The following is a 57,671-nucleotide window of genomic DNA, read 5'->3' as shown; positions in this document are numbered from 1 at the left end:
GTCATCGAAGATGGACAAGTGGTCGAGCAAGGTACTCACGAAGCGTTGCTCGCACGTGCAGGACTTTACGCACGTTTATGGAAACAACAAGTCAGTGGTTAACTTTCTCTCCTTCAAATGGGTTAGGTATAAAAAATCTCCCCAGAAATTACTGGGTCTTAAACTTACTCACTAAATTATTCAGATCATCAGCTGAACTCGCGAGATTTTGTGAGTTAAGTAGAGCTCGGCTCGATACATCATCAACTTTCTGAGTATCTTCTTGTACTTGATGAATATTACGATTAATTTCTTCTGCGACTAGGTGCTGCTCTTCGGCAGCCGTTGCGATTTGAGTATTCATATCGTGAATCGACAATACTGACTGATAGATGCCAGTAAAGCTATCGTTGACCGACTCAGTCGTTGTCACGGTTTTCCGTGACGCATTTAAACTCACGGTCATCTGTTCTGCGACTTCTTTGGTCCTATTTTGCAAACGTACCACTAAGCCGTTGATTTCTTCGGTTGAATCTTGCGTACGTTTTGCGAGCGCACGAACCTCATCCGCAACAACAGCAAAACCTCTTCCCTGCTCCCCTGCACGAGCCGCTTCAATCGCAGCGTTTAAAGCCAACAGGTTGGTCTGTTCAGCAATGCCGCGAATGGTATCTAAAATTGCAGTAATACCTTGGCTATCATTTTCTAACTCTTGAATCGTGGTTGAAGACGTTGAAATATAATCAGCTAACTGATTGACACTAGAAACCGCGGTGTGGATATTTTGCTGGCCTTGACTCACTAATTGCTGACTGTCATCAGCAGCCTGGGCTGCCGAGCTGCATAGCGTTGCTACTTCATTGGCAGTAGACACCATTTCATTAAACGCCGTTGATACCATCTCAACCGCTTGTTTCTGTCGTTGAGAAACGGCTGACAAGTCTTCCGATATTGTTGCCGCTCTTTGCGCCGATTCCCCCATCTGTTCTCCAGCATGGCCTATTTGCTGCACAAGTAATCGAATGGCTTTCAAAAATGCGTTGAAATACACAGCTAATTGACCCGTTTCATCGTTCGAACGAATGACCAATTCCTTGGTTAAATCACCTTCCCCTTCAGCTATCTCTTGTAAGCCGTTTGAAACTAAACTAAGCGGCTTGGCGATCAACCCCGCCAAAAAAAGTGCGCCAATGATGAAAATCACTGTCAACACAAAAACAATCGCTAAAATGTATTTGATCAAGCTATTGCTTTCTGCCATAACTTCTTCGGTAGTAATCAGGCCAACGAACTTCCAACCTAACTTTTCAGAATTCATGACATTAGCCATATATTCCACACCGCCAATTTCTACATTGATAAAACCAGAGGATGTTTGACCTATCGTTTTGTATGCAGCAGCTAAGGAGTCAAGGGGTTGAAAATTGTTCTCTGGGTACTTAGCATCCACCAAGACGTTACCGCTATCCTCAACCATCATAATGTATCCGGTTTCGCCTAGTTTTATCTTCTTCACGATATCCGTCAGTGTTTTTAGCGAAACATCAATCGCAACCACCCCAGCATTTTGGGTACCAGCAGCATTAAAGGACAAAACATTGCTCACAATCGTGGCGTCATCAGGCTCCCAATAATAGGCTTGAGTGCGTTTTATCTCGCCTGGGCTAGACATCGCCGTTTTGTACCACGGGCGAGCTCTAGGATCATAATTGTCTGACGCCTTACCCGTCGGCCATTGTATATATCCGCCCTCTTTGGTTCCCATGTAAACGTACGAATAACCTTTGTGCGCCTCACCCATAAGGTAAAGCGCTTCATAAATTCCACGCTCCACCATTCCATTGCTATCTGGGGTCATCGGTTCAGCTATTTTGTCGATATAACGGGTAATGGAACTGTCCACTTTTTGCAACGCGGGTGAGTTGGCTAACATTTTCACATTTTGTTCAATGCCAGAAAAATAGATGGCGATAGCATTATCAACCTGACTCATTTCTCCATGACTTTGTTCAATAAAATCACTAACGGCTTGTGAACGTAAATTCGTCACCATTACCGTTGAAACAATAGCAACAGGGATAATGGTCGCCGAAATCAAGCTGAGCAACAGTTTAGATTTTATTTTCATTGTTATTACGCCTTATCTCTGTATTTGACAGCAGCTCATTTCTTTTAGTTACCTACACTAAAAATTTAGTTAATAGCGATAAAGATGCAATGTCACTAAAGCGTTATTTCTAAAATAGGTGCTTATAAATGGTTGAATACGATGAAAGCGAAAGAATAAACTGCCATAAGTAAGCAGCACTGCATACAATCACTGCAAGGTAAAAAAGGAGAAAACGATGGATAAGCGACACAAAACTGTGATTATTGCTGGCGCTTCCGGTCTCGTTGGGCAGCATGCTTTAGCCATCATGCTAGAAGAGCAAGCCGTCTCTCAAATCTATTCTTTAGTCAGAAAAAGCACCGAAATCCAACACCCAAAGTTGCAAGAAATCATTCATCCGCAGTTGCAAATCACGCACTGGGATGAAAGTTTTGTCCCTCCCCAGCTTGGTCTCATCGCACTAGGGACTACCCGTAAGCAAGCGGGTTCAAAGCAGGGGCTGGAGAAAGTAGACTATGAGTTGGTTTGTCAAGTTGCTCAAACAATGAAGACATTGGGTGTCAAGCGCATTGCCATCGTTTCGAGCTTAGGTGCCAAAGCTCGCTCTCGATCTCATTACTTACAATGCAAAGGGAGAATGGAAGAAACCATTCGCCGAATGGGTTTTGAACAAGTGACCTTCGTCAGGCCTGGGCCTCTAACTGGCATTCGGAAAAACAAGCGAACGGATGAAAAATGGGTACGAGTGATTCTGACTCTATTGCACCCTCTGCTACTAGGGCGCTTACGCAATTTTATCCCCATTTCCGCGCAAGATGTTGCAAGCGCTATGCTCTATTGCCTCTTTCAGATACAACCACACGCCATAGATATTTTGCACTCTAGCGACATGCTTGCCTTGCTCAAGAAGTATCAATGACTTGCTTAAATAACTCACCGATCGGTTCATTTACCAGCACAATAGAAAGATTGATAACCATTTGTTCTAAATCATGCTGATTTTGTCTTTGGATTAACCTACGTTAAAAGATATTGTTGCGTTTCATCGCTTTTATTCCCCTTTTACCTAGCATTATCGACTACATCGCTCATCGGCGATCAACGTAATCATGGGTACACAACTTTTAAGGTGTCGCATCATGTCAGTTGCAGCCATTGCCGCACTCGCAGTATTTATTGGCATTCTGTTTTTTCTCTTCGGACAGCAGAAAAAGTCTCACACTCTTTCACGCTTAGTGCTACTTGGGTTGATCCTAGGCAGCGCATTTGGCCTTGCTCTACAAGTGGTTCTTGGTGAAGGACATGTGGCCATCAAGGAAACATTAGGCTGGGTCAACGTCGTCGGTAACGGCTATGTTGGTTTGCTAAAAATGGTGATTATGCCTTTGGTGCTGGTGTCGATGATCGCTGCGGTTGTGAAGCTCGATAAAGGTGGCTCGCTGGGTAAAATCTCTGGCCTGACCATTTCTATCTTACTGCTGACGACTGCTGTCTCGGCATTGATCGGTATTTTTGTCACCCAAGCTTTTGGTTTAACAGCAGACGGCCTCGTTGAAGGCAGCCGTGAAACGGCGCGTATTGCTGTACTAGAAAGCCGCGCCGCTACTGTGAGTGATTTAACTATTCCTCAAATGCTATTAAGCTTTATTCCGACCAATCCTTTTGCCGACTTAACCGGTGCTCGCTCAACCTCGATCATCGCTGTGGTTATTTTTGGCGTACTAACGGGTATTGCGGCGCGTAAAGTAATGTCAGAGAAAGCCGAGCTAGAAACGCCAATCCGCACCTTTGTCGAAGCGATACAGTCGATTGTTATGCGCCTCGTGAAAATGGTGATGGCACTAACCCCTTACGGTATTGCGGCGTTGATGGCGAAAGTTGTCGCTACATCAAGCGCGGGCGATATTCTGAGTTTGCTCGGTTTTATTGTCGCCTCTTATGTCGCCATTGCATTGATGTTTGTGGTGCACGGTATATTAGTTTCTTTTGTAGGCGTTAGCCCTAAAGAGTATTTTCAAAAAATTTGGCCAGTGTTGACCTTCGCGTTCACCTCACGTAGCTCAGCGGCAACCATTCCTCTTAATGTAGAAGCGCAAATCACTAAGCTGAACGTACCACCAGCAATTGCCAACCTATCGGCTTCATTCGGTGCCACTATTGGTCAAAACGGCTGCGCTGGTATTTACCCAGCCATGCTCGCAGTGATGGTTGCTCCTACCGTCGGTATTAATCCAATGGACGTACACTTTATTTTGTCGCTAGTGGCGATTATCGCAATCAGCTCATTTGGTATTGCCGGCGTCGGTGGCGGTGCCACTTTTGCAGCCTTAATCGTGCTACCAGCGATGGGCCTACCAGTGACGATTGCAGCACTGCTTATCTCCATTGAACCGTTGATTGATATGGCCCGCACCGCGTTGAACGTTTCAGGCTCAATGACGGCAGGTACCATTACCAGCCGATTACTGAACGGTAAACAGGTACAAGTTCAAGAACAGCAAGCCTAGAAAGTATCGAACGTTCTCGTTTTTCTCCAAGCCGGTGCCAATGCGCCGGCTTTTTCATTTCAAATCCTCATCAGAGCATGCTTCGCACATTGCTATGTCACACGGGCAATGGTCTAATAAACCTTAAATTTCAGCGACTGGATACTATCGAATGCGACAAGAGCACCCGCCTACTTTCTTTTTCCTCGACTATGAGACGTGGGGAGTCAACCCTGCGAAAGATCGTCCAAGCCAATTTGCGGGCGTTCGCACCGATATGGATTTTAATATTATTGGCGAACCACTGGTTATCTATTGCCAACCACCAGCGGACTATTTGCCTTCTCCAGAAGCGGCGCTTATTACGGGTATCACACCACAAAAAGCGGTGGCCCAAGGCTTGCCAGAGCCTGAATTTATCGCCAAAATTCATCAACAACTCGCCACACCCAACACCACCAGCCTTGGTTACAACAGTATTCGTTTTGATGATGAAGTAACGCGTTACACTTGCTATCGTAATTTCATTGATCCGTATGCTTGGAGCTGGCAAAACGGCAATTCACGCTGGGATTTACTTGATGTGATGCGCGCCTGCCATGCGCTACGCCCAGAAGGCATCAACTGGCCCGAAAATGACGAAGGCTTTACCAGTTTTAAGTTGGAGCATCTCTCAGTTGCCAATGGCATCGAACACGCGAATGCCCACGATGCTATGGCCGATGTTATCGCCACCATTGAGCTGGCCAAAAAAGTAAAAGCCGCCCAACCCAAGTTGTTTGATTACTTTTTTAACATGCGCCATAAACGCAAACTCAATGATCTGATTGATATCGTCAACATGACACCTTTAATGCACGTATCAGGTATGTTAGGCCGAGAATGCCAATACACCAGTTGGATCGTGCCGATTGCTTGGCATCCCACCAATCAAAATGCGGTTATTGTGGTGGACCTTGCCAAAAACCCTCAACCCCTGATCGATTTAAGCAGCGAAGAACTGCATCAACGTCTATATACCAAACGCGAAGAGTTAGCAGAAGGTGAATTGCCAGTGCCCATCAAATTAGTGCATCTCAATAAATGCCCTATCCTTGCGCCGGCCAAAACATTAACGGCCGAAAATGCAGACCATATCGGGGTCGATAGAAACCTGTGTCTTGAACACTTAGCGCTCATCAAGCAGTACCCAGAGATCAGAGAAAAGCTGATTGGCCTCTACACAATTGAGCGAGAATATAAGCACAGTGACGATGTCGATACTCAACTCTACGACGGTTTCTTCTCTCCAGCCGACAAAGCGGCGATGGAGATCATTCGCCAAGCTGATCCTGTCAATCTCGCCGCATTAGACATTAGTTTTAGCGATAAGCGCATCGAACCCTTGCTGTTTCGCTACCGCGCTCGCCATTACCCATTGACATTAAGTGACGAAGAGCAAAGACGTTGGGCAACTCACTGTCGTGATTATTTCGAAAGCCACCTTGAAGAGTACATGCTCAATTTAGAGAACTTAGTTCACACCCACAGCAGTGACGAAAAGAAAATGGCTATTTTAAAATCCGTTTACCGTTATGTGGAAGACATCGCGAGTTAATGTACGAGGTTTTCGCGCTGTCAGGTTTCAAACCAACACGCTGCGATTCCATTTCCGAAAATAGTTTAGGCACAACAAGGCACCGACTTTTATTGTGAATACCATTGCAAAATATTTGGTCTCTATGGGGCTGATTTTCCTTTGCCTGATGGCAGGTATCAATCTTCAACATTGGCTTGGCATCACCATTCCGGGCAGTATTATCGGAATGCTAATTCTGTTTAGTTTATTGGCAAGTGGGCTCGTGCCTGTCGAATGGGTAAAACCCAGTGCCAGTCTTTTTATCCGTTATATGGTCATTTTATTTGTCCCTATCAGTGTCGGATTAATCGAGCATTTTGATTTATTGATGAGTAACGCCATACCGATTCTTGCTAGCGCGGTGGGCGGTACGCTGATCGTATTAGTTTGTCTGGGTTTAGGGCTGGATCGTTTTTTGAAAAAGGGGAATAAGTGATGTGGTTATTGCTCACGATTGCGGTCTTTTTCCTGACACGTTGGATCAGTAAAAAATGCAAAACGGCCATAATGAATCCGTTACTGCTCAGCCTTGTGATCATCATTCCTATCTTGCTATTTTTTAACATCCCTTATGCCAGTTACTATGCTGATAACCAATGGCTGAGCTTTCTGTTGCAACCGGCTGTGGTGGCGCTGGCTTATCCTCTCTATGAACAACTGCCTCAGATCCGCTCAAATTGGCGCATCATTGCCCTCGCCTGTGGGGTTGGCAGTGCTATGTCAATGCTCACAGCCAGCTTAATTGCTGTTTATCTTCAAACGGATATACATTTAATCGCCAGCCTACTGGGTAAATCAGTTACCACACCGATTGCGATGGAAGTTTCCAGTAACCTCGGTGGAGAGCCAGCCATTGCCGCCGTTTTAGTGGTCATTGTAGGGCTGTTTGGCGCAATTCTCGCCTACCCTATCTACAACCTTCTCAACATTACGCATCCAATTGCCAAAGGCTTAACCATGGGCACCGTATCTCATGCGCTGGGCACAGCAACCTGCGCTGAAAAAGATCCACGTGACGCAGCATTTAGTTCACTTGCATTAGTCGTGTGCGGCGTAATCACATCGATACTTGCTCCAAGTTTTTTTGCTTTTTCAATGTGGTTGTCCACGCTATAGAGTGCCAACAGAAATCAAAGATACGTCTACTCATGGATTTTGATTGTAGACGTGTCTCACTCTAAGGCTGACTGTAATCGATTTCATGTGTGACCTCACTCTAAATGTGAAAACCAAAATCACGTTACATTAAATTACGTGACTTAAATCTCAGTAAAATTTCATTCTTCGCCTAGAATATTCGTCAATACATAGATAAGGACTCATTATGAAAAGCCGTATTGAACAGGCGCTAGCTGATACGCCAAAACCCGTTGCAGAATTTTTGTCGCCCATTCTGCTGTGCGATGATTTTGACGCAACCCTATCACCAGAACAGTTCAACCAACTGCTTTCTCTTTCTGGCTTAGACGATGCGGAATTGCGCGTTGCACTGCTGCCTTTTGCGGCCGCCTATGCTTATGTACCGCTTTCAAACTTTTACGTGGGAGCCATCGTCAGAGGTTTATCGGGCCGTTTGTACTTTGGCGCGAATATGGAGTTTTCCGGTGCACAATTAGGCCAAACCGTACACGCCGAGCAATGTGCCATCAGCCATGCGTGGATGAAAGGTGAACAAGGCGTTGCTGACATTACCATCAACTTCAGCCCTTGTGGGCACTGCCGTCAGTTTATGAATGAGCTTACGACCGCAGACTCGCTTGCCATTCAGCTACCACAGCGTGATGAGAAGTCACTGCAAGAGTACCTACCTGAATCATTTGGTCCTGCCGATTTAGGTGTTGATTCTGGTCTAATGGCAGACGCTAACCACGGCAAAACAACTACCGAAGATGACCCACTCATTGGCTTAGCTCTTAATGGCCTAAACCGCAGTTACGCACCCTATACCAACAATCTCAGTGGTGTTGCCCTGCAAGTTGAGAATGGTAAAACCTACGTCGGTGCGTATGCTGAAAATGCCGCATTCAACCCAAGCTTACCACCATTGCAAGTTGCTCTTGTTCAGTTAATGATGGATGGCCAACGCTTTGATAATATTGTCGCAGCCGCATTAGTTGAGATGTCTGATGGCAGTATTAGCCATTTAGCCGATACTCAAGCCACCTTGGAAGTAATTAACCCAGACATTCCTCTTTCCTATCTTGTGGTTTAGGCGCTCTAGTGAAAAATCCCCAACGCATGGGGATTTTTGCCTTTTGATGGTGCAGGTTTTACCGCATATCCTTTCCGCCCAACAAATTATCGAACACCTCTTGTTTACTCATCGGCTTGTAAAAATAGAAGCCTTGGATCTCATCAATATTCCAGACTTTGAGTTTGCGCAGTTGCGAAGCAGTTTCAACCCCTTCAGCCACGGTAGTTAAGCCTAGCTCTTGCGACATATTGATAATACTGCGCACCAAGGTTTTGGCTTTGTCATTGGATTCCAATGTGGAAATATAAGACTGGTCTAACTTCACTATATCTAATGGAAAATCACACAATGTACTAAACGAGGAATAGCCCGTACCAAAATCATCAAGCGCCAACTGTATACCGAGTTTTTTTATCGCATCCATGCGTTTGATCGTCTCTTCTTCAGCCCCCAACAACATACTTTCCGTCAATTCGAGCACTAATTGTCCCGGTTCAATTTGATATTTTTCAATCAATACTGATAAGTACCCGACCAATTTTTTACTGTAGAAATGCGGGCTAGAAAGATTGACGTGAATACTTAGCCGTTTACCCAACGAAAATTGCGACTGCGTTTGCAGTTCGCTAATAAATTGGCAGGCTTGGCCTAGTATCTGCTCTCCCAATTCAATGATCACTTTACGTTGCTCAGCCAAAGGGATAAATACGGTTGGCGAAACCATACCAAGTTGAGGGTGCTTCCAGCGAGCCAGAGCTTCAAAGCCAATGATTTCGGCACTGTCTGCACGAACAATCGGCTGATAGTAAGCAATAATATGGCCATCTTTCACAGCTGAGATAAGATCTCGATTGATCGCTAACGACTTCTGGGCATGAACAAACAATTCTTGTGTCACTGAAACAACCAGGCTGGCTCCAGCTTTCTCTGTTTGTTGAATGGCATAAAAACCACTTTGAACCAAAGTTTCAAAAGAATCGATAGCCAATTGTGAATCAATCACAGCACCTTCCACACTCAAATCGAGTTCCAAGCCGCCAATGTCAGTCTTCCTCTTGTAACTATCGATAAGCTTAGTGCCTCTATGAATCAAAAAAGAGGTTGCCCCGTTACCCAACTCACTCACCATAAATTCATATTCACTAATTCGTCCCATTATGGACCTGTTGAAACGGTTTCTAAGCGTAGCCGAAAAATGTTTAACGGCCATATCGTAAGCACTGTGTCCGTACACTTCTGAAATTTCTTTTAGTCTTTTAACCCGTAGGTAGAGCACGGAAAACCCACCACATTCGGTCGGATTGTCAATCAAAGGTTGGACTTGGCTCATCATCGTTGGACGATTAAGTAAACCTGACACTGGGTCACAATGGGTAAGGTCGTAAATAAGCTGCTCTTGCTGCTTTTGCTCGCTGATATCAGTAATCGATAGCATGATAGAGCGATGCCCACGTTGTTCTATCAATGTAGCTTCGATAAGACACTCTAAACGCTGCTGACCCTTTGTAACAACATGTCCCTCAAATTCACGCATCCCTTGTTCTATATTTTGGTAGAGTAATTCACTGCTGCACACCACATCATTTTGTATAATACAAAACTCATCTAAAACCTTTCCAACCAACTCATCTCTAGAATAAGAAAGCATATCCAACAAAGCTTGGTTCACATCGACAATGAAGCGATCAACCACCAGCAACATTCCGAGATTTTGGCTTTGATAGAGTGCATCAAATTTCTGTAACGTCTCTTTAAGCCTATCTTCCGCCAAGGAGGATGAGGCAGCAAGTGAACGGACAAGTTCGGTAATTCGTTCAAACTCATCTTGTTTATCATTCGATTGTGAAGAGAATGCACTCTCTTCAATCAGCTGATTGATCCCACGCTCAAAATTCTCAAACCGTTTGGCTACCTTGCTGCGAAACAGAGCAAAAGTAGCCACGGCGACAAAGCCGGCCGCAATGATGATCGTCAAAATCAAATAATAAAAAGTTTCGTTCCCTTTTTGATAGTAAAGCCGCTGAGCACAGGTTTTTAGATAACCAATAGGTTGCCCTGTCATATCACTGAGTAAGGTGTAATGCGTGATATTATTTTGATCTCTTTCAATACCTTCTTGATTATGACTAACAGGTAAAATCACAGGAGCATCGGTAACTACAATGTCATTTTTAGCGGTTAGTAGGTTCTGATACTGAGAAGGGAAACGGCGGGTTAAGTGCTGTCCCCATAGCATCCACCCCACAACATCAGCCGTACCTTCACTGTTACGCACCGGAGTTAGGCTCACCACCCACACACTATTTTCCACACGGATGAGGCCAGAGCGGCTAGTTTTATCCTCATCAAGTGTGTGATGCATCTGAATTAAATGGTCGCTCACACCTTGTGAGCGTATCAACTGTTCCACTAACGAACAGTTTGTGCCTGGTTCAATATCCCGACATAAGTATTCAACCAATTGCGAGGATTCGGTGATGAAAGCCAAAACGTCTAAACCTAAAGTATCGAGGGAATCAGGATACAAGTTGCGCTCAGCAAATTGAGTGTCGCCATTCAACAGCAGCAGATAAGTTTCATCCCAATAAGCCCAATCATAAGAACGCTTTTCTTGCTGTACTAAAAGATCTTGAATGACCGACTGAGCTTGATTGCTATCTCGATGAATCTCAATTGATTCAAGTTCATTCAAACTATATAAAAAAAAGTGGCGAGTAATAAATAAGCTGCTAAGAATGATCCCAACCAACCCGACAGAAAACAACAGAGCAGTTTTCGTGTGTAGAGTAATAAAACGCAAACGTAAGAAAGTTTTCATAGCCATAGGTGTCTTTTTCTTAGTCAATCCCACATAAACTTTAGACTGAAATTACTTCATATTCTTAACGCAGTTTCTCGAATGCTGTTTACTGCACATTAATTGCTATTTCAGCCTTAATTTTGTACAGATATGAGTTCGTTTACTGCGTATTACACAAACCACTCTATCGACAGCACGAACAGGAAATCACTCATCTCTCATCACAAAGGCAAACGTTTGCTTTTATTCTTAATTTTAGTATGATTTTGGCTGTTTTCGCTATTACCTATTGCTTGAATGTAAGGATTCACTATGTTTGGTACTGCTACACGTGAAAATGCCACCCGCGTTTTACTGCTTGGTTCCGGAGAATTGGGCAAAGAGGTGGCAATTGAATGCCAACGCCTTGGTTTAGAAGTGATTGCCTGTGATCGCTACGCCAACGCTCCAGCAATGCAGGTGGCGCATCGTAGCCACGTATTGGATATGCTCGATGGCGATGCGCTACAAGCCATTATCGAACTCGAAAAACCAGACTACGTGGTGCCAGAAATTGAAGCAATTGCCACTCACAAGCTGGTTGAACTGGAAGCGCAAGGCTTAAACGTGGTCCCCACGGCAACGGCCACTCAATTGACGATGAACCGTGAAGGCATTCGCCGTTTAGCCGCAGAAACTCTTGCCTTACCTACCTCTCCTTATCAGTTTGCTGATGACTATAATGATTTTGTACTGGCGATTGAGCATGTCGGTATGCCTTGCGTAGTTAAGCCTGTGATGAGTTCATCAGGTAAAGGCCAAAGTGTGATTAAGACGCAAGAGGATATTAGCCGCGCTTGGGCATACGCTCAAGAAGGTGGCCGCAGTGGAGCTGGGAGAGTGATCGTCGAAGGATTTATCGATTTCGATTACGAAATTACTCTCTTGACGATTCGAGCAGTGGATGGTGTCCATTTCTGCGCTCCCATTGGCCATCGACAAGAGGAAGGGGATTATCGCGAATCATGGCAACCACAAGTGATGTCGGCTAACGCAATTAAAGCCGCTGAATATGTAGCAGAACAAGTGGTTAATGCACTCGGTGGTTACGGCTTATTTGGTGTTGAACTGTTTGTAAAAGGCGATAATGTTATCTTCAATGAGGTGTCCCCTCGCCCACATGATACGGGAATGGTCACCCTCATTTCGCAAGAGCTGTCTGAATTTGCGTTACACGTGCGCGCGTTCACGGGTATGCCAATCAACAGTATTACCCAATATGGACCATCGGCATCTGCGGTTATTTTAGGTCAAGGCACCTCCACTAACCTTAGATTTGATGGAATAAATGAAGCACTGTCTATCCCACACACTCAACTTCGTCTGTTTGGTAAACCAGACATTGATGGACGCCGTCGACTTGGGGTTGCTCTGGCGAAAGATAAAGAACTCAAACAGGCTTTGCACAACGCAATTCAATGTGCCAAAAGCGTGCAAGTGATTCTGTAAAAACGCAAAGCGAGCCACTAGGCTCGCTTTCATTTTCTTCACCAACAATACTCGCTGCAGAGCCTTACTCTTTAATCAGTTCACTGACCGTGCTAACCACACTGTCCGCGGCTTTTCTCATTTCATCAATCAGCTTTTGCGTCTCTTCCAGTTTGCTGTTACATGCCGTGACTTGGCCTTGAATTGCCCCCATCATCGATGTCGAGCTGTTGGTCAGTTCGCTATTGAGCTTAACAATATTACCAATTTCATCGGTCGCTTTGGTGGTATTGGAGGCTAATGAGCGCACCTCATCAGCAACCACAGCAAAACCCCGGCCATACTCCCCAGCACGCGCAGCCTCGATAGCGGCATTGAGCGCCAGCAAATTAGTCTGTTCTGCTATGCCTGTAATGGTGGTTACAATTTTGGTGATTTGCTGCGACTGGTTGGCCAGTTGCGTCATCGATGTATTCGCCTTAGTGATCGCGTTATCAATCTCTTTAGCAATGGAGGCGGCTTCGGCTAGCGTTCCCGTCCCAAGTTGAGCAATATGTACCGTTTCTTGTGAGGTGTGATGCGCCACTTCTGCTGCATCTTTAATCGCCCGAGCTTGCAGTACTCGTTGCGTGACATCAGTTGCAAACTTAGTCACACCAATCACTTTATGCTTTTCGTTAAAGATGGGGTTATAAGTCGCTTCTAACCAAATTTCATCACCATGTTTTGTAAAACGTTTAAATAATCCCGTTTTAAAATGGCCGCTAGCAAGCGACGCCCAAAAATTCGGGTTCTTTCTATAAAACTCATCGTCACAGAATAGGCGATGTGGTTTACCAACGATTTCTTGTAATTTGTACCCAACACAGGACAGAAAGTTTGGATTCGCCTCCACAACCGTCCCATCGGGAGTGAAAGAAATCACAGCCATTGACTTATCGACAGCTTCAAATACGGCCACTTGTCTATCCAATTTCTCTTTTGCAGCAGTGACATCACTGGCAATCTTCACCACCTTAACCACTTTTCCTTGCTCATCTTTTACTGGGATGTACGTAGCTTCAATCCAGACTTTATTATGGCTTTTAGTTAAACGGCAAAACGTCCCCGCATGAGGTTTACCTTGCGCTAAATTTTGCCAAAGTTGACTATATTGAGGCGCATTAACAAATTCACTTTCACAGAACATTCGATGATGCTGGCCCACCACTTCCGATAATGAATAACCCAACACTTGTAAGAATGAGGAGCTGGCAGTCAGAATATGTCCTTGTGGATCAAACTCAATATAAGCCATCGTGCGTTTTATTGAATCAACCACCAGTTCATCACTGCTCTTTTTAAACGGTTGATTGCTGTTTGGCTTCCGACTAAACAAACCCATAGTTTTTCCTTAGTATTAGAGCGGCTGATATAGACGTAATGGTTTGCTCTCATCAAACGCCTAAAACCTACCTATTTATTGTTGTCTAGGATGTATAAATAAACGATTTAAGCATAGTCTGTTACTTCTCAATTAACCACACGACTTCAGCAAAACGGCTTAATCCTCGTTGACTGATTTTAGGGTGATTTTCATCAGCATCGTCACGAAACAGACACGTCACTTTGCAGTCAGTGAATAACGACTCAACTTCATTTTTGGCGACACAGAATGGAGGACCCGTCATTTCACTTTGAACGTAATCCAGCGTCACAAGCAGCACCCTTCCGCCCTCTTTCAACAATGAAAGCAAGCGAGTAACGTACTCCTTTCGCATTTCAGGGGGCAGCGCAACTAACGCCGCTCGGTCGTAGATAAGCTCAACCGCTTTTAGCGGCGCACTAAAAACATCTCCGGTATAAATCATCAGTTCATCAAACTGATACAGTTCATGCGCTCCATTTAAGCGAGTGACCGTTGGCGTATAAAAATGCTCAGCAAAAAAGGAACGAACGGCAATTTCACTCAGCTCTACACCCTGAACCTGTTCATGCTGGGAAGCGAGCCATATCAAATCTTCACTTTTTCCGCACAATGGTACAAATACACTTTCATTTCGTTGAGGTGAGAGTTGAGGCCAATATTCGATCAACAATGGGTTCACATCTTCTAAGTGAAATCCTATTTGGTTGGAGGCCCATTTCTTGTGCCAAAACTCGGGATCTTTCATTATCTTCGTACTCTACGATTAAAATCTACAGCCAGACAAAGTACATGCTACTGACTAATAAGTGAATCCCCAACGGGTTAAACAAACAGCATAAAGACAGATACAGATGTTCATATTTGGTTCATCCTCATTAGATACACTTGGTAACACATCAAATTGAACAGATAGCCTGGCGAGGCGTCTGAAGATAAGACCTGTGATAAAGCGCAAAATTATGGATTAATTGTTCCACGAGCTATTGAGTTCACTTTGTTTAGCCCAAGATCTCATAGCAAGCGACTCTGGTTATCACGTGTTTAGGTCTATTTTGGTTTCACCTTTTACCTAGACTAAGTTAAGGAGAATGAATGAGCCTATTTTTACGTACTACGGCACTGATGCTTTTAGTACTAAGCAGAGCCCCTGCCTTTGCAGCCGTTCCGTTCAATTCAGAAAGTGATGCCAAAGTTGGTGAATCGAAAAATCAACTCTCATCTAAACTGTTCAAGCATAGTTTAAGCGGTTTATATGGCATCCAGTCCACCAACAACCAGCCTTTGCAACCCTACAACGATTTTGAAATTCTCTACAGTAAAGCTCACCAAGCTCAACGTGAACTTGAAACATTGTGCAGAAGTACTGCTTTACTGACATCAACAGAGGCTCACTTTTCTGGCGTGAAATCACGTGACCGAGCATTAAACAAAATAGAACATGAATTAGGTGGGCGAGCTGATAGGATCACAGATTTAGCCAGAACAACCCTGGTGGCAAATGATGTACCAAGCTTAGTCGAGGCTTATGAGGTATTAAGCCGAGAAGCCAGTATCGTAAAAGTAAAGAACCGCTTTAAATCGCCTGCCGCATCGGGCTATCGCGATTTAAACTTACTGGTTCAACTTCCTAAAACCAATGTCATTGCAGAAGTACAATTACATCTTAAAGCCATTGCCGATGTGAAAAATGGCCCCGAGCATCGTTTCTATGAACAGATCCAGAAGTTTGAACGTGTCGCCGCATTAGAGAAGCGAGCGTTACATGATATTGAAAAGGCGCAAATTAACCAGTTTCGTCGCCAATCTATCGAACTCTACCAAAACGCCTGGCAGCCGTATATCACCACTCATATTCAAGCAGCCTAATACGTTCAGAACCCTTAACTCACCATAAACAGAAAAAAAAAGACCACGCATAGCGTGGTCTATTGCTCGGTCTATTTTTCGACATTAATGTTCTCGACTCGGGCTTTTAATTTCTGCCCTGGGCGGAACGTTACGACACGTCGAGCGGAGATAGGAATATCCTCACCTGTTTTTGGGTTTCGACCCGGACGCTCGTTTTTGTCTCGTAGATCAAAATTACCAAAACCAGATAGTTTTACCTGTTCGCCACTTTCAAGCGCCTTGCGAATCTCTTCGAAAAACACTTCAACCGTTTCCTTGGCATCCCGTTTACTGTATCCAAGCTTTTCAAACAGGTTTTCAGCCAATTCGGCCTTTGTGAGCGCCATAAAACTTCCCTCAAAGCTATGTTAAACCTTGCTGCTTCTAAGCAGCGCCAAAGCATTTTCGCTTAGCCAATCAATAAGATATCGGCTTTACCTGAAAAGTGTATGCCAAGCTTCTGATTTTCGCCAACTTTTTTATTCGCAACAATATTAATAGTTTCATCAAAATAAGCGCATATACTGGCTGCATTTATACAATTAGACGTCGAAGATTGAGAAAAAACACTGACAATTTAGTTAGTTATATCATAACGGCCAACATTTTCAGAATTTCATACTATTTTGAATGGATATCGATTTCTGATAAAAAAATTTATAACCTGTTAAATCATAGACTTGTTTAACACTAACTTGTCACTAAATTGCATATAAAAAAGCAGGCCCAACTTGAACCTGCTCAAATATACTTAGGCTACTTTCTGAATTAGTCGCGCAGGGCTGCACCAAACTGTGCCGCTACTGAAGTCACAATCGATTCAACAGCGCTTGCAATATCGGCTTCTTCTAAAGTACGTTCAGTCGATTGAAGCATCAACGCAATCGCTAAACTCTTCTTGCCCTCTTCAACCCCTTTGCCTACATAAACGTCAAACAGCTTCGCCTCTTTTAGAAGCTCACCACCAGCGTTACGACATGCATCGACAATATCACCTGAAGCAATGGCGCCATCAACAACCAGTGCTATATCACGGCGGTTCGCTGGGAACTTAGACAGTGATGCAGCTTCTGGAATTACACGGGTGTTCACCGCTGACCATTCAAGTTCAAATACGATGGTGCGGCCATTCAAGCCAAACTTACGCTCAAGCTCTGGATGAACAGTGCCTATCACCCCAATAATCTCACCATCGACAACGATGGCGGCCGATTGCCCAGGGTGCAGCGCTGGGTGTGCAACAGAAGTAAAACTGTAAGCTTTGCCGTTGGCGGTTAAATCAAGAATGGCTTCCAAGTCACCTTTTAGATCGAAGAAATCTACCGTTGCGGTGTCCATGTTCCAGTGCTCTTCACCACGAGTACCGGATATTACACCCGCGAGCATAGGCTCTTGGCGCATACCGTTCTCTGCCGAGACATCAGGAATAAAACGCAAACCATATTCAAACAAACGAACGCGTGGCTGCTGGCGTTTCTGGTTATGAACCACGGTATTTAATAGACCTTGGATCAAGCCCAAACGCATCGCCGACATATCAGCAGAAATAGGATTAGGCAGAATGAGTGGTTCAACATCTGGAACAATCAGTTTCTGCTGCTCTGGCTCAACGAAGCTGTAGGTGATCGCTTCATGGTAACCACGGTCAACTAACAAATGACGAACACGCTTAAGTGGCAAGTTTGCTTCTTGGTGGTCATTCATGCTCAATGCTGCAACGGGAGCTTGATTAGGGATATTGTTGTAACCGTAAATACGGCCAATTTCCTCAATCAAGTCTTGCTCAATCGCGATATCAAAACGCCACGTTGGCGCGGTAGCAACCCAACTGTCTGCACGGCTCTCAACACTCATACCTAAACGTTTTAGGATTTCAACCACATCAGCATCCGCAATGTGATGACCAAGCAAACTGTCCAGTTTAGTGCGACGAAGTGTGACTTGATTTGGTTTAGGTAAATCCGTTTCAGACTCAACACTAACCACAGGTGCAACTTCACCGCCACAAATATCAACCAGAAGCTGAGTCGCTCGTTCCATCGCACTGGCTTGCAACGCGTAGTCAACACCGCGCTCAAAACGCATGGATGAATCAGTATGTAGGCCATAGCTACGAGCACGACCGCGGATATGGTCTGGTGCAAAGAAAGCACACTCAAGCAGTACATCTTGTGTTTCTGAGCTAACGCCTGAACCTTCACCACCAAAAATGCCCGCAATGGCTAATGCTTTATTGTGATCGGCAACAACCAGCGTATCGACATTCAACTTAGCTTCTGTACCATCGAGTAGCGTAAGTTTTTCATCCTGCTCGGCCATACGAACAACAATACCGCCTTCGATCTTGGCAAGATCAAAGGCATGCATCGGTTGGCCTTGTTCAAGCAAGATATAGTTAGTGATATCAACCACTGGATCAATTGAACGTAGACCACAACGGCGTAACTTCTCTTGCATCCAAAGCGGTGTTTGGGCTTGAACATTAATGTTTTTAACCACGCGACCAAGATAACGCGGACAAGCGGCCGGTGCTTTCACTTCAATAGAGACTTTATCTTCAATTGAAGTAGGAATAGCGATGACCGATGGCTCAGTGACATCAATGCGGTTCAATACACCTACTTCACGAGCAAGGCCACGAATACTAAAGCAATCTGCGCGGTTCGCGGTCAAATCGACATCAATAGTCACATCATCTAAGCTTAGGAATTCGCGGAAATCAGTACCAACGATGGCATCTTCTGCAAGCTCCATAATGCCAGCGGATTCAACATCAATCCCTAGCTCACTGAATGAACAAAGCATGCCGTGAGAAGGTTGACCACGTAATTTTGCTTTTTTAATCTTGAAATCGCCGGGCAGTACCGCACCAACAGTCGCTACCGCCACTTTTAAGCCTTGGCGGCAGTTTGCTGCACCACAAACGATATCAAGCAGTTCTTCTTCACCCACGTCAACTTTCGTTACACGCAGTTTGTCGGCATCCGGATGTTGACCACATTCCACAACGTGACCCACTTTGACGCCAGTAAATTCACCGGCGACAGCAAGAACGTCATCGACTTCCAAGCCTGCCATTGTAATTTGATGTGTAAGTTCGTCAGTCGTAACCGCAGGGTTAACCCACTCACGAAGCCATGATTCGCTGAATTTCATTGTGTTTACCCTTGAATTACTTGAATTGTTTGAGGAAGCGCAGATCGTTCTCAAAGAACGCGCGTAGGTCGTTGACGCCATAACGAAGCATCGTTAAACGCTCAACACCCATACCAAATGCAAAGCCAGAATATTTTTCAGGGTCAATACCAACACTGCGCAAAACGTTCGGGTGAACCATGCCACAGCCTAGAACTTCAAGCCATTTACCATTTTTACCCTTCACATCCACTTCCGCAGAAGGTTCTGTAAATGGGAAATAAGAAGGACGGAAACGCACTTCAACTTCTTCTTCAAAGAAGTTACATAAGAAATCGTTCAAAATACCTTTAAGCTGAGCAAAATTGACGTGCTCATCAACCAACATACCTTCAACTTGGTGGAACATTGGTGTGTGTGTTTGGTCGTAGTCATTACGATATACGCGGCCCGGCGCAATAAAACGAAACGGCGGTTGACCATTTTCCATAGTGCGAATTTGCACACCTGACGTGTGTGTACGCAACATTAAATCTGGATTAAAGAAGAAGGTATCGTGATCAGTACGTGCTGGGTGATCGGCAGCGATATTCAACGCATCAAAGTTGTGGAAGGCGTCTTCAATTTCAGGGCCAGATTCAACATGAAAACCAAGCTCACCAAAGAACTGCTCGATGCGTTCAACTGTGCGAGTCACTGGGTGTAAGCCACCATTTTCAATGCGGCGTCCAGGCAAAGTAACGTCAATCGTTTCAGCCGCTAGTTTGGCTTCTAACTCTGCTCGCTGCAAAGCATCTTTACGCGTAGCAATGGCGTGTTGCACTGTCTCTTTCGCAACGTTGATCTCTTGACCTGCAGCGCGGCGTTCTTCGGGTGGCAATTTACCTAGGCTCTGTAGTTGAGTGGTTAACTCACCTTTTTTACCCAAGTACTGAACACGCACTTCATCAAGTGCGACTAGCGAATCGGCAGCATTAATCGCTGCGGTCGCATTAGCAATAATCTCTTCTAGATGTTGCATCGTTTCCTCATCTACCTGTAGGTAGTGTCCATATAGGATGTTTTTGTATTTTTCAGATAGCTGCACATAGTATCGAAAGCCACCTCTAAAGCCAAATTGAAATGATACTGACGCTTGCTCTTGAACAAAAAAACGGCATTATTTTTGCCGCTCTCTTGATATTACCTCCCTCTCCCCAAACAATAATAAAAACATGACTATTTTTAAGAAGAAACGATGAACATCACGATAACACCAATCAAACCACAAGATGATTCGGACATTTGTAAAATTATCCAATCTGTAGGCGCGGAATTTGGGGCCATAGGTGAGGGTTTTGGCCCATCTGATGCTGAAGTGGAAAACATGAGTCAACATTATACGCAAGAGAGCAGCAGCCTTTATCTGGTAGCCAAACGTGACGGCATCATTGTCGGTGGAGCAGGTATTGCAGCCTTTCATCATAGCCAACGGATCTGTGAGCTAAAAAAACTCTTCTTATTACCAGAAAGTCGCGGTTGCGGGCTGGGAAAAATGCTCAGTGAAGCATGCCTATCGTTTGCTCAAAATGCAGGTTATCAATCTTGCTATTTGGATACGTTATCTAGTATGACATCCGCCATTCAGTTATATGAAAAACTCGGATTTATACATTTGGATCGACCAATGGACGGCACTGAGCACAACGGCTGCGATGTGTGGATGCTTAAACAGCTGTAAATCATCGCATCTGCTTATACAAAAAATGCCTACCGAACGGTAGGCATCAAAAGCAGTTGAGATTTAATGCTTAAGTTTTAAAACTTAGAAGAAGTATTTTAGACGGATACGCATACCTAGATCTTTATTTTCTGTATCGTCTACTTTCGAGTAGTAAGTACCTAGATAAACAGAGAAATCTTCCACATCCATCACATTAGCAAATTGGTAAGAAGCATAAGTGGTATTTACCTTCTCGCTAGTACCTTTATCAACATCACCATAGACATGACCTAGACCAAAGCCTTTAAACAGTAAGTTAGCACCGATGGTCGTATCTTCTTGTTTAGTTTTGTCGAAATCACGGAACGCATAGTTCACGTTGATAGAAAGATCGTTAGCAGAATAGTTAACTGTCGCGCCATAACCAAGGAAATCATTCGCAGCATCTTTATCATCTGCAGTCAGATTGGCTTCTAAACCAGCAGCAACACGAACTGAGTCAACGATCTGGTATGCAACAACTGGGCGTACAAATACGGCATTCTGATCCGCTGCAGACTCATTCTCAAATTTAGTAGAGAGTTCAAAATAAAGGTTATCTGCCGTTTTGCTAAAGCCAATTTGTCCGTTATCACCGCGGCCACGAGCCTTATTCGCACGGTATACATCTTTATCTGCATTTGCGTATTCAAGCATAGTATCTTGGCCAACAGGGAACAAATCAAACGCTTCATAGCGGCCTACTTTCAGTTCCCAGTTATTCGCTTGACCAAATGCAATCCAAGCATCATCAAGTTCAACTTTACCCGTTGTTTTAAGTAAAGGTTGTGCTTGTGCTTTAATATAACGGTCACCACTCACACTGCGCTCACCAGCGATTTGAACCAAAAGGCGGCCATCTTGATTTAGATGTTGCTTGTCAGTGGCATTTTTATCACGAAGGTTGATATCGAACTCAACATCACCGCCGATTGAGAAAACACCTTGTTCACCTTCAACACTGATACCTGCGTTTGCTTGTAGTGCGGCTGAAATTAGAATTGCGGCAAGAGAAAGTTTACCAGAGGTAGCAAAATTCATTTTTTATACTCCATCGACCTTATGGTCATCATTATCATTATGTTGGTGCTTGGCACCTTGAATCTCATCCTGAGATATATTCAATAAAATTAATGAGTTATATTCAAATTCACCGGGGGAAGTAGCACGCTACTTTGGTAATCATGAACAGCTCAATCTCTTTATTGCTCAGCAACCACTGCTTATGTATTCCCTTAACGTTGCTGACGGGGATGGAGTTTACATTCACCGAATCAATGTAAAAATAGATCGATGTCACATTGGGAATCGTTCCCATGAATGGGTTGTTGATAAGTTTATATAAATCACGCTTTTGCAAATAATTCACACCATAAATTAAATGTTGGCACGAAAATTATGTGAAGTAGGCCGAAATTTCACTTCACAAAATAATAACAACTCAAGATAAAGGTTGCTTTATCAAATTATTAACATTCTAGAATTGGGGATGGAGAGTAAAAACGATGCGAGATTTGACCATAAATTGAAGCACTGCTGTTTGATGGTGATGGCTTTGCTTAAAATATTTCAATTTCACGTCCGAAACCGTCAACGAATATAGTGAACGTAGGGGGGTTACCCAGTTTCCGCTAGGGCGGCGATTTGGAGCGACACGCGAGGTTCGCTTTCTTTTGGACTAAAAGCGTGACCTCAACCTTGGCAAGGTGGCTCTAAAACGACATCGTTGGTTGTGAACTGGCTGTGAGACAGAGATGAAAAAGCCCCAGCATTTCTGCCAGGGCTTTAATTTGGAGCGACACACGAGGTTCGCTTTCTTTTGAACTAAAAGCGTGACCTCAACCTTGGCAAGATTGCTCTAAAACGATATCGTTGCTTGTAAACTGGCTGTGAGACAGAGATGAAAAAGCCCCAGCATTTCTGCTAGGGCTTTAATTTGGAGCGACACACGAGGTTCGCTTTCTTTTGAACTAAAAGCGTGACCTCAACCTTGGCAAGATTGCTCTAAAACGATATCGTTGGTTGTAAACTGGCTGTGAGACAGAGATGAAAAAGCCCCAGCATTTCTGCTAGGGCTTTAATTTGGAGCGACACACGAGGTTCGAACTCGTGACCTCAACCTTGGCAAGGTTGCGCTCTACCAACTGAGCTAGTGTCGCATGCTGCATAAGCAGTAAAAAGATGGTGCCCCGGGCCGGACTTGAACCGGCACGACTCGAAAGTCGAGGGATTTTAAATCCCTTGTGTCTACCAATTTCACCACCAGGGCACGCAATTTTGCATTGCGATGCTGTTTACAAAATTTAGTAACACCATCTTTAGATACTGAACGTTAAGTTCAACACCTCAAAATTTGGAGCGACACACGAGGTTCGAACTCGTGACCTCAACCTTGGCAAGGTTGCGCTCTACCAACTGAGCTAGTGTCGCAATGGAGGCGCGTCCCGGAGTCGAACCGAGGTCCACGGATTTGCAATCCGCTGCATAGCCCCTCTGCCAACGCGCCCCTGTAACATCAAGGGGTTGGGTTGTTTCTTCCGTTCCTCTCAAGTACGGGATGCATTCTACGCATTCGATTCGATGAGTCAATATTATTTTTTTAGTTTTTAAACCGTTTGGCTATTTTGCATTCAAAAAGGACGGATTTGGTTAATTTGATAGCAAAATTCACCACCTTTTACACGAGATAACTGTGCTTTAACTGAAGCAATAATGCATGTTGTGAAAGGGATTGTAGAAATTGGAGGAACAAAAAACGGGCCTAAGCCCGTTTCTTAATGATGTTCTGCATTGAGGAGGTCGTCTTTAGCTGCCGCCAAGTATTGAACCATTGACCAATAGGTCAAAATGGTTGCGATGTATAACGCTGCATAGCCGACCCACACCATCCAATCATCATGACGCCAAATCAATACCCACAATGCAAACATTTGGGTGAGCGTCTTAACCTTCCCAACCCATGAAACGGCCACACTGGCTCTTTTACCAATTTCCGCCATCCATTCTCGCAACGCAGAAATGATGATTTCACGTGCAATCATTGTCACGGCTGGAATCGTTATCCAGAGACTGTGGTAATGGTCGGTGATCAAGATAAGAGCCGTCGCAACGAGCACTTTATCCGCTACTGGGTCAATAAAAGCACCAAAGCGAGAGGTTTGCCCAAGTTTTCGCGCAAGCATGCCATCTAACCAATCGGTAAAACCCGCTACCCAAAACACCATTGCCGCAGCAAAAGGGCCCCAGCCGTAAGGCAGATAGAAAACAACGACAAATACTGGGATAAGGAAAAGTCGTAATAAAGACAAAATATTAGGAATATTCAAACGCATATTTATAGGCTCTTATCGATTGCGCGGTTATGTTGCGTTATTTTTCTTATTGTTTCAATGCTTGATAAATGTTTTCAGCTAAAGAATGGCTAATACCGGGTACTTTGGCGATTTCTTCAACAGTGGCTCTTTTTAGCTCTTGCAGCCCTCCCATATATTTCAGCAGTGCTTGCCGGCGTTTAGGCCCAACCCCTTCTATGCCTTCCAATGTACTAGTACGCCGTGTTTTACCTCGTTTGGCTCTATGCCCAGCAATGGCGTGATTATGACTTTCATCGCGAATATGCTGAATCAAATGCAAAGCTGGCGCATCACTTGGCAGGTTAAATTCATCACCATCGGTTGTAATCAACGTTTCTAGCCCCGGTTTGCGGGTAACACCTTTGGCGATACCAATCATCACCGGTCTTTTCGGCCAATCTTGCCAATGGCTAGAGATGATCTGCAAAGCTCGATTCAATTGCCCTTTACCACCATCAATGAAAATGACATCGGGGATTTTTTCCACGTCAAGCTGCTTGGAATACCGCTTATCTAACACTTGTCCCATTGCAGCGTAATCATCCCCACCAGTAATTCCCGTGATGTTATAACGGCGGTATTCTGGTTTAACAGGCCCTTCTTGGTTAAATACCACGCATGAGGCGATCGTGCTCTCTCCCATGGTGTGCGAAATATCAAAACACTCCATACGCTCTATGCTATCCAACCCTAAAACAGCTTGAAGTGCTTTAAAGCGCTGGTTGATCGTCATTCTATGGTTAATTTTAGCCGTTATTGCGCTCAATGCATTGGTATTAGCCAATTTTAAATATTGAGCACGCACACCTGTTGGGCTGATGTGGAAAGAAACTTTACGCCCGACCAGGGTCTGTAAGGCTTCTTGCAGCGGCTTTTCATCCTCTAGCAGACCCGCATTTAAGATCACTCGACTTGGGATCGTACGCGCTTCATTGTGACTTAAATAATACTGTCCTAAAAAGCCATCAAACACCTCTTCTTGAGTCGTGTTAGCCGGAATTTTAGGAAAATGGCTACGACTACCCAATATTTTACCTTGGCGGATCATCAAAATATGGATGCAAGCGATGCCATTTTCTTGGGCAAATCCCAATACATCCATGTCATCCATCGTCTCTTCAGAAACAAACTGTTGTTCTTGGACTCTTCGAATGGCTTGGATCTGGTCTCTAAATTTAGCGGCATTTTCAAACTGCAGTGCTTGGCTGGCTTGTTCCATTTTTTGCACTAATGTTTCAAGTACTTGGTTATCTTTGCCTTGCAAAAACAATCGAACATAATTAACCAATTCAGCATACTCTTCATCCGCAATGATATGACTCACACAAGGTGCAGCGCAGCGGCCAATTTGATACATCAGGCAAGGACGAGTCCGGTTGCTATAGACGGTATCTTCACATTGTCTTACCGGAAATATTTTTTGGATGAGGTGTAACGACTCTCGAACCGCACCAGAATCAGGGTATGGACCAAAATACTCACCTTTGCGCTTTTTCGCGCCACGGTGCAACGACAAACGAGGGTGCTTATGCCCACTAATAAAAATATACGGGTAAGATTTATCGTCTCGCAGCAGCACATTGTATTTAGGCAAATATTGCTTGATGTAATTGTGCTCAAGGATCAACGCTTCCGTTTCAGTGTGAGTAACGGTGACATCAATTTTATCGATATGGCTGACTAACGCGCGCGTTTTCTCACTGTCGATTGTTTTTCGAAAGTAACTAGAAAGGCGTTTTTTGAGGTCTTTGGCTTTGCCAACATAGATGATATCAGCCTCGGCGTTATACATTCGATAAACGCCGGGCTGATGGGTAACGGTTTTAAGAAAAGCGACCGAGTCGAACAAAGAAGTCACTAAAGCGTCTCTGTGTCTAACATTCCGTGTCGAATAGCTAAATGGGTCAGTTCAACATCACCGCTGATCGCTAACTTACTAAACAGTCGATAGCGATAGCTATTTACTGTTTTGGGGCTAAGACTAAGTTGCTCGGAAATATCCGTCACTTTTTGCCCTTTGGTAATCATCATCATAATCTGCAGCTCTCTTTCCGAGAGATCAGCAAATGGATTGTCAGAAGCTGGCGAGAATTGGCTTAACGCCATTTGCTGTGCGATTTCAGGCGAGATATAACGCTGCCCGCTATTCACAATGCGAATCGCGTTGACCATTTCATCTGGGCCTGCACCTTTGGTTAAATAACCCGCGGCTCCAGCTTGCATCACTTTGGTCGGAAATGGATTTTCCGTATGAACCGTTAACACGATGATTTTCACATCTGGATTAAAGCGCAGAATTTTTTTTGTCGCTTCCAAACCGCCGATACCAGGCATGTTCATATCCATTAAAACAACGTCGACATGATTACTGCGACACCATTTTACTGCTTCTTCACCGCTGTCAGCTTCCCCTACTACGTTCATTCCACGGACGTCTTCAATAATACGTCGTATCCCTGTGCGAACCAGCTCGTGATCATCTACAAGGAAAACACTTATCAAACTTGTATCTCCACACTCATCTATTGGCTCTGCACCCACTGAATCGTGGATAGCAGCATCGCGGCCCACATTAATTAGCTCACAATTGGAAATTAACTCACAATCGGGTAATTAACTTAACATTAGTTTTTACTCACACTGAATATGTGCTCAAACCCCAAATTTGGCAAGTACTTATTTGTTCGGCTAATCATCCAATGAGAATCCATTAACAAATCAAAAGCTTAATTATATTAGCAGAGATGCCGCACGACTTTTACATGATTTTTTGACAAATTTGAACCTAAACATAAAAATGCAACCAGCCTCATAAAAATACAAAACCAAAACAAATCATAAAGTTAAAATGCATACACCATACCAATTAACGGTTATTTCATCTCCATCGCCCGCTTACTCACCTCACTGAAATTCGTTATTTACCTCGTAGCTCTGATATGATGCCCTCCCCCAAGGTTACGACTATTTGGATTTATTACGCTTGGTTATTCAACACGGTTTTTTACTTACTCGCCATGCAAGAGACCTTCATGGCTCGACTCATATTGAGTTGTGGTTGAGTACGCCTCAAGGTCCAACCCAACTGATTATCCGTGGTGAAAAACCCGTTTTCTTCATACCACAGAAAGATGTGCCACAAGCGCAAAAATTAGCGTTAGAGCGGCAGCTCTCTATCGAATTAAAGACATTGGATTTGGAAGATTTTGAACATACCCTCCTAGCAGGTTGTTATTGTCAAACGATTCAAACGCATGCTGAGTTTTCGGCACTACTAAAGCAACATCATATTCTGACGTTAGAAGATGATATTAAGCTTGCCGACCGCTTTCTTATGGAGCGTTTTCTTAAAGGCAGCATTGAATTCACTGGACGGCTTACCCAGACGTTTTCCCACTCAAAAATAGAACAGGCGAAATGTCGACCGGGCAACTATCTTCCTCATCTGAAAGTGGTTTCGCTGGATTTAGAGTGTTCTGAAAAAGGCATTCTCTACTCGATTGGTTTTGATAGCCCAATGGACAGCCGCGTAATCATGATTGGTGAGCCTGAGCCTTGCGATACCCCGATTCAATGGGTGAAAGACGAATACGCATTGCTCAATGCTCTCATCGATTGGTTCACTGAGTTCGACCCTGATGTAGTAATTGGCTGGAGCGTGATTGATTTTGATTTTCGCTTACTCCATAAAAGAGCCGAGTGGCATAAGTTAAAACTTGCGATTGGCCGTGGCAAACAGCACAGTTTTTTTCGTAGTTCAAACCAGAGTCAGCAAGGGTTTATTACCATTCCCGGGCGAGTAGTGTTGGATGGAATTGATACATTAAAAACAGCCACTTACCAATTTCGTTCTTGGTCATTGGAATCAGTATCAAGGGAGCTATTAGGCGAAGGAAAAGCGATTCACAACGCCCATGATCGGATGGATGAAATCAACCGTATGTTTAAAAAAGACAAACCTTCACTGGCGAAATACAACCTGCAAGATTGTGTGTTAGTGAATAAAATCTTTGAACATACCCATTTGCTGGATTTCGCCATTGAACGTTCCCGTCTCACGGGTGTGGAGCTAGATCGCGTCGGCGGTTCTGTCGCCGCCTTTACCAATCTCTACTTACCTCAATTGCATCGCGCGGGTTACATTGCACCTAACTTGCACTCCGAAAATTGGGTCGCAAGCCCCGGAGGCTATGTGATGGACTCCATCCCTAACCTCTACGACTCTGTATTACTTCTTGATTTTAAAAGCTTATATCCCTCGATCATTCGTTCATTTTTAATTGACCCACTTGGCTTGATTGAAGGGCTAAAAATTCCACTTGGTAAAGAGGATAACCAAGCAGTAACGGGATTTCGTGGCGGTCAATTTCACCGCACCAAACATTTTCTTCCAGAAATGATCGAGAAATTATGGGCTGCGCGTGATGTGGCGAAAAAGAACAATAACAAAGCCTTTTCACAAGCGATAAAAATCATCATGAACTCTTTCTACGGGGTGCTTGGATCGTCAGGTTGTCGTTTTTTTGATACTCGCTTGGCGTCCAGTATTACCATGCGCGGACACGAGATCATGAAGCAAACTAAAAAGTTAATTGAGGCGCAAGGCTATCAGGTGATTTATGGTGATACCGACTCAACCTTTGTCTCTTTAGGTGGTCAATATTCACAGCAGCAAGCGGATCGCGTAGGAAAACAACTGGTTGAACACATCAATCAATGGTGGACGACCCACTTGCGTGAAGAGTACCGATTGGAATCGATGCTGGAATTGGAATACGAAACCCACTACCGAAAGTTTCTGATGCCAACCATCCGAGGTTCAGAAACGGGGTCAAAAAAACGCTATGCGGGATTGATCGGTGAAGGCGAAAACGAGCGGCTAATTTTTAAAGGCCTTGAGAGTGCAAGAACGGACTGGACTCCGCTCGCACAACGCTTTCAGCACCAACTTTATTCGATGATTTTTAATGGTGAAGACCCTGCGGCGTTTATTCGTGAAATCGTTGAGCAAACTCAAACCGGTCAACTCGACCATGAGCTCGTGTACCAAAAACGGTTGCGTCGCAAGCTGCATGAATACCAAAAAAACGTACCACCACAAGTAAGAGCCGCACGACTTGCTGATACGATAAACCAGCAGTTAGGCCGACCATTGCAATATCAAAATCGAGGTCGTATCGAATACCTCATCACACTGAATGGCCCTGAGCCTAAAGAGTATTTAAAAAGTCCTATCGATTATCAGCACTATATCGATAAACAATTGCAGCCAGTCGCAGAAGCCATTTTGCCTTTTGTTGGCTTGAATTTCGAACAGCTCAGCCAGCCACAACTTGGGTTATTTTAAGAAGTACGACGATCTAGCCAGCGGTTAACCAATCCGAAACTCTGTTTTTTGATACTGCTTTGCAAGCCATTGCCCATAACTGTCTAGAATTCCAATCACTGAGCGTTTGGCGATCACTCGTCCAGAGAGCAAAATACCCAATCTCTCAATGTCGATTTTTTTCTCCGGGTGATAACGTAAAAACTGCTGCCCGCATTCGATAGGATCATCAAACCAATTTTTGTCACGATACATAATCAAAGAATAACTGGCGCGCAGTAATTTCTTGGCAATGGCTACTTGCGCCTTGCTCTGTTCGCTTTCAGAACTGGTTTTTGCAATTTTATCACGGTAAAAAAAGACCCAATCTGCGATGTCCATATTCCAGTGTTTGGCTATTTCCCAACTGGGTTCGAAATCGCCAAAGCATTCCGCCAGATCATCACCCAAGATACAAACGCAGCAATGGCGCAACATAAATCCCCACGTAAAAATGCTCTCTAAAGTGGCTACCTCGCTCACGAGTGCAGTTTTGATCGAGACTTCGGTGATATGTGGGAAACTTTTCTGAAATCGCCATTTTATCGTATTCAGCAGAGTTGCTCGTTGCTCGGAGAAATCACGGTGCGTGACCAACACTACATCCAAATTGGATCGCCCATAACGCGCAGTTCTACGCGCCACACTGCCATAAAGGTAAAGACTATGTAGATTGTCACCTAACCCGGCACGCAGAAACTTGATGAGATCATCGATAGCCGCTTGATATTCAGCCTGAAAGGGTTGTTTTGGGTCAATAACCGATAAATACATAGCAAAAAGCGTTAGTTAATTTAAGAAAAAGTACACGCGGTCATGTTCTACTATGCAAAGCAATCAATCAAGATATTCCTTTTCGAAAACGGCAAGGTATAATGCGCCGAAACTAAGTATGAAGGAAAAATTCCATGCCAAAGGCGAATGAATTAAAAAAAGGGTTTGCTATTATTTCTGGTGGCAAGACGCTATTGATCAAAGACATCGAAGTGACCACTCCTGGTGGCCGCGGTGGTTCTAAAATCTACAAACTACGTTGTACTGATTTGAACACTGGCGCTCGCGTTGATGAGCGTTTAAAAGCCGATGACTTTGTCGACACCGTTGACATGAACCGCCGTGCGGTTTCGTTTTCTTATGTTGATGGCGATGAGTACATCTTCATGGATAACGAAGACTACACTCAATTTACGTTTAAACAGGCGGATATCGAAGATGAGCTACTGTTCATCACTGAAGAAATCCAAGGTATGTATGTGGTTGTCGTTGACGGTGTTGCGGTAGCACTAGATGTCCCTTCATCTGTTGAGCTTGTGATTGAAGAGACTGATCCTTCCATCAAAGGTGCTTCAGCTTCTGCGCGTTCAAAACCAGCACGTTTAAGCACTGGCCTTGTTGTGCAGGTTCCTGAATATGTCGCAACTGGCGACCGTATTATTATCAACACCGCTGAACGCAAATACATGAGCCGAGCATAATAATGTCTGATTTGATTTCTTACGACGATGCCATTGATGCGGCTTACGACATCTTTCTTGAAATGGCACCCGATAATCTAGAACCTGTTGATGTCATCCTGTTTACGGCACAATTTGAAGACCGTGGCGCGGCTGAACTGCTTGACGTTGGTGATGATTGGGTTCAACACGTGGGTTTTGACGTCGATAAGGAAGCTTACGCGGAAGTATTGATCGGTCTTGTCAACGAAGAGGACGACGTACTAGACGATGTGTTTGCAAGAATGCTCGTCAGCCGCGACCCAGACCAAAAGTTCTGCCACATTCTGTGGAAGCGTGACTAACCTCATTACTGTTGCTGCGTTTTATAATGAAATCGTCGTGACACTGTCTTGAGGCAAACAGCAATAACGCCAATCGTGATTGATTGGCGTTATTATTTTTAAGCGTGATCTTTTTCCAGAGCTTTTTCTTCAACCAGTTGATAGTGAATGACATACAACTGTTCAATATTGGGATAAATGTCTTGAATCACCTCTTTCAGTGTCGTGATTGACATATTTTCTTGCTCTGCATGGTAGTGGCTTAATTCGCTAAATAGGATCGGTTCAACCTTATTGATTAACAAGCGGCAGAACTTTCGTCCCTCTTCCAACGTACTCACCTCGACAATAGAGCCAACTTGGTAGTGCTTTTCGCTCTCATCACGAATGGTGATCACTTTCTTTTTCGCCAAAATATCCGCTTCAAAACGAGCGAAAAAAGTCATTTCTGTTGGAGCTGTCATCGTATTTTCTCTTTATTATTTAAACCACAGGTTACTATTTACAACACAAGTTACGGCGCCATCTTACCGTGACACTGACCCTTTGTCGTCGATAGCTGCTTCACCAATTCACAGTTTTGGCCGATGATGATCGCAAAGCCTTATCTAAATATTGCATTTCCCAGCGACTTCGTTAATTATTTGTATATTCAAATAAAACTCATCATGCCCATGTCAAGCTCACCACTTTATAGACAAATAAAACAATTTATTTTAGATAACATTGAATCCGGACACTGGCCTGTCGGCCAACGCATAAGCACCGAGCTAGAACTGACTGAGCAATTTAATGTGAGTCGGATGACGGTGAATAAAGCGATACGGGATCTGGTGGCTGATGGAAAACTGCAACGCCGACCAAGGCTAGGTACTTTTGTTTGCGCTGTAGAAGACAAAGCGGAATCACCGCTACTTGATATTCGTAATATTGCTGACGAGGTCGCTAGCCGAGGGAAGCAATATCGCAGTAAAGTCTTAAAGCAACTTGCGTTAACAGCAGATGAAAGTGTCGCTATCAAACTCGGCGTCATGCTAGGATCTTCTGTTTTTTATAGTGAAATCATTCACTTTGCTAATGATACTCCGATACAACTGGAAGTGCGTTGGGTCAATAGCCGCTACGCGCCCCACTATCTTGAACAAAACTTTTCGTTCATGACGCCCAATCAATATCTTTCACAAAACTGCCCATTAAGTGCCATTGAGCACACTGTTGAAGCCATTATTGCCGAGCATCACATCAAACAATTGTTGCAGTTGGCCGTCAATGAACCCTGTTTACTACTTAATCGCCGTACCTGGAGTGGCGATAAGTTAGTCAGCTCTGCACTGCTTTATCACCCGGGCTCGAAATACAAATTAACCTCTAAAGTGATGCTCGACTAACGCTACACATTTCAACATTCGATCACACTTTTGCAACATTCATCTTGCACCGCGTGCGCTTTTGCCTTATTTATTTGTATATACATTTAAATCAGCAGCGTACTAAGCGATAACGGTGACAATAAAGATGGATCTAATACTGACCAACGCGCGTATCGTCAGCATGGAACAAGGGGAGCTTGGCTATCAACCTAGCTCTCCTAAAACTGTGGTGATAAAAGCGGGCAAAATTGACGCCAGCCTTGATAGCCACATTCCCATCGCTGCCACGCCAGAACACAAAGTCATAGATTGCCAAGGCAAGCTTATCACTCCGGGGTTGATAGATTGCCATACTCACCTTATCTATGCCGGTAACCGCGCCAATGAGTTTGAAATGCGCTTGCAAGGCGTTCCCTACCCAGCGATCGCCAAGCAAGGCGGCGGTATTTTATCAACCGTCCACGCCACCCGCACCGCATCCATTGACCAATTGGTTGAGTTGGCACTACCAAGATTAGAGGGATTGCTGCGTTCCGGTGTCACATCCGTTGAGATCAAATCGGGCTACGGTTTAACGCTCCATGATGAGATAAAAATGCTCAAAGCGGCTAAGCACCTTGAGGATCATCGCCGCATTAAAGTCGTCACAACACTGCTCGCCGCTCACGCCATTCCACCAGAATATCAACACCGATCAGACGATTATGTTGAGCATATTTGTCAGGAAATCATCCCTCTGGTGGCCGAACAAAAACTCGCTTCGAGCGTCGATGTGTTTTGTGAATCGATTGGTTTTACGCTGGCACAAACAGAAAAAGTGTTCCAAGCCGCAATTGCGCATGGGCTGCAAGTGAAAGGTCATACCGAGCAATTATCAAACCTAGGGGGAAGCGCTTTAACCGCACATTACCAAGGTTTGTCTGCCGATCATATCGAATATTTAGATGAGCAAGGTGTGTTTGCACTCGCCCGTTCCAATACCGTGGCAACCTTGCTGCCCGGTGCTTTTTATTTCTTACGTGAAACCCAACGCCCACCGATTGATTTACTGCGTCAGCATCATATTCCAATGGCCATCGCAAGTGATTTCAACCCCGGTACATCGCCGTTTGCTGACCTCACTCTTATTATGAATATGGCGTGCACACTGTTTGGCTTAACCCCCCAAGAAGCCTTACGAGGTGTGACTCAACATGCTGCGCAAGCGTTAGGTTTTGCTGATTCTCGCGGCAAAATTGCCACTGGCTACGATGCCGATCTCGCCATTTGGAATATTAGCCACCCAGCCGATTTAAGTTATCAAGTGGGCGTACCGCGTTTGCATGCACGCGTAGTTGACGGAGCATTGACCTATGAATAACCCTACCCTTAGCAACACTCAGCACAGCTTCGAGTGGCAAGGCCGTCACGATGCCGAAGATGGCGAGTTAGGTACACGCGTTCACCATCAAACTCAACGTTGCACCGTCAATACGCTACCCATTCAACAAAACCAAGATGAGAAAGCCATTGCCATTATCGGTTTTGAATGCGATGCAGGGGTGGCCCGCAATAAAGGACGCATTGGCGCAAAACAGGCCCCCGATGCCATTCGCCAAGCGCTGGCCAACATGGCTTGGCATAAGCACTCTCGCTTTTTTGATCTGGGCAATATTCGCTGTATTGATGATGAACTTGAGCTGGCTCAGCAACAGTGCGCTGATGTGATTGCCCATACGCTTAAACAAACGCCCGTTATCGTACTGGGTGGCGGTCATGAAGTCGCTTGGGCCACGTTTCAAGGCGCAGCGCAATATCTGAGTCAACAAGCCATCAGCCAACCACGAATTGGGATCATCAATTTTGACGCACATTTCGATTTACGTGCTTTTGAGTCAGAGATCGCTTCGGTGCGACCTAGCTCCGGCACTCCCTTTAATCAAATTCATCAATGGTGCGAGCAAAATCAATGGCCATTTCATTACGCTTGCTTAGGTGTAAGCCGAGCAAGTAATACGACTGCACTGTTTCAACGAGCCGATGAACTGGGCGTTTGGTATATGCAAGATAATCAGTTTTCAGCACTGAGCCCGATTGATCATCTGCGTGAACTGCAACACTTCATTGACCAGTGTGACTATCTCTATTTGACGATTGACTTAGATGTCTTTCCAGCTGCAACGGCGCCGGGAGTCAGCGCCCCAGCGGCACGTGGCGTAAGTTATGAAGCGCTTGCCCCTTATTTTGACAAAATTTTCTACCACAAAAATAAGCTGTTAATTGCCGACATTGCCGAATACAACCCGCAATTTGATCAAGACAATCAAACTGCTCGTCTCGCGGCAAGGCTGTGTTGGGATATCGCCAATGCCATGACCGACGATTAATCGCTACACCTCACTAAACCCGATATTGGCACCATAACAACAATAGCGCCACATTGTGAAACACAAGGAGTCTCAACATGACGCAACCCCATACTCAAGAGCAACGTCTTGATACTACGCGCACCATTCGCGCCCCTCACGGTACAACACTTCGAGCCAAATCGTGGTTAACCGAAGCGCCACTGCGCATGCTCATGAACAACCTTGACCCAGACGTTGCAGAGCACCCACATGCACTTGTGGTGTATGGTGGCATTGGCCGCGCGGCCCGAAATTGGCCGTGCTTTGATAAAATTGTTGAAGTGCTTGAACGCCTTGAAGAGGATCAAACGCTCTTGGTTCAATCAGGCAAACCTGTCGGTGTTTTCCCGACGCACAAAAATGCACCACGTGTGCTAATTGCCAACTCAAACCTTGTACCACATTGGGCCAACTGGGAGCACTTTAATGAGCTCGATAAGCAAGGTTTGATGATGTACGGTCAAATGACGGCTGGCTCATGGATCTACATCGGCTCACAAGGCATTGTACAAGGTACTTACGAAACCTTCGTCGCCATCGCTAAACAGCATTTTGCTGGTAGCGCAAAAGGCCGCTGGGTGTTGACTGGCGGCTTAGGTGGCATGGGCGGCGCTCAGCCATTAGCGGCAACCATGGCTGGGTTTTCCATGATTGCGGTCGAGTGTGATGAATCGCGCATCGACTACCGCTTACGCACTGGTTATGTCGATAAAAAAGCCACCAGTTTAGATGAAGCCTTGGCGATGATCGATAGCTCGGAGACACCGATTTCTGTCGGTTTGTTAGGTAATGCCGCTGATATTTTTCCACAGCTAGTTGAGCGTAATATCACCCCCGATGTGGTGACAGACCAAACCTCGGCCCATGACCCACTCAATGGTTATTTACCCTTAAATTGGAGCATGGAACACGCCGCTCAAATGCGCACTCAAGATGAAAGCCAAGTGGTCAAGGCGGCCAAAGCATCGATGGCTGTCCAAGTTCAAGCGATGTTAACGCTGCAAAAACGCGGCGCTGCCACACTCGACTACGGCAACAACATCCGCCAAATGGCTCTCGAAGAAGGAGTAGTGAACGCTTTTGACTTCCCAGGATTCGTGCCAGCCTACATTCGCCCGCTATTTTGTGAGGGGATTGGACCTTTTCGCTGGGTCGCCCTGTCTGGCGATCCCGAAGACATTTATAAAACCGACCAAAAAGTGAAAGAGTTAATCCCTGATAACCCCCATCTACATAACTGGCTAGACATGGCGCGCGAACGCATTCAATTCCAAGGCCTACCAGCTCGCATCTGTTGGGTGGGTTTGAAAGATCGCGAACGTTTAGGCCAGGCCTTTAACGCGATGGTGAAAAGTGGCGAGTTAAAAGCGCCAGTCGTGATTGGTCGCGACCATTTAGATTCCGGCTCGGTAGCAAGCCCAAACCGTGAAACTGAAGGTATGCTAGATGGCTCAGACGCTGTTTCCGATTGGCCGCTGCTCAACGCACTGCTCAATACAGCCGGTGGCGCAACTTGGGTGTCACTTCATCACGGCGGTGGCGTAGGTATGGGCTTTTCTCAGCACTCTGGCATGGTGATCTGCTGCGATGGTTCAGATGACGCAGCACAACGCATTGCGCGTGTTTTGCATAACGACCCAGCCACGGGTGTCATGCGCCATGCTGATGCAGGTTATGACATTGCGAAACGCTGTGCTAAAGAACAAAAGCTCGACCTGCCAATGCTCAACCATGAACTCGCGCAACTGAAGTAAGGACAAAAAAACATGTTAAATCTTGTTATTAAACCGGGCCAATTGAGCTTAAAAGCACTGCGTCAAGTAAGCCGAAAGCCGGTCACCGTATCACTCGACTCCAGCGCGATAGCGGGTATTGAAGCAAGCACACAAGTCGTTGAGCAAGTGATTGCCGAAAATCGTACTGTTTATGGTATCAACACGGGGTTTGGCCTACTTGCCAATACTAAAATTGCCCCTGAAGATTTAGAAACCTTGCAGCGTAGCATCGTGCTTTCACACGCTGCGGGCATTGGTAAATTCATGGCGGATGAAACCGTTCGCTTGATGATGGTACTCAAAATCAATAGCCTTTCCCGTGGGTATTCCGGTATTCGGCTTGAGGTGATCAACGCCTTGATGGCGTTAGTTAATCACCAAGTCTACCCATGTGTTCCGCAAAAGGGATCGGTTGGCGCATCGGGTGATTTAGCGCCTTTAGCACACATGAGTACGGTGCTGCTCGGCGAAGGGCAAGCTCGCCACAACGGCGAAATTATCTCTGGACTGGACGCGTTGAAAATCGCAGGGCTAACTCCTATTACTTTAGCGCCAAAAGAGGGGCTCGCGCTACTCAATGGCACACAAGCCTCTACCGCATTTGCCCTAGAGGGGTTATTTGCCGCAGAAGACTTATTTGCCTCCGCCATTGTGTGTGGTTCAATGTCGGTCGAAGCGGCGCTGGGCAGCCGCCGCCCGTTTGATCCGCGCATTCATCGCGTTCGCGGCCATCGCGCGCAAATGGATGCCGCCAGCGCTTATCGCCATGTACTTGACAGCCGCAGCGAGATTGGTGAATCCCACACCGCATGTGAAAAAGTACAAGATCCGTATTCACTGCGTTGCCAACCACAAGTGATGGGCGCGTGCTTACAGCAAATTCGCAATTCGGCTGAAACGCTAGAAGTGGAAGCCAATGCCGTTTCCGACAACCCTCTGGTGTTTGCAGACGATGGCGACATCATCTCTGGCGGAAATTTCCATGCAGAGCCCGTCGCGATGGCTGCGGATAACTTGGCGCTAGCAATTGCCGAAATCGGCAGTTTGTCAGAACGACGCATGGCACTCTTGATTGACAGCGCGCTCAGCAAGCTTCCGCCATTTTTAGTGGACAACGGTGGCGTTAACTCTGGCTTTATGATTGCGCAAGTGACGGCGGCAGCGCTAGCCAGTGAAAATAAAACGCTCGCCCATCCGGCTTCGGTAGACAGCTTACCCACTTCAGCCAACCAAGAAGATCACGTGTCGATGGCAACGTTTGCTGGTCGTCGTCTGCGTGATATGAGCGAAAACACGCGTGGTATTTTAGCGGTCGAGTATCTTTCTGCCGCGCAGGGGCTCGATTTCAGAGCGCCCAATAAATCCTCCGCATTAGTCGAAGAAGCAAAACAAATCCTGCGTAAAAAAGTTTCGTTTTACGATAAGGATCGCTACTTCTCGCCAGATATTGAACAAGCTAATACCTTGCTAGAGCTGGCGGTACATAACTCGCTCATGCCGGAAAATCTTCTCCCTAGCTTATAATGTTACGCTATTGAGCCTCGCTCTCTGTGAGGCTCTTTTTACTGATTGGACCATTCATCGAGTGGAGTTGACTTATAATCGCGTCAGTTTTGGCTATACAGCGTACATTATGTCTCTTACATCTTATTTCTCTCATCAAGATCAAAAATTCCAGTTCACTCGCCAACAAGCGAGTCACTTTGCTAAAAAAGTGGCGGGAGATTTCAACCCAATCCACGACGAAGACAGCAAGCGTTTCTGTGTTCCGGGCGATTTGCTCTTTGCAGTATTGCTGCAAAAAGAAGGCATTAGCCAAAAGATGCGTTTTGATTTTTCAGGCATGGTCAGCGATGGCATTGCACTGCACATTGAAAATAAGTGTATGAAAGAGAGCGCTCTTGTCGATACTGCGGGCAAAGAGTATCTACACATGAGCCGTGAAGGCCAAGTAAGCCACAACACCGCATTTATCGAACACGTTGTGACGAACTATGTGCAGTTTTCTGGTATGAACTTCCCGCACATCATGGTGCCATTGATGGAAGAAGCGCAGATGATGATTAACTGCCAGCGCCCATTAGTCATCTATGAAAGCATGGAAGTGGAATTTGAACGTTTAGACCTCACTTCACCTGAAGTTGAGTTTTCTGGTGCGACGTTTGATGTTGACGGTAAACGTGGCATTGTCACGCTTAACTTTGCCTTTAAAGAAAACGGTCAAATCGTAGGGAAAGGGGTAAAGCGCATGGTAGCCAGTGGCCTGAAACCTTATGACCAAGAAGCAGTCGATGACTTAGTTAATCGCTTCAATGAACGTAAAGAGATGTTTTTAGCTCAATTTTCAAAAGCAGCCTAACCGTATTCTTTTTACTATGATTTGAGCTCTTTTGCTCATTATCTAGAACCATATTTGTTGTCTAGAACCATGTTCGTTGCATAGATTGTCGCCCCGCTATTCTTGCGGGGCTTTTGATTTCGGATGCCTTACAACATTCAACTATATCCAGCGCCTGACACGCTGCTTGTAATCGACATACTCTTCGCCAAAACGCGCTTCCAGCACTCGCTCTTCTGGATAAATCTGAAAACGATTCATAAACCACACAAATAAAAATGCGACCACGAGGCTCAACCCATTGTGTTGCCAATAAGCCACGCCAAACAACAGGAAAAAGAGCCCCAGATACATCGGATTACGCGAATAACGGTAGATACCGCTATCCACAATACACGATGTCGTTTCTGGTTTGGTTGGATTGACCGTGGTTTTCTTGCGGCGAAATTCGTAAATCCCCAGTAAACCAACGATGCCAGATAAAACAAAGCAAATCGCAAAGACCGCTCGAGGCAGAGGTAAAGCGAGGCTTGCAAACTCAAAACTGTATGAGATACGATGCATCAACAGTAGCGCCACAATAAATATCGCCACTGGGGGTATTTTCAGTTCAAATTTTTCCATGCTGCTCCACCTGACTGTGCTTCGCTCCAAACCAATATCGACAGTATAGTAAAAAGCCCAGTAAGGTCTGGGCTTAGGGTTTACAACAATGCCAGTAAAGCTTGTAACGGATGCTTGGGTTTTACCTGTTCAAATCGTTTCACTTGACTGCGGCAGGAATACCCTGTGATCAAGCAACGCTCTTTGGGCAGTTTTTCTAAACTTGGCTTCCAGCTTAAACCATAAATATCTTTCGACATCTCCAGCTTATCCTGTTCGTGGCCAAAGGTTCCAGCCATGCCACAACAACCAACTGGCACCGTTTTTAACTGAGAACCAAAATGGCTAAATATCGCGCCCCATTCTTTTTCTGCATTCGGTAGTTTGGTCTTTTCCGTGCAATGAGCAAACAGATACCAAGGCGCGTCACTGTGGTTTTGGTGATGGTTAAACTCCGACAAACGTGGCAACAGCCACTCATGAACGGTCAGCACATCAAACTCACCGCGCTTATCACCAAGAATTTCGTTGTACTCATCACGGTAGCAAAGCACTAACGCTGGATCGACACCGACCATTGGAATATTGAGATCAGCCACTTGTGACAAAAACGCAGCGGTGTTTTTCGCAGTGGTTGTGAATTGCTTTAAAAATCCTTTGATATGCTGCGCTTTACCATTGGGTTTGAATGGCAACAGTATCGGATTTTTGCCTAATTTGATCAGCAATTGCACGAAATCTTCAACCACCTCAGCATCATAATAACTGGTGAATGGGTCTTGAACGATAATCACATGTTCAGCGCGATCTTGCTGTGACAGACCAGCGAGACGCTGCATATCAAATTTCACCACCTGGCCTGCGACACGCTTTGCCAACGTCGGTACCGAAAGCAAGGGTGCATCAACGTAACCAACGGTTGAAGCGGTGAGGCTTTGTACCCATTTCTGAGCCAATACCCCGTTCACCACTTGCGGAGCCTTTGCCATGACCGGTAAAAGCGTTTCAATATTCGCGACGAGATAATCCTTAGCCGGACGCTGATAACGTGAGTAGTAGATATTTAAAAAACGAGAGCGAAAACTCGGCACATCCACTTTGATTGGACATTGGCTGGCACACGCTTTACACGCCAAACAGCCATTCATCGCTTCATACACTTCATGTGAGAAATCGTACTCACGCGATTTATTGAAAGAGTTACGCACGCGATCAATCATAGTTTTGATGGTTGGGTTTGACTCCAACACTTGCTTCTCTAGGTCGAGAATATCCACACCCTGCTCGGTAAGTTGGCGTAACCATTCACGCACCAAACCGGCACGGCCTTTCGGTGAGTGACGACGATCCGCCGTGACTTTCATCGACGGGCACATCGGCGAACTGGTGTCATAGTTAAAGCATAAACCGTTACCATTACACTCCATCGCCTGCTTGAAACTGTCACGGACCTTCACATCGATTTGACGATCAAAATAGCCGCGTTTGGTGTCCGTGACTTTGACCAATTCAAAATTGGTCTCAAGTGGCGTACATATTTTGCCGGGGTTCATTTTATTGTGCGGGTCAAAGGCGGCTTTAACGCGTCGTAATTCAGTAAATAGCTCCTCACCAAAAAACGCGGGGCCATATTCGGAGCGATAACCTTTGCCATGTTCGCCCCACATTAAACCGCCATATTTTGCCACCAGCTTGACCACCTCATCAGACACTTCATGCATCAGAAGCTCTTGCTGTGGGTCACACAAATCCAAAGCAGGACGCACATGCAACACGCCCGCATCCACGTGACCAAACATGCCATAACTGAGATTTTTACTATCCAACAAGGTACGGAATTCGCTAATAAAATCAGCCAAGTGTTGAGGAGGAACACAAGTATCTTCAGCAAAAGCAACAGGTTTAGCCTTGCCTTTGGCCGCCCCTAATAACCCCACCGCTTTTTTGCGCATGTTGTAAATCAGGTTAATGCTCGCCAAATCACTGCACACTTGATAGCCAATGATGCCCGCTTGTTCTTGCTCAAGCATCTGATCAAGATGCTGCGTCAATGAAGCGACCTGCGCGGCGACCTCTTGCTCGCTTTGGCCTGCGTATTCGACCATATTGATGCCTTGCATCTCTTTGCCCGGAACATCCGCTAATAACTCGCTGACGCTATGCCAAACAATATCTTGCTTAGCTAGATTTAATACTTTGGAATCGACGGTTTCAACCGATAACGCATTGGCCGCTACCATTAAAGGGGCATTACGCAATGCCGAATCAAAGCTGTTGTACTTCACATTGACTAAGGTGCGAGCTTGGGGGATAGGCGTCAGATTCAAGGTTGCTTCTGTGATGAAGACCAAAGAGCCTTCTGCGCCACAAAGTACCCGAGTGAGATTAAAGTGATCACGTTCTTCATCAAGCGCATTTTTAAGATCGTAGCCCGTCAGAAAGCGGTTAAGAGGTGGAAATTTCGCCACAATTTGTTCGCGCTTGTCGCGGCATACCGCTTCGGTCACTTGCAAAGCGTTTGCAGCAAAAGTACCACTTTCAGGCAAGCCTAATGAGAGATCCGATTCAAGTACCGAACCATCGGCAAAAACGGCTTGCAGAGACAAGACATGATCCGACGTTTTGCCATATTTTAAAGAGCCCTGCCCTGACGCATCGGTATTGATCATGCCACCAAGTGTGGCTCGGTTACTGGTCGAAAGATCCGGTGAGAAAAAATAACCTAATGGTCTGACCGCATCATTTAATTGGTCTTTCACCACGCCAGCTTGTACTCTTACCCAACCTTCATCAGCATTAATTTCAAGCACTTGGTTCATGTGACGAGATAAATCAACCACAATACCTTTGGTTAACGACTGGCCATTGGTACCAGTGCCACCACCGCGCGGTGAAAAAGTGACTCTCTCAAACTCTGGTTTTGAGCTAATCTTACCAATAAGTGCTACGTCATGAGTTGATTTGGGATGCACAACGGCTTGAGGCAATTGCTGATAGACACTGTTGTCAGTCGCAACAGCAAGTCGGCTAGAGTATTGTGATTCGATATCGCCGCTAAACCCCTCGTTTTCGAGTTGTTGTAAAAAGCTCAAAACGACGGGATCGACGTCCGTTTGGTGATGAAGTCTTGGTAACATTTGCTTCCTGCCCCTACTGCGCTGATCCAATCAGCTGTGGGTTAATGGTTATTTTGATATTAATCTTTGAATTTCGTCACTTTACAACATTTAAAAAGGTGATCAAATCAGAATCTCAATGCAAGAATGAATCTCTCTAAAAAGTCATCAGTACGACATTTTTCCTGTACACAACATTTTAGCTATATATAGTTAATTAACGCTTTATGCTTTATATATTGATATAGAGAGTTAAATACCGCTTTTAAACTGCAATGCACATTACGGATATCAGAATGAAAAAAAACAAGATTGTTACCACTGAAGATATTTTGCTTAAGCTTTGTCAATCAGTGTCAGGAGTGCTCAGTTCTGCAACGGCGACCAACATTGCTTACTCAGCGATGGTACAAAAAATCAACAAAACGTCACTAAAGCCAGATTTCGGCTGTTTCGTTTTGTTTGATGGTGGCTTCTCTGGGCTCGTTGTTATCAACTTTACCGCCAAGGCTGCGCTGGAAATTTACACCAGTTATATGCGCAACATGGGAATGCCAGAAGAAGAGCTGGCCGTGCTGCACACTTCTGACGAGGTGGGCGATGTACTGGGCGAATTGATGAATCAACTCGTAGGCGACTTCACAAATAAAATCCGCAAAGAACTGCAAACCAACATTACCCAAAACCAACCGAAGATGCTGTCACTCAACAAACAGGTAATTTTGTCGGTGGATACTAATTTAGATCGTCCACAAGCACGCCGAGTTACCTTCTCGACAGAAAGTAATAATATTTTCTATCTTGAACTGGCAATGGATAAAACCGAATTCATCCAACTTGAAGAGTTTGAAGTTCAAGAAGATGAAAGCCCTGATTCAATTTTAGAAGCGACTCAGCAAAAACTGTCTGCCAAAGCAAAAAACGACAAGCAAAACAACAGTGATGATGATTTGACTACAGACCTATTGGATGAACTTGGTATTTAAACCACCAACCTCCTCTCGACTCGCTGCCTGATTTTGGGCAGCGATTCCCCACTTCGCTTTCACTTCCCGCATAAAACCGCTAAAATGTCGGACTTTTCTGAAGTTGTAGAATTGTATTTGCGAATTAATGGATAAACAGAAAGCTCTAAAGAAGATCGCTAAATGTCTTGAACTTGGTAATTCCGCGAATGTGAATGAAGCGGCCAATGCCATCAAGATGGCGCATAGCCTGATGCTGAAGTATGGGCTTGATAAAGATGACATCGAATTTATCAAGATGGGCAAAACCCAATCAACCCATTTACTACCCGCATCGATCACCTCATCACTACTGCGAGTGATCCGCGGTATCAATACTAAGTTTGGTGTAGAAGCGGTGCTACTCAATCATAAAGGACTCAAACGTGTTGAGTTTATTGGTGAGGCCGATCGCGCTATTTTTGCCGCATTCGCTTTTGATATCATTTACCGAGAAATGAACGAGCACACAGGCCAATTTCGAAATAGTTTCGCGGGCAGTGGCACTTCCAGCATGGAAGTCACACGGCGCGTCAATTCATTCGTTTCGGGTTGGATTGAAGGGGCATTAGAAAAGCTTCCAGTGATCACCGCCGATGATGAATCCAATAACAAAATCAATAATTACATTGATAAAGAGTTTCAAAATATTGACCGTGAGACCTTCAAGCAGCAGCTGCGTGATGCTATGAAAAATATTACCGCGGATTACGAAACTGGGTTAAAAAAAGGCCGTAAAGTATCTGTAAACCGACCGATTGATGGCGCACCTGCTCCAAAACGTCTTAGATAACCATTAATGCGCTATTCTGCTCTGTGCATTCGATAGAAATGCGCTACTATTTGAACAGAAATTAGCCCCACAAAACATGGTGAAAATTTGAGAGTTGTCCTTAGTTTGTGCCTGTTTTTCTCCTCATTAGTACTGGCTTCTCCTGTTGCTGAGCTAACTGCCCAAGCTCAGCAACAAAACTCAAATGCACAATATCAATTGGCGCTGGCTTATCAGCAAGGGGACAAAGTTGCTGTTAACCTAAACAATGCGTTTTATTGGTTTCAACAAGCGGCGCAGAATGGACACCCCTTAGCCAAATCTAGGCTAGCCAATCTCTATTTAAAGGGACAAGGAACCCCAAAAGACATCCCTCAAGCTCTATTTTGGCTGACAGACTTAGCCACTAGCGGCGATGTGAATGCTCAATTACAACTCGCTAGAACTTACGAAACACTCCCTTCGCCACCCTCAGCGTTAGAATTGTCAGAAATGTGGTATCGCATTGCGGCAAGTAAGAGTAGCCAAGCCGAAGAGGGTTATGCCCGTGTATTGCAAGAAAAATTCAATCAACAACGTGCAAAACAAGTCTCCTCCATCAGCCAATTAGACAGCGCTTTTGACAGCAGCGATGAAGCTGACATGGTGGTCAGCACTGCACCCGTTGAGCACGACTCGACAAGCTCTATCATGACGGATTACTTATCTCTGTTGTTGCTGATGTTACTCCTTTTGATGCTTATCTATCTTTTCCGCTTCTGGAGCCGAAAACGTAAGACTCAACAACACGATAAAAATAGTCAACACCAGCAAGAAATCGAATCGCAGGCCTTTATGATCAAACAGCAAAAAAGGCAGCTTGAAAGCTTATTCAAAGAGATCAAAAGACTGCAAAACAATCATGTGGCTCAATCTCAGGATCAAAAATTACTATTAGCCTGCGCATTATTTGGCTTTAAACCCAGTGAACTTCCCGATGAAAAAAGCATCAAGCTTCGCTACAAGCAACTGTGCAAAATATACCACCCAGATCTTCAAGGCTCACAAGAAGAAATGAAACGACTCAATGGTGCGTTAAAAGTTATCCTGCCTCACGTTAAGTAAATGTTATTTTTAATACGAAATATTACCGCTCGCGATTAAAACACTCGCTAAAGATAGACAACGCAATCGATCTCCATCTCACTTAAAGTAACAAATAGTTAACTTAATTCTCTTTTATATGGGATAATACGCCGCGAAAATTACACCTAAATCTTCTAGGTGGGGAGAAAACATGTTTACGATTGAAGGTATTTGCGATTGGTGTAAACAACCAAAGCTATTAATAAAACACGAATATATTGATGGGAAATCGCATCACTCATGTGAAAGTTGCAATGAGTTTGCGCGCATGGATGTCAGGCAGTTTAATATTGCAGAGCAAGCATTTCGAGATCGACAGTCACTGTCACATTAGGCATCAATAGCTATACATGAAAAAGCGCCAACACGGCGCTTTTTTACTGCCTATTTTAAAAGCACACCCATTTCAGCGACTATGATAACTTATCTAATTAGTGACGAGACACTGTTACTAGGATACTTACATTGATCACAAAACAGACAACGGCGCTTTATCTTTGAACAATTTGATTGTTTGATAAAAATAGTTATTAATCAATAAATTAAAACAAAATCTAACGAATTCAAGCTTGGTTATGCTGATAAATTCAGCAAAAAAAACTTGATCAGTATCTACAACTCAAATACTGTATACACATACAGCATGTATGAAAGGACAGTATTATGCTTCAAGTAAATTTCGCTTCTCAACTATCAGCTCAGTACCCTTTGGCTAATGCCCATCGCTCAGTAAATACGATTGAACAAGCCATGATGTCAAAGCTTGCTAAGCTATCCCAGCACCAACAGCAGTGGATCTTATTCACCTCTGAATGTCCTCGACCACAGTATGAACGGTTTGCTTCTTTCAATATACATTGCGACAGAGTGATCCACATGAAACCCTCTCAAACGTTATCGGAATTAGAGATTGTGATGAAAGCTATCCGCTCTGGAAATGCCAGTGCGATAATCGCGTCAAATACTATTGAGCCTATCAACCAACACCTACTCAAGCAATTAGCGACCGAGCACCACTGTGATGTGTTTTTTGTTGCAGGGAAACAGCAACCGTTTCATTGATCGAGAAAATGCTGTTGAGGGTGAATAATGCTGTATTACCCTCCATAACAGCAAAGGCCTAGCACTGTGGCTAGACCTTTGAGATTAGAACATCTTAATTGTGTCACTGTGACACCAATAGATTAGATATCAATTACATCGAATGCCACTTCAGTATCGACATCGGCTTCGTAATCAACGCCATCAACACCAAAACCGAATAACTTCAAGAATTCTTCTTTGTATTCAACGTAATCCGTCAGCTCTTTTAGGTTTTCAGTAGTGATCTGTGGCCAAAGCTCACGGCAATGCTTTTGAATATCTTCACGCAGTTCCCAGTCATCCAGACGCAGACGATTTTGCTCATCTACTTCCGGCGCACTACCGTCTTCTTTATAAAGACGTTGGCTAAACATGCGATAGATCTGTTCAATACATCCTTCATGTACACCTTGCTCACGCATTTTCTTAAACACCATTGCGATGTAAAGAGGCATAACAGGAATAGCTGAACTGGCTTGAGTAACAACCGATTTAAGAACGGCCACATTAGCCGTACCGCCTAATACAGAAAGCTGTTCATTCAGTGCCGATGCGGCGCGGTCTAAATCCATCTTCGCTTTACCTAGCGCACCATCCCAATAGATTGGCCAAGTTAGCTCAGTACCGATATAGCTATAAGCCACGGTTTTACACCCTTGAGCCAATACGCCAGCTTCAGCAAGTGCATGGATCCACAGCTCCCAATCTTGACCACCCATAACCGTTACCGTGTCTGCAATTTCCTGCTCAGTTGCAGGTTCAACACTGGCTTCAATGATGATGTCTTTATTGGTATCAACCGCTGTCGCGGTGTATGTTTGGCCAATCGGTTTTAATGATGAGCGAATCAGTTCGCCAGTTTCAGGTAACTTACGCACTGGTGAAGCAAGCGAGTAAACCACCATATCAATTTGACCTAAGTCTTGTTTGATTAGCTCGATCGCTTTCTGTTTTGCTTGGTGAGAAAATGCATCACCATTTAGGCTTTTAGCATACAAACCCGCCTCGTGAGCAAGCTTGTCAAACGCGGCTGCGTTATAAAAACCGGCGGTGCCTGGTTTTTTGTCCGTGCCCGGTTTTTCAAAGAAAACACCGATGGTCGCAGCACCTCCACCAAAAGCGGCGGTAATACGAGACGAAAGGCCGTAGCCACTGGATGAGCCTACAACAAGTACACGTTTCGGTGCATTTTTTATAGGGCCTTGTGCTTTGGTGTAAGCAATTTGTTCTTTTACATTAGCTTCACAACCCACAGGGTGCGTTGTCGTACAGATAAATCCACGAATTTTAGGTTTGATGATCATATTCAACTTCCTTCAAAAATCTCCGCTAGGATAAAAGTTTCGCTCGAAGATCTCACCCTATTTCTTTAAAAACAGGCAGAAATTGCAAGTGGTTGGATCTCTCGTGGCTCAAAAAATCAGGGCACCCGACTAGGATGCCCTGATATACGGTCACACTTTTAGTGACGATATTCGCGACTAGGCGACATGATTAAGCTTTGGCTTTCCCGGCTTATTGGTCATCACCTCGCTCAAGTCATGGCTAAAGTGATCAACTTGAATCGCTTTATAACGCAGTTTGTCTGCGGCCAAAATTTGGTCTACTTCAGTTTGAGTCAACACATTTTCGCTTAAGGCTTGAGCCAATCGCTCAGTCAGGGCACCTTTACGCGCAATTTTACCCTCTTTGGCTGCGCGGAACAGCTTGCGCTCAAGTGCACTGATACCATACATCGCCAAAAACGCTTTTTCCATCAAGCCAACGCTATCGTCTTCCTCTGGCCCAATGTAGCAAAGATGAGTGAGACGATCTCGATGTGCTCCAGGAGTCATTAAGCTTTCCGCCAGTTTGACCGACAGCTCATCGCTAGGTTTGTCATAATGGTTGCCCAAAGGGAAGACCAACACTTTAAGTAAGCGCCCAACCACTTTGTTGGGGAAGTTGCTGTACGCCTCTTGCAAAGATTTAGCCGCGTGGTACAAACAATATTGCACCGCGTAGTGCACGTAATCTAAATCGGTTTGTTGGCGGCCTTCATCTTCATACTTTTTCAAGGTCGCTGAAGCCATGTACAGATAACTCAAACCATCACCTAAACGCGCTGAAATCATCTCTTTACGTTTAAGATCGCCACCTAACGTCAACATAGCGAAATCGGCACTCACGGCAAGTGCTCGGCTAATGCGCGTTAACTGTTGGTAATACGCTTTTGTTGGGCCGCTCATCTGCGCTTTGACAAAGCGCGAACCCGTTAATGCAGCACCGAGAGCCCCAAAGGTATTTTTGGTCGCGTGGCTAATGTGCTTAAACAACAGCTTATCGAAATCTTTCGCGCCTTGCTCTGTATCAGGATTAGCCGCCGCTTCCATCTCTTTCAAAACATAAGGGTGACAACGAGTGGCACCTTGGCCAAAGATCATCAAATTGCGAGTTAGGATATTGGCCCCTTCAACCGTAATTGCGACCGGGATACCGAGATAATGTGTTCCGAGGTAGTTCATTGGCCCATCTTGAATCGCTCGACCAGAGTGAATATCCATCGAATCATTTAAAATTGTACGCGCAATTTCTGTCATATGATATTTGGCAATGGCGGTCACTATGCCTGGCTTTTCTTTCAAATCGAGCGAGGTTGTGGTTAAGGTTCGTGTCGCTTCAAGCAAATAAGTTAAGCCACCGATACGGCCCAGTGCTTCAGCTACCCCTTCAAATTTACCAATTGACATGCCAAATTGCTTGCGCACATAAGCGTATGCACCTGTCGTGCGCGAAGTTAAGTGACCAATCGCCGTACCAAGTGCGGGTAATGAAATACCACGCCCTGCCGACAAACATTCCACCAGCATGCGCCAGCCTTTACCCGCATAGTCAGCACCACCGATGAGCCAATCCATCGGGATGAAAACATCTTGACCACGCGTTGGGCCGTTCATAAACGCAAGGCCGAGTGGATCGTGTCGCTCGCCAATTTCCACGCCTTTGTGATTAGCAGGGATCAGCGCGCAGGTAATGCCGATATCGAGCTTATCACCTAGAAGTTTGTCAGGATCACTGAGTTTGAAAGCTAGGCCTAGCACAGTTGCAACCGGAGCCAGCGTGATATAACGCTTATTCCAACTGAGTTTAATCCCAAGGACTTCTTTGCCCTCGTGCTTGCCGTAACACACCACGCCTTGATCAGGAATACCGCCAGCATCGGAGCCTGCTTCTGGCCCGGTCAGCGCAAAACAAGGGATATCCGTACCGTCAGCTAAGCGAGGAAGCCAGTAGTCTTTCTGTTGTTGTGTACCGTAGTGAGAGAGAAGCTCTCCCGGACCAAGGGAGTTTGGCACCATCACTGTAACAGCGGTACTGATACTGCGCGTCGCAATCCGTGACACTATGGTGGAGTTGGCGAGTGCTGAAAATTCACGACCACCGTAGGCCTTTGAAATAATCAAAGAGAAAAAACGCTCTTTACGCAGAAACGTCCACACTTCCGCTGGCAAGTCACGATCTTCTTTCACGATTTTATGGTCATCTAACATGGACAGCAGCGTTTCCAACTCATTATCAATGAAAGATTGCTCTTCATCTGACAAGGTTGGTTTTGGGTAATGATGAAGTTTGGTAAAGTCTGGACGACCTGAAAACAGTTCACCATCCCACCAAACGCTGCCCGCTTCCATCGCCTCTTTTTCTGTCTCCGATAACGGAGGCAAAACTTGCTTAAACAGTTTAAAGGCGGGGTCGCTTATCCATTTTCTTCGTAGAGAGCTCATGATCAGATCCTTTTGTTCGCTTGGATTGTTACTTCTTATAATAGATTTAATTGGGTTAATCAGCCGCAACGCCGGCGGCTAAATAAGGAATAAGTAAGTCGACGACGGTTTTGGCATCCACTTGGTTGCCAAAATCACTTTCGGCAATCTCAGCCAATGCTTGGCTCGACGCCATGGTAAAAACACACGTGCCTAGCGTGAAGTGCAAACGCCAGAATAGAGTTTCAGGCGTCAGTTTTGGGTTCGCCTTCATCACTGACTGAGTAAACAGTGACAATACATCGTTGTAGCGTGTGGTGATAAACCAACGCAAATGACCTTGCACATCGGTATAGCCGCGGCCAATCAACAACATAAAACGGCTGGTACCATTGGGCCTAACATCATTCAACGCACGTAATGGTGTACGCAATGACTCAAACACTTCCGACATTTGATATTCATCTTGGGAGTTTAACTCCTGCAGCGCTTGTTGAACGGCTGGCATAAATGCTTCTAAATAACGATTCAACACTGCACGCACTAACGTTTTCTTATCACCAAAATGGTAGTTAACCGAGGCTAGATTTACTCCAGCTTTGCTGGTGATAGCTCGTAACGATGTATCGTTGAAGCCATGTTCAGCAAACAATCCCTCTGCAACATCTAGGATTTTTTCTTTGGTACTACTTCTTGGTGCCATTTCAATCACTCGTATCAAACAGGTGTTTGAAATATACTATCGACACAATTGATTAACAAGCAATTAACATCACATTTTTACGAAATGATCGGAGCTGAAGAGTAAAATAGAAGTAAGCTAATGAAAGATAAATATTTTAAAAATAAATTGAAAAAAATGGCTTTAAGATGGAACTGATTGTGAAATGCTCAGTCTCAATAAGTGTAGTTAGCAGAGCATTAAGAATTTTACAGGCCGTCAAATTTTTCTTCTTACTGTAACTACCGATATGCTGCTTTTTCTTATTAACTCCTATGTTTATTTGTATCCGCCCAGCGCCTTTTGCTCTGGGCTTTTTTTTGCCGCATGAGAGGCAAAGCAGTAACTGACGAGCGATAAAATCGGCCAACACTGCAATTTTTACTCAGGTCAGTATATACTACGGCCCTTTTCTGCTCGAAAATCATCATGAAACTGTCTGACACCCCCATAACACAACATACTTTTGCCAATAACCGCTTCTATTTAAAACGTGATGATCAACTTCACAGCCATTTTTCAGGAAATAAAGCGCGTAAGTTTATGGCGTTATTGGATAGCGATCTCCCCGGCATCAGCACTTTAATCAGCTATGGTTCGGCGCAGTCGAATGCTCTCTATTCTCTGGCGGCTCTTGCGCGCATTAAAGGGTGGAAATTTGAGTTTTATGTAGACCACATTCCAACGTGGTTACAACAAAGGCCGATTGGCAACTATCGTGGCGCACTGGATTTAGGAGCGCACATCATCGAAGTTAGCCCCATCAATATAATGCCCCCCGAGCAGTATATTGATACGATCCGTCAGCCTGATGCTTCATGCTTAGTCGTACCAGAAGGCGGTCGCTCAAAGGTGGCCGAAACGGGCATTAAGCAGTTGGCTCTAGAAATTCTCAACTGGATGAGAATGGAGACAAAAACGCAATTCGTCGTTGCGTTGCCCTCCGGGACAGGAACCACTGCGATCTACCTGCAAAAATATCTAAAACCGCACGGCATTGAGGTTCTGACCTGTGCTTGTGTAGGGGGAAATGACTACCTCATCCAACAATTTGACGAGCTTGAAGAGCGCCAGTACCCTACGATTATATCTACAGAGAAAAAGCATCACTTTGGACGATTGTACGAAGCCGATTATCGGATGTGGCAAAATCTACTTGAGCAGACTCATGTGGAATTTGATCTGTTGTATGACCCTATGATGTGGCAATGTTTGTTACCTTGGATGGAAGCTCATCCAGAAAAAACGGTGATTTATATTCATCAAGGTGGGTTACTGGGTAATGAAAGTATGCTGCCCCGCTATCAGCGGCAATTTGATTAACTACCTCACTATAAATAGGAGATACACCATGCTGAAGTACTGTGTTTGGTTATTATTGATTGCTCCTAGCTTTGGCTACACGAAAGTAATCAATACCGCTTCGCTACCAGTTGTGGTGGCTACAGAAGGTAAAGCTTTGCAACGTGTTTGCTATTATAAGGACCAAGCTTATTCTATCGGTGCAGTGATTCAAGTCGGTGAGCTGTATATGATCTGCCAAGAGGCCAATGATTTTGAAACCAATGGCCCCTTAAGATGGGTGTTACTGACTCAACAAAAATAGTGAGAGGAAGGTTAGTTTAAGCCTCCCATTAGGGTGTATTTCACTTCCAAATATTCGTCTAGCCCCTGCTTTGCTCCCTCGCGGCCAAGACCTGACTCTTTGATGCCGCCAAACGGTGCGACTGTAGTTGATATCAAACCTTCGTTAATACCAACAATGCCGACTTCCAGTGCCTCACTCAAGCGCCAAGCCCGAGCCAGTGACTGCGTATAGCAGTATGCCGCTAATCCAGAATCCGTTTGGTTTGCACGTTCAATCACTTCCTCTTCGTGAGTGAAACGAAACAAAGGTGCAAGTGGGCCAAAGGTTTCTTCTTGAGCCACCAACATCTCTTCTGTCATCTCAGTTAATACGTGAGGCTCAAACAAGCGGCTACCGGCTTGAGGCAGAGTGCCATATTGCACTAAAGCGCCCTGCGCGGTGGCATCCGCAATATGTAATTTGACTTTAGCCACCGCCGCATCATTGATTAAAGGCCCCATTGTTACGCCTGATTCCAACCCATTTCCCACAATCAGCTTGCTGACTTTATCAACCAATTTTTTAACAAATTTATCGTACACGCCCTCTTGCACATAGATTCGATTGGCACAGACACAAGTTTGACCAGCGTTACGAAACTTCGCCACCATCACACCCTCTACGGCGGCATTAATGTCGGCATCATCAAACACAATAAAAGGGGCATTACCACCCAGCTCGAGCGACAACTTTTTGATGTTGTGCGCGCACTGTGCCATTAATATTTTCCCCACTCCTGTTGAGCCAGTAAATGAGAGTTTGCGTACCACTTTGCTGCTGGTTAATTGCTGCCCGATTGCGATTGCCTCTCCGGTCACCAATTGCAATAAGCCAGCGGGAAGCCCAGCACGATGCGCCAATTCTGCCAAAGCAAGAGCAGTAAAAGGCGTATCTGGTGCTGGTTTGAGTACCACTGCGCACCCAGCCGCAATCGCTGGAGCACATTTACGAGTCACCATAGCCGCAGGGAAATTCCAAGGCGTGATCGCAGCAACCACACCAATAGGTTCTTTCGATACCAGTATTCTTGCATCCGCTTTATGACTCGGGACAAGCTCACCATAAGCTCGTTTTGCCTCTTCGGCATACCATTCGACAAAGCTGGCAGCATAGCTGATCTCGCCTTTCGCTTCCGCTAAAGGTTTGCCTTGCTCGTTGGTTAAAATCAGTGCCAGATCATCGCTGTGTTCAACAATCAATTCATACCAAGATCTAAGCACTCTCGCTTTGTCCGCCGCTGGCTGTTTTTTCCACAGTTTCTGCGCAAGCTCTGCACCCTCAATCGCTTGTTGGACTTGCGCACTATCTAGCTGCGGAACCGTTCCAATCAGAGTGCCGTCATAAGGGTTGTAAACGGTTGAGGTGAGCGAGTTGGATGCACAAACCCATTGACCATTGAGATAACATTGTTGTTTAAAAAGTTGAGGATCACGAAGCTGCATGACGATGCTCCTAGCGATAATATGGGGGGAGAAGCACAGGGTAAAAGGAAACTGAGTCAGGTTCAATTGATAAACGGTATTATTCAGGGATTGCGACTATCTACTCATGAATCAGCCTCGACCCAGCCGCTTCCTATGCAGAAAAATGGCGTTAACTCACCACGTCTTCCACTGTAAAAACTCCCCTTAAGGGATCAATGTTTTGGCAATAAGTGTTACCAACCACCTCTTTCGCTTGATACATCGCCTCATCAGCTAAGGCCATTAAATGGTGCATACTATTGGTTTGTAAGGGGAAGTAGCTGATACCGACACTAACACCAACGGTTAGGCTTTGCCCTTCAAACTCAATGGGCAGCCCTAAGCATTTGATGATTTGTTTGACTTTCTCTGCGACAAAGTCGTACTCATCAATCAGATCGAGGCACACTACAAATTCATCGCCGCCAAGCCTTGCCGCAAAATCAGATTGGCGGATACTGGCCTCTAAGCGAATCGCGATTTGCTTTAAAATTTCATCTCCCGCGCAGTGGCCTTGAGTGTCATTGATGGTTTTGAAATTGTCCAAATCAATGAAAAGCAGCGCTAACTTCACCTTAGTCCTGTTGGCTTTTACGATGGCGTTATCCAACAACTTTTCAAACGCTCGCCGATTAAGTAGCCCCGTCAACGAATCATGTTCAGATAGAAACTGAAGCTGATCTTTTTGAATTTTTAACTCTGAGGTTTGCCGCTCAACCTCTAATTGTAATTCATCTTTTGTTACGGTTGTCGTTTTTAGTGAGACCTTCATATGGTTAAAAAAGTCAGCCAAAGCTACAAATTCAATATCCAGATTAACTGGTTCAATCTTGCTTTCAAGGTCACCATACGTCAAAGCTAGGATACCTTGTTTAATTGACGCAAACCCCCTTTTGAAACGTTTCAAAATCAACCAGGCAATGCCACTCACTAAGATTGAAAAAAATAATATTTTCAGTGCACTCAACATCAAGGTCATTTGTTGACTCTCAATGCTTTTTGCTAAGACTGATTTTTGTAAGTAAAACAACTCTTCAGTCATATTTTGCACAAGCATATTGTAACGTGAATGTAACAGCCCTTTCGCGCTGATTAGAGAGTTGCTTTTTGCTTCAGCATCTTGATGAGTAAGCTTTTTTTCTTGTTGCAGTAAGACGGCAAGGCTAGTATTCATGCGTTGTAAGTTTTCGATATGTTTGCCCATCATCTTATGATTAAGCAGTCTCTTGGAGAGGCTTTGCTGAGCAATATCAACCTGGTCCAAACTTGATACATCAGAATACTGCAGGAAAATCCAAAGTTGGCTACGCAACAAATCCACACTCAATTGGATCTGCATAATATCTTCTAGATCTTTTTTTGTTTGCTCTTGTTCTTTAAGTAAGCCCCACAGAGAAAAAGTGATCAAAAGGATTAGAAATGCCGTGGATGCGAACAATAATGTCAATTTACGCACAATCGAACTGATCATTTTATCGATACCTTAGTACGTAGCACTTCCTCGATCGGCTTGGAAGCAAGCACTGTCCGAAAATCCGGCTTGTCGCCCGTAACCATACCAGCCTCAATCGCCCATCTTGCTTGAAGCTGTAAGTTAGATAAAAGTGCATTACCTAACGACAAACGAAATACATAATCATTCCAAGACCACTCGAGTTGGGGTAACGGAATATTTAAGGCCTGTGCAATCACCTCTCTCGATTGTTCAGGATTGAGGTTAATCCATTCATTAGCCTCTTTTAATGCACGTAATATTGCCACTATCTCGTCATGCGCCTCTTCGACGGTTGCTTTCATCGAAAGTAAATTAAACGACAAATGATAAATACCAGATAGCCCAAGGTTCAATACATCGGATGGTGCAGAGGTTTCAGTTTTATAACCGTAAGGTTCCCAAACAGAAATAGCATCAACTTGTGAGGAGAATAATGAGTCATTTAGCGCTTCTGGTGGTAAATAGACTTTTTCAACAGCCATCTCTTTCAGGTCACTGGCAATCAACAATGAATCAAAGTAAAACTCACTGGCACTCGCCTTAACGATGCCTACTTTTTTACCTTCCAAGTCACTCAGGTTAACAATGCCTAATCGCTCTAACGTGAGCAGCTTTAAATCGTTATCTGACTCAACAAAACTGGTTAATAGTGCAAAATCATTACGCTGGAAAAGCTTAAACATAACCACCGACTCAGAGGCAGTCGCATAGTCTACATTCCCACTAAACAAAGCTTGAGAACAGGCCACACCTCCAGAACAGGGCACTAGTTCGACATTCACCCCTTGTTGTTCAAAAAAACCCAAACTGTCGGCAATAATAAAGGAGGAAGAGAGTGGCGTTTGCGAAACCGCTATTCTTACTGCTTTACGCTCTTCAACACGGCTAGCATCATAAAAATGACCAAGTTGCCTATTAAAAATAGCAATAGTGACTACCAATACAACAATAGCCACTGCAACTTTATGAAAGGTCTGAGCTTTGTGCTTTTTCGTAACCATAGCCAATAAGTGAAATTAGTTTTATATATGACAGTTTAGCTCTGAATTGGAATTATTTTTGAGTGAATGGCTATTTAATAACTTTTAGCAGGGGATGCATTGAGATTGTTTAGATTAAACAGTGAGTTAAGCTTGAGTTAACATGGTATTTTACGCACAAAAAAACCGTAGACGATCGTCTACGGTTTAGAATATGGCGGGAGCAAGACAGCACACCTTAGCTTTCAAGGCCATGATTTAAAACTAAAACAATAATATACAAATGAAAAGTATCACCCTGAGTATTACTTTTAGAAATCGATTAAGGCTAAAAGCATTCGAGATCCTTTACATTCTAGTATCAGATAGTCATGCCATCACAATAATCGAAAAATCAATTAGGTAGTTCTTAGCGGTAAAGATAATTTAGTATCGTTATAATTCGTATAGGAACAAGTTATGATGATCAACTTTAATCAAAAAGTCAGAGGAACGCGTGTCTATTACAAGGGACAAACCAGTCCACCTCAAGCATTAAAAACACTTACTCGCGTAGCCGAGCAAGAAAACTTCGAGAGCGATCGTGGACGCATCTTAAATTCAGCAGCAGTGCGAAGGCTGCAGTAAAAATCCGCCTTCTTAGAAGGCGGCTTTGGTTTACAGCCCCCTGAAAGGGGGCATCCTCGCGCTGTTAGTTCATCTTCAACTCTAACTGCACCTCATATTCTTGATCTTTCTTGTCTTGGTGT

At 44.8% G+C, this 57,671-nt stretch carries 47 protein-coding genes and 4 tRNA genes (1 of these 51 running past the window's edge); 26 read left to right on the top strand and 25 right to left on the bottom strand.

Features of this window, described 5'->3' with window-relative positions:
- Positions 1–102 carry the end of a type I secretion system permease/ATPase gene (locus tag AACV12_RS11495; protein WP_170900359.1) on the top strand. Its footprint begins 2,034 nt before the window's first position, so only the last 102 of its 2,136 coding nucleotides appear in the window; the start codon falls outside the window, past its left edge; it ends in the stop codon at positions 100–102.
- 46 nt (positions 103–148) lie between these two features.
- Here the strand turns inward: AACV12_RS11495 and AACV12_RS11490 are convergent, their stop codons facing one another.
- Positions 149–2,107 carry a methyl-accepting chemotaxis protein gene (locus AACV12_RS11490; RefSeq protein WP_094166419.1) on the bottom strand — a complete coding sequence of 653 codons (1,959 nt, stop codon included), beginning with the start codon at positions 2,105–2,107 and terminating at the stop codon, positions 149–151.
- A gap of 217 nt (positions 2,108–2,324) precedes the next feature.
- Here AACV12_RS11490 and AACV12_RS11485 point away from each other — a divergent pair, with 217 nt between their 5' ends.
- From AACV12_RS11485 to cdd, 6 genes are all read left to right on the top strand, one after another.
- The gene (locus AACV12_RS11485; RefSeq protein WP_013856632.1) at positions 2,325–3,008 is read left to right on the top strand and encodes an NAD(P)H-binding protein; all 684 of its coding nucleotides are present in this window, start codon (positions 2,325–2,327) and stop codon (positions 3,006–3,008) included.
- Between the two features lie 220 nt (positions 3,009–3,228).
- On the top strand, positions 3,229–4,596 hold the full coding sequence (locus AACV12_RS11480) for an L-cystine transporter (RefSeq protein WP_026028454.1): 1,368 nt from the start codon (positions 3,229–3,231) through the stop codon (positions 4,594–4,596).
- Positions 4,597–4,747: 151 nt separating this feature from the next.
- A complete protein-coding gene (gene sbcB / locus AACV12_RS11475) occupies positions 4,748–6,172 on the top strand; it encodes an exodeoxyribonuclease I (protein ID WP_170900358.1) in 1,425 nt (474 codons plus the stop codon).
- Positions 6,173–6,296: 124 nt separating this feature from the next.
- Positions 6,297–6,629: a CidA/LrgA family protein gene (locus tag AACV12_RS11470; RefSeq protein ID WP_033197434.1), complete on the top strand. Its 333-nt coding sequence runs from the start codon at positions 6,297–6,299 to the stop codon at positions 6,627–6,629.
- Positions 6,629–7,309, top strand: coding sequence for a CidB/LrgB family autolysis modulator (locus AACV12_RS11465; RefSeq protein ID WP_010319624.1), 681 nt, complete (start codon positions 6,629–6,631; stop codon positions 7,307–7,309). The genes AACV12_RS11470 and AACV12_RS11465 overlap by 1 nt, the downstream gene beginning before the upstream one ends.
- A gap of 208 nt (positions 7,310–7,517) precedes the next feature.
- Positions 7,518–8,405, top strand: a complete 888-nt coding sequence (gene cdd / locus AACV12_RS11460) for a cytidine deaminase (protein ID WP_094126953.1) — start codon at positions 7,518–7,520, stop codon at positions 8,403–8,405.
- Between the two features lie 58 nt (positions 8,406–8,463).
- On the opposite strand, the gene AACV12_RS11455 is transcribed toward cdd, so the two are convergent.
- A complete protein-coding gene (locus AACV12_RS11455; protein ID WP_249371343.1) occupies positions 8,464–11,211 on the bottom strand; it encodes a bifunctional diguanylate cyclase/phosphodiesterase in 2,748 nt (915 codons plus the stop codon).
- A 288-nt stretch (positions 11,212–11,499) separates the two neighbouring features.
- Here AACV12_RS11455 and purT point away from each other — a divergent pair, with 288 nt between their 5' ends.
- Positions 11,500–12,675, top strand: a complete 1,176-nt coding sequence (gene purT, locus AACV12_RS11450) for a formate-dependent phosphoribosylglycinamide formyltransferase (protein WP_017047011.1) — start codon at positions 11,500–11,502, stop codon at positions 12,673–12,675.
- Between the two features lie 64 nt (positions 12,676–12,739).
- Here the strand turns inward: purT and AACV12_RS11445 are convergent, their stop codons facing one another.
- Together AACV12_RS11445 and AACV12_RS11440 are read right to left on the bottom strand one after the other, a co-directional pair.
- Positions 12,740–14,038 (bottom strand): methyl-accepting chemotaxis protein, encoded by a 1,299-nt coding sequence (locus tag AACV12_RS11445; RefSeq protein WP_170900356.1) that lies wholly within the window; start codon positions 14,036–14,038, stop codon positions 12,740–12,742.
- Positions 14,039–14,159: 121 nt separating this feature from the next.
- The gene (locus tag AACV12_RS11440) at positions 14,160–14,807 is read right to left on the bottom strand and encodes a thiopurine S-methyltransferase (protein ID WP_094132002.1); all 648 of its coding nucleotides are present in this window, start codon (positions 14,805–14,807) and stop codon (positions 14,160–14,162) included.
- 347 nt (positions 14,808–15,154) lie between these two features.
- On the opposite strand from AACV12_RS11440, the gene AACV12_RS11435 reads away from it, so the two are divergent.
- Complete coding sequence (locus AACV12_RS11435) at positions 15,155–15,928, top strand: RelA/SpoT domain-containing protein (RefSeq protein ID WP_013856623.1); 774 nt, start codon at positions 15,155–15,157, stop codon at positions 15,926–15,928.
- 71 nt (positions 15,929–15,999) lie between these two features.
- On the opposite strand, the gene ihfA is transcribed toward AACV12_RS11435, so the two are convergent.
- From ihfA to pheS, 3 genes are all read right to left on the bottom strand, one after another.
- A complete protein-coding gene (gene ihfA / locus AACV12_RS11430; RefSeq protein WP_010319630.1) occupies positions 16,000–16,296 on the bottom strand; it encodes an integration host factor subunit alpha in 297 nt (98 codons plus the stop codon).
- Between the two features lie 421 nt (positions 16,297–16,717).
- Positions 16,718–19,105 carry a phenylalanine--tRNA ligase subunit beta gene (pheT, locus tag AACV12_RS11425; protein WP_170900355.1) on the bottom strand — a complete coding sequence of 796 codons (2,388 nt, stop codon included), beginning with the start codon at positions 19,103–19,105 and terminating at the stop codon, positions 16,718–16,720.
- Positions 19,106–19,121: 16 nt separating this feature from the next.
- Positions 19,122–20,105, bottom strand: coding sequence for a phenylalanine--tRNA ligase subunit alpha (gene pheS / locus AACV12_RS11420; RefSeq protein ID WP_017044058.1), 984 nt, complete (start codon positions 20,103–20,105; stop codon positions 19,122–19,124).
- A 216-nt stretch (positions 20,106–20,321) separates the two neighbouring features.
- Between pheS and AACV12_RS11415 the strand changes: the two genes are divergently transcribed.
- Positions 20,322–20,804 (top strand): GNAT family N-acetyltransferase, encoded by a 483-nt coding sequence (locus AACV12_RS11415; protein WP_088728925.1) that lies wholly within the window; start codon positions 20,322–20,324, stop codon positions 20,802–20,804.
- Positions 20,805–20,888: 84 nt separating this feature from the next.
- Here the strand turns inward: AACV12_RS11415 and AACV12_RS11410 are convergent, their stop codons facing one another.
- From AACV12_RS11410 to uvrY, 8 genes are all read right to left on the bottom strand, one after another.
- The gene (locus tag AACV12_RS11410; RefSeq protein ID WP_019280933.1) at positions 20,889–21,866 is read right to left on the bottom strand and encodes a carbohydrate porin; all 978 of its coding nucleotides are present in this window, start codon (positions 21,864–21,866) and stop codon (positions 20,889–20,891) included.
- A gap of 1,042 nt (positions 21,867–22,908) precedes the next feature.
- Positions 22,909–22,984 (bottom strand) — tRNA-Gly (locus AACV12_RS11405).
- Between the two features lie 23 nt (positions 22,985–23,007).
- A tRNA-Leu gene (locus AACV12_RS11400) sits at positions 23,008–23,094 on the bottom strand.
- A gap of 85 nt (positions 23,095–23,179) precedes the next feature.
- Positions 23,180–23,255 (bottom strand) — tRNA-Gly (locus AACV12_RS11395).
- Positions 23,256–23,257: 2 nt separating this feature from the next.
- Positions 23,258–23,331, bottom strand: a tRNA-Cys gene (locus AACV12_RS11390).
- Between the two features lie 268 nt (positions 23,332–23,599).
- Positions 23,600–24,157 carry a CDP-diacylglycerol--glycerol-3-phosphate 3-phosphatidyltransferase gene (gene pgsA / locus AACV12_RS11385; protein WP_013856615.1) on the bottom strand — a complete coding sequence of 186 codons (558 nt, stop codon included), beginning with the start codon at positions 24,155–24,157 and terminating at the stop codon, positions 23,600–23,602.
- A gap of 46 nt (positions 24,158–24,203) precedes the next feature.
- A complete protein-coding gene (gene uvrC, locus AACV12_RS11380; protein WP_047688276.1) occupies positions 24,204–26,036 on the bottom strand; it encodes an excinuclease ABC subunit UvrC in 1,833 nt (610 codons plus the stop codon).
- Complete coding sequence (gene uvrY, locus AACV12_RS11375) at positions 26,036–26,680, bottom strand: UvrY/SirA/GacA family response regulator transcription factor (RefSeq protein WP_026028128.1); 645 nt, start codon at positions 26,678–26,680, stop codon at positions 26,036–26,038. The genes uvrC and uvrY overlap by 1 nt, the downstream gene beginning before the upstream one ends.
- Before the next feature lie 481 nt (positions 26,681–27,161).
- Here uvrY and AACV12_RS11370 point away from each other — a divergent pair, with 481 nt between their 5' ends.
- Positions 27,162–29,525, top strand: a complete 2,364-nt coding sequence (locus AACV12_RS11370; RefSeq protein ID WP_047688341.1) for a DNA polymerase II — start codon at positions 27,162–27,164, stop codon at positions 29,523–29,525.
- Positions 29,526–29,549: 24 nt separating this feature from the next.
- Here AACV12_RS11370 and AACV12_RS11365 read toward each other — a convergent pair whose 3' ends face one another.
- Positions 29,550–30,317 carry a nucleotidyltransferase gene (locus AACV12_RS11365; RefSeq protein WP_013856611.1) on the bottom strand — a complete coding sequence of 256 codons (768 nt, stop codon included), beginning with the start codon at positions 30,315–30,317 and terminating at the stop codon, positions 29,550–29,552.
- 134 nt (positions 30,318–30,451) lie between these two features.
- Here AACV12_RS11365 and yeiP point away from each other — a divergent pair, with 134 nt between their 5' ends.
- The gene (yeiP, locus tag AACV12_RS11360; RefSeq protein WP_013856610.1) at positions 30,452–31,018 is read left to right on the top strand and encodes an elongation factor P-like protein YeiP; all 567 of its coding nucleotides are present in this window, start codon (positions 30,452–30,454) and stop codon (positions 31,016–31,018) included.
- Between the two features lie 2 nt (positions 31,019–31,020).
- On the top strand, positions 31,021–31,341 hold the full coding sequence (locus tag AACV12_RS11355) for an HI1450 family dsDNA-mimic protein (protein ID WP_010319022.1): 321 nt from the start codon (positions 31,021–31,023) through the stop codon (positions 31,339–31,341).
- 98 nt (positions 31,342–31,439) lie between these two features.
- Here AACV12_RS11355 and yqfB read toward each other — a convergent pair whose 3' ends face one another.
- Complete coding sequence (gene yqfB, locus AACV12_RS11350) at positions 31,440–31,784, bottom strand: N(4)-acetylcytidine aminohydrolase (RefSeq protein ID WP_170900354.1); 345 nt, start codon at positions 31,782–31,784, stop codon at positions 31,440–31,442.
- Positions 31,785–31,994: 210 nt separating this feature from the next.
- Between yqfB and hutC the strand changes: the two genes are divergently transcribed.
- The 6 genes from hutC to AACV12_RS11320 all read left to right on the top strand — a co-directional run bounded on the left by hutC (position 31,995) and on the right by AACV12_RS11320 (position 39,211).
- On the top strand, positions 31,995–32,708 hold the full coding sequence (gene hutC / locus AACV12_RS11345; RefSeq protein WP_038148510.1) for a histidine utilization repressor: 714 nt from the start codon (positions 31,995–31,997) through the stop codon (positions 32,706–32,708).
- A gap of 127 nt (positions 32,709–32,835) precedes the next feature.
- Positions 32,836–34,050, top strand: coding sequence for an imidazolonepropionase (gene hutI, locus AACV12_RS11340; RefSeq protein ID WP_026028673.1), 1,215 nt, complete (start codon positions 32,836–32,838; stop codon positions 34,048–34,050).
- Complete coding sequence (gene hutG / locus AACV12_RS11335; RefSeq protein WP_094165382.1) at positions 34,043–35,056, top strand: formimidoylglutamase; 1,014 nt, start codon at positions 34,043–34,045, stop codon at positions 35,054–35,056. The genes hutI and hutG overlap by 8 nt, the downstream gene beginning before the upstream one ends.
- Before the next feature lie 77 nt (positions 35,057–35,133).
- Entirely contained in the window at positions 35,134–36,831 is a 1,698-nt protein-coding gene (hutU, locus tag AACV12_RS11330; protein WP_170900353.1) for a urocanate hydratase, read from the top strand.
- Positions 36,832–36,843: 12 nt separating this feature from the next.
- On the top strand, positions 36,844–38,376 hold the full coding sequence (gene hutH, locus AACV12_RS11325; protein ID WP_017048047.1) for a histidine ammonia-lyase: 1,533 nt from the start codon (positions 36,844–36,846) through the stop codon (positions 38,374–38,376).
- Positions 38,377–38,485: 109 nt separating this feature from the next.
- On the top strand, positions 38,486–39,211 hold the full coding sequence (locus AACV12_RS11320; RefSeq protein ID WP_026027168.1) for a DUF3581 domain-containing protein: 726 nt from the start codon (positions 38,486–38,488) through the stop codon (positions 39,209–39,211).
- 141 nt (positions 39,212–39,352) lie between these two features.
- Here AACV12_RS11320 and AACV12_RS11315 read toward each other — a convergent pair whose 3' ends face one another.
- Entirely contained in the window at positions 39,353–39,844 is a 492-nt protein-coding gene (locus tag AACV12_RS11315) for a methyltransferase family protein (RefSeq protein ID WP_115339085.1), read from the bottom strand.
- A 50-nt stretch (positions 39,845–39,894) separates the two neighbouring features.
- Complete coding sequence (ydiJ, locus tag AACV12_RS11310; RefSeq protein WP_170900352.1) at positions 39,895–42,930, bottom strand: D-2-hydroxyglutarate dehydrogenase YdiJ; 3,036 nt, start codon at positions 42,928–42,930, stop codon at positions 39,895–39,897.
- A 275-nt stretch (positions 42,931–43,205) separates the two neighbouring features.
- Between ydiJ and AACV12_RS11305 the strand changes: the two genes are divergently transcribed.
- From AACV12_RS11305 to AACV12_RS11285, 5 genes are all read left to right on the top strand, one after another.
- The gene (locus AACV12_RS11305) at positions 43,206–43,895 is read left to right on the top strand and encodes a DUF3334 family protein (RefSeq protein ID WP_026028133.1); all 690 of its coding nucleotides are present in this window, start codon (positions 43,206–43,208) and stop codon (positions 43,893–43,895) included.
- A gap of 127 nt (positions 43,896–44,022) precedes the next feature.
- Positions 44,023–44,706, top strand: coding sequence for a DUF2786 domain-containing protein (locus AACV12_RS11300; protein WP_017042255.1), 684 nt, complete (start codon positions 44,023–44,025; stop codon positions 44,704–44,706).
- A 105-nt stretch (positions 44,707–44,811) separates the two neighbouring features.
- The gene (locus AACV12_RS11295; protein WP_170900429.1) at positions 44,812–45,789 is read left to right on the top strand and encodes a J domain-containing protein; all 978 of its coding nucleotides are present in this window, start codon (positions 44,812–44,814) and stop codon (positions 45,787–45,789) included.
- A gap of 172 nt (positions 45,790–45,961) precedes the next feature.
- Positions 45,962–46,144: a hypothetical protein gene (locus AACV12_RS11290; RefSeq protein ID WP_010319035.1), complete on the top strand. Its 183-nt coding sequence runs from the start codon at positions 45,962–45,964 to the stop codon at positions 46,142–46,144.
- Positions 46,145–46,473: 329 nt separating this feature from the next.
- Positions 46,474–46,872 (top strand): hypothetical protein, encoded by a 399-nt coding sequence (locus AACV12_RS11285; protein WP_170900351.1) that lies wholly within the window; start codon positions 46,474–46,476, stop codon positions 46,870–46,872.
- Positions 46,873–46,994: 122 nt separating this feature from the next.
- On the opposite strand, the gene fabV is transcribed toward AACV12_RS11285, so the two are convergent.
- The 3 genes from fabV to AACV12_RS11270 form a co-directional block, all read right to left on the bottom strand.
- The gene (gene fabV, locus AACV12_RS11280; RefSeq protein WP_026028134.1) at positions 46,995–48,197 is read right to left on the bottom strand and encodes an enoyl-ACP reductase FabV; all 1,203 of its coding nucleotides are present in this window, start codon (positions 48,195–48,197) and stop codon (positions 46,995–46,997) included.
- Between the two features lie 177 nt (positions 48,198–48,374).
- Complete coding sequence (locus AACV12_RS11275; RefSeq protein WP_064625501.1) at positions 48,375–50,657, bottom strand: acyl-CoA dehydrogenase; 2,283 nt, start codon at positions 50,655–50,657, stop codon at positions 48,375–48,377.
- Between the two features lie 55 nt (positions 50,658–50,712).
- Positions 50,713–51,339 carry a TetR/AcrR family transcriptional regulator gene (locus AACV12_RS11270; protein WP_038172089.1) on the bottom strand — a complete coding sequence of 209 codons (627 nt, stop codon included), beginning with the start codon at positions 51,337–51,339 and terminating at the stop codon, positions 50,713–50,715.
- Positions 51,340–51,786: 447 nt separating this feature from the next.
- On the opposite strand from AACV12_RS11270, the gene AACV12_RS11265 reads away from it, so the two are divergent.
- Together AACV12_RS11265 and AACV12_RS11260 are read left to right on the top strand one after the other, a co-directional pair.
- Positions 51,787–52,680, top strand: coding sequence for a pyridoxal-phosphate dependent enzyme (locus AACV12_RS11265; protein ID WP_094127174.1), 894 nt, complete (start codon positions 51,787–51,789; stop codon positions 52,678–52,680).
- A 28-nt stretch (positions 52,681–52,708) separates the two neighbouring features.
- The gene (locus AACV12_RS11260) at positions 52,709–52,963 is read left to right on the top strand and encodes a DUF1496 domain-containing protein (RefSeq protein ID WP_010319042.1); all 255 of its coding nucleotides are present in this window, start codon (positions 52,709–52,711) and stop codon (positions 52,961–52,963) included.
- 11 nt (positions 52,964–52,974) lie between these two features.
- On the opposite strand, the gene AACV12_RS11255 is transcribed toward AACV12_RS11260, so the two are convergent.
- The 3 genes from AACV12_RS11255 to AACV12_RS11245 all read right to left on the bottom strand — a co-directional run bounded on the left by AACV12_RS11255 (position 52,975) and on the right by AACV12_RS11245 (position 56,949).
- Complete coding sequence (locus AACV12_RS11255) at positions 52,975–54,426, bottom strand: NAD-dependent succinate-semialdehyde dehydrogenase (RefSeq protein WP_445286168.1); 1,452 nt, start codon at positions 54,424–54,426, stop codon at positions 52,975–52,977.
- A gap of 151 nt (positions 54,427–54,577) precedes the next feature.
- Positions 54,578–55,918: a GGDEF domain-containing protein gene (locus AACV12_RS11250; protein ID WP_013856589.1), complete on the bottom strand. Its 1,341-nt coding sequence runs from the start codon at positions 55,916–55,918 to the stop codon at positions 54,578–54,580.
- The gene (locus tag AACV12_RS11245) at positions 55,915–56,949 is read right to left on the bottom strand and encodes an ABC transporter substrate-binding protein (protein ID WP_019280927.1); all 1,035 of its coding nucleotides are present in this window, start codon (positions 56,947–56,949) and stop codon (positions 55,915–55,917) included. The genes AACV12_RS11250 and AACV12_RS11245 overlap by 4 nt, the downstream gene beginning before the upstream one ends.
- Positions 56,950–57,671 lie beyond the last annotated feature (722 nt).

Origin of the sequence: Vibrio sp. 2-2(8) (genome assembly GCF_963888495.1) — a bacterium.
Taxonomy (GTDB): domain Bacteria; phylum Pseudomonadota; class Gammaproteobacteria; order Enterobacterales; family Vibrionaceae; genus Vibrio; species Vibrio anguillarum.
This window is presented reverse-complemented; position numbering and strand designations above follow the sequence as displayed.

Coding starts and splice junctions, on each gene's coding strand:
- AACV12_RS11490 (WP_094166419.1), bottom strand. CDS start 2,107: ATGAAAATAAAATCTAAACTGTTGCTCAGCTTGATTTCGGCGACCATT.
- AACV12_RS11485 (WP_013856632.1), top strand. CDS start 2,325: ATGGATAAGCGACACAAAACTGTGATTATTGCTGGCGCTTCCGGTCTC.
- AACV12_RS11480 (WP_026028454.1), top strand. CDS start 3,229: ATGTCAGTTGCAGCCATTGCCGCACTCGCAGTATTTATTGGCATTCTG.
- sbcB (WP_170900358.1), top strand. CDS start 4,748: ATGCGACAAGAGCACCCGCCTACTTTCTTTTTCCTCGACTATGAGACG.
- AACV12_RS11470 (WP_033197434.1), top strand. CDS start 6,297: ATGGGGCTGATTTTCCTTTGCCTGATGGCAGGTATCAATCTTCAACAT.
- AACV12_RS11465 (WP_010319624.1), top strand. CDS start 6,629: ATGTGGTTATTGCTCACGATTGCGGTCTTTTTCCTGACACGTTGGATC.
- cdd (WP_094126953.1), top strand. CDS start 7,518: ATGAAAAGCCGTATTGAACAGGCGCTAGCTGATACGCCAAAACCCGTT.
- AACV12_RS11455 (WP_249371343.1), bottom strand. CDS start 11,211: ATGGCTATGAAAACTTTCTTACGTTTGCGTTTTATTACTCTACACACG.
- purT (WP_017047011.1), top strand. CDS start 11,500: ATGTTTGGTACTGCTACACGTGAAAATGCCACCCGCGTTTTACTGCTT.
- AACV12_RS11445 (WP_170900356.1), bottom strand. CDS start 14,038: ATGGGTTTGTTTAGTCGGAAGCCAAACAGCAATCAACCGTTTAAAAAG.
- AACV12_RS11440 (WP_094132002.1), bottom strand. CDS start 14,807: ATGAAAGATCCCGAGTTTTGGCACAAGAAATGGGCCTCCAACCAAATA.
- AACV12_RS11435 (WP_013856623.1), top strand. CDS start 15,155: ATGAGCCTATTTTTACGTACTACGGCACTGATGCTTTTAGTACTAAGC.
- ihfA (WP_010319630.1), bottom strand. CDS start 16,296: ATGGCGCTCACAAAGGCCGAATTGGCTGAAAACCTGTTTGAAAAGCTT.
- pheT (WP_170900355.1), bottom strand. CDS start 19,105: ATGAAATTCAGCGAATCATGGCTTCGTGAGTGGGTTAACCCTGCGGTT.
- pheS (WP_017044058.1), bottom strand. CDS start 20,105: ATGCAACATCTAGAAGAGATTATTGCTAATGCGACCGCAGCGATTAAT.
- AACV12_RS11415 (WP_088728925.1), top strand. CDS start 20,322: ATGAACATCACGATAACACCAATCAAACCACAAGATGATTCGGACATT.
- AACV12_RS11410 (WP_019280933.1), bottom strand. CDS start 21,866: ATGAATTTTGCTACCTCTGGTAAACTTTCTCTTGCCGCAATTCTAATT.
- pgsA (WP_013856615.1), bottom strand. CDS start 24,157: ATGCGTTTGAATATTCCTAATATTTTGTCTTTATTACGACTTTTCCTT.
- AACV12_RS11365 (WP_013856611.1), bottom strand. CDS start 30,317: ATGTATTTATCGGTTATTGACCCAAAACAACCCTTTCAGGCTGAATAT.
- yeiP (WP_013856610.1), top strand. CDS start 30,452: ATGCCAAAGGCGAATGAATTAAAAAAAGGGTTTGCTATTATTTCTGGT.
- AACV12_RS11355 (WP_010319022.1), top strand. CDS start 31,021: ATGTCTGATTTGATTTCTTACGACGATGCCATTGATGCGGCTTACGAC.
- yqfB (WP_170900354.1), bottom strand. CDS start 31,784: ATGACAGCTCCAACAGAAATGACTTTTTTCGCTCGTTTTGAAGCGGAT.
- hutC (WP_038148510.1), top strand. CDS start 31,995: ATGTCAAGCTCACCACTTTATAGACAAATAAAACAATTTATTTTAGAT.
- hutI (WP_026028673.1), top strand. CDS start 32,836: ATGGATCTAATACTGACCAACGCGCGTATCGTCAGCATGGAACAAGGG.
- hutG (WP_094165382.1), top strand. CDS start 34,043: ATGAATAACCCTACCCTTAGCAACACTCAGCACAGCTTCGAGTGGCAA.
- hutU (WP_170900353.1), top strand. CDS start 35,134: ATGACGCAACCCCATACTCAAGAGCAACGTCTTGATACTACGCGCACC.
- hutH (WP_017048047.1), top strand. CDS start 36,844: ATGTTAAATCTTGTTATTAAACCGGGCCAATTGAGCTTAAAAGCACTG.
- AACV12_RS11320 (WP_026027168.1), top strand. CDS start 38,486: ATGTCTCTTACATCTTATTTCTCTCATCAAGATCAAAAATTCCAGTTC.
- ydiJ (WP_170900352.1), bottom strand. CDS start 42,930: ATGTTACCAAGACTTCATCACCAAACGGACGTCGATCCCGTCGTTTTG.
- AACV12_RS11305 (WP_026028133.1), top strand. CDS start 43,206: ATGAAAAAAAACAAGATTGTTACCACTGAAGATATTTTGCTTAAGCTT.
- AACV12_RS11300 (WP_017042255.1), top strand. CDS start 44,023: ATGGATAAACAGAAAGCTCTAAAGAAGATCGCTAAATGTCTTGAACTT.
- AACV12_RS11290 (WP_010319035.1), top strand. CDS start 45,962: ATGTTTACGATTGAAGGTATTTGCGATTGGTGTAAACAACCAAAGCTA.
- AACV12_RS11285 (WP_170900351.1), top strand. CDS start 46,474: ATGCTTCAAGTAAATTTCGCTTCTCAACTATCAGCTCAGTACCCTTTG.
- fabV (WP_026028134.1), bottom strand. CDS start 48,197: ATGATCATCAAACCTAAAATTCGTGGATTTATCTGTACGACAACGCAC.
- AACV12_RS11275 (WP_064625501.1), bottom strand. CDS start 50,657: ATGAGCTCTCTACGAAGAAAATGGATAAGCGACCCCGCCTTTAAACTG.
- AACV12_RS11270 (WP_038172089.1), bottom strand. CDS start 51,339: ATGGCACCAAGAAGTAGTACCAAAGAAAAAATCCTAGATGTTGCAGAG.
- AACV12_RS11265 (WP_094127174.1), top strand. CDS start 51,787: ATGAAACTGTCTGACACCCCCATAACACAACATACTTTTGCCAATAAC.
- AACV12_RS11260 (WP_010319042.1), top strand. CDS start 52,709: ATGCTGAAGTACTGTGTTTGGTTATTATTGATTGCTCCTAGCTTTGGC.
- AACV12_RS11255 (WP_445286168.1), bottom strand. CDS start 54,426: ATGCAGCTTCGTGATCCTCAACTTTTTAAACAACAATGTTATCTCAAT.
- AACV12_RS11250 (WP_013856589.1), bottom strand. CDS start 55,918: ATGATCAGTTCGATTGTGCGTAAATTGACATTATTGTTCGCATCCACG.